Origin of the sequence: Brevibacillus sp. BC25 (assembly GCF_000282075.1) — a bacterium.
In the GTDB taxonomy this organism is placed as follows: domain Bacteria; phylum Bacillota; class Bacilli; order Brevibacillales; family Brevibacillaceae; genus Brevibacillus.
The window spans coordinates 1-54,899 of the sequence record NZ_AKIX01000007.1; the positions used below are offsets into that span (position 1 = coordinate 1).

The window sequence follows — 54,899 nt, forward strand, 5'->3', positions numbered from 1 at the left end:
ATACTAATCGGTCGAGGACTTATCCACACACTTAGCAATCATGCGTATTCAGTTTTCAGGGAATGAAACCAACCTCTTTACCCCAGAATGGGTAAGGAGGTTTTTCGTTTTTATAGCAAAAAGACAAACTCGCGATTATTTTGTCGATAAGTTAGGCCGAATGACCGACAAGTTCCCTCTTGCAGACGGGTCTTGGGGTAGACTAACATGAGAAGGTACCTGATCCAGGCGTTGGAGTAGGCGAGGTTATGAAGGAGAATCGTTCATGAAAAAAATTCTAATCTTTTCCGCTTCCATCGGTAACGGACACAACCAGGCAGCGCGGGCCATGCAAGAAAGCTTGGCTGAGAGTGGTTGCACATCAATGATCATCGATACGTTGGAATATATTAGCCCCACCTTTCACAAGATTTTGCTGGAAAGCTATATGAATCTGTTAAGGCTGTCACCCAAGATGTGGGGCAGAATTTACCATAATACAGAAAAAACCCGTTTCTTCGATATGAATGTGCTGATGAATAAGTTATTGGCAAACAAACTGAAAAAGCTGATCAACAGTGTACAGCCTGATGCCTTTATTGCTACGCATCCGTTTGCAAGCTGTATGCTCTCCGTACTGAAAGGGAGAAATGATTGGAAGGAACCAATCTATACAATTATTACTGACTATACCATCCATCCTTCATGGATTAATCACCATATCAATTATTACTTCATCGGCCATGAACAACTGTATTACCTGTTAGACGTTTATCGACAGGACCATCAAAAATTCATTCCGATGGGCATTCCCATCATGAAAAAATTCAGTTTGCCATTGGAACCCGAACTGATTCGGGGAAAGCTTGGTCTTGCTCCTGGACAAAAGAGCATTATTCTTTCAGGGGGCGGATTGGGTCTTGGTTCGATGGAAAAGGTATTAGATGGGCTAGAAGAGATTAACATTCCTCTGAAAACCTTTGTGTTAACAGGGACAAACGACAAGCTGTACAATAAAGTGATAAATCGTACGTATCGCCATGAAGTCGTTCCACTAAAATTCATCAATAACTTCCACGAATACTTGGAGACGGCTGATTTAATTGTCACCAAATCAGGCGGACTTACATCAGCTGAAGTAATGAGTAAACGGGTACCCATGATTGTTTACAACCCTCTGCCTGGACAGGAAGAGAGGAACAGCCACTTTTTGCTCAATAATGGATGTGCGGTACATGCGAATCTGTCAGAGCAATTGATTTACTTTATCGATGAACTATTGCATAGCCCGTCCAAGGTGGATTATATGCGTAGAATGGGACAGAAAATCTCGAAGCCAGATGCTGCACAACGAATTACCGAGTTCATCATGGATGATATGAATATGTTGCCAGGAGAAGTAGAATAGCTGCCTAGCCAGATAAAATGGAGGAACCCATGACTGTACCATTCGCCATATTATTTGATATGGATGGCACGTTACTGCAAACAGAAAAGCTGTCGACCCCCGCATTTATTCGAACGTTTGACCAGCTTCGTCAAAAAGGACTATGGCAAGGGGAAACCCCTGACGAACGTGAACTGATCAATGTACTGGGAATGACGATCGAGCAGATCTGGGACAAATTACTGCCGGGTGCGAGTGAGGAAGCCATTCGCTCAGCCGACGCCTTCTTGCTAGACAATGAAATCCAGTTACTCAAAGAAAGAGTGACCGAGCTATATCCGGATGTAAAATCAACCTTGGAAACGCTGCGTGAGAAAGGATTTGCTTTGTTTGTAGCAAGCAATGGGCAGGAAGAGTATATCGATGCCATTTGTCAGGAATACGAGTTAAAGCCGCTGATGACCGATCTGTACTCAGCTGGCCGTTTCCGTACGCATTCCAAAAATGACCTGGTTGCAAAATTGTTGTCTGATTACAAAATCGAGCAGGCCATCATGGTAGGAGATCGTCACTCCGACGTGGAAGCTGGCAAGACAAACGGTTTATTTACCATTGGATGCGACTTTGGTTTCGCGAGACCAGGCGAGCTTGATAGGGCAGATGTCATCATCACCAGCTTCTCTCAGCTACTGAATCATTTGCCAGCAATCGACACCAATACACAAGAACAAACATAAACCATTCCTCAGTGAGTGGTTTTTTTGTTGATCATGTCCAAGTTTCAAGCGACCCTCTTTTGCCCACACTAGAATGTGTAAGGGACACTTGCGGGCACGCATTAAACCCATTATAATTAACGTCAAAGATAGTCAAAGTCAATTAGGTAACCTCATAAGAACATACACAGAGGAATAGGAGGCGATGACTTGCGTAACATCTCGGACATCATTGAACATCACTTGAAAGGCATCATTACAAACAGTCCCAATGGATCGATCGAGATTCAGCGTAGTGAGCTTGCCGACCATTTTCAATGTGTGCCGTCTCAGATCAATTACGTCATCAATACGCGCTTTACCGTTCAAAAAGGATACATTGTAGAGAGTAAGCGCGGGGGCGGCGGGTATATTCGCATACGCAAGGTGCAGATTGTCAGTAAAGCGCGCTTGCAGGAATTGCTAACAGAAGAACTAATTGGTGAGAGCATCAGTCAGAGCGTGGGAAATGCGATCGTAGAAAGACTATTTGAGGAAGGATTAGTCAACATCAGAGAAGCAACCTTGATGAAAATCGCTACCTCGCGAAACGTATTGACGCTAGAAGCTGAATTGCGGGATCGTTTGCGGGCAAATATTTTAAAGCAGATGATCGCAGCAATCTTGTTGAAGTAAAAGGAGGTATGCTGTTATGAACTGTGAGGAATGCGGAAAACGACCGGCGACACTTCATTTGACGAAAATCGTCAATGGCGAAAAAACCGAATACCATATTTGCGAGCAGTGTGCTCATGAAAAAGGGGACGTCTTTACCGGCTTTCACAACTTCAGCATCAACAATCTCCTGTCAGGACTTTTAAAATTTGATCCCATGCAAAAGAATGGACGCGAAACGGCAACAAATAAGCCGCTTCAATGCGAAACATGTGGACTCACATATTCTCAATTTAGTAAAAGCGGCCGATTTGGCTGTAGTGATTGCTACACCTTTTTGGGTGATCGACTGGACCCCCTTTTCCGCCGAATTCATGGAAACACACAGCATAGTGGAAAAGTACCAGAGCGGACCGGTGGCAAACTGAAGATCCGCAAAGAGCTGGAGCAACTAAAGCAAGCGCTGCAAAGTCATGTCGCCAGTGAAGAGTTCGAGAAGGCAGCAGAAATGCGCGATCGAATTCGAGCATTGGAACAAAAAATGGCCCAATCGTAGCAAAGGAGGTTAGCTGGTTATGTCCCAAAAGCAGTTTATGCAAAACCCGTGGAGCAATTGGATGAAAGGAGAAGGTCCTGATTCCGACATTGTCATTAGTACACGGCTGCGTATCGCCCGTAACCTGCGCCAGCACCCCTTTCCGTTATTGGCAACGGACTCGCAGGGCGAGGAAGTCGTCAGAAAGGTAACGGAAGTAAGCGATTCGGAGGCAATGCGCAAAAGGCATCAGCTTCAGGTCATCCATATGGACCAAATTAATCCGTTAGAAAAAAGGGTGCTCGTAGAAAAGCATCTGATTAGCCCTCATCTGGCAGAGGAGTCTCGCAAAGGTGCGGTATTACTTCGTGAAGATGAGTCTGTCAGCATTATGGTTAATGAAGAAGACCACATTCGAATACAGGTACTATTACCCGGGTTTTGTTTGAACGAGGCATGGGAAATAGGTACGAAGATAGACGACATTTTTGAGAAAAGCTTGAACTACGCTTTCGACGAAACACGAGGATATCTTACAAGCTGCCCAACCAATGTGGGTACGGGAATTCGTGCATCTGTGATGCTGCACTTGCCAGCTCTGGTGATGACGCAGCAGATCAGCAGAATTTTACAGGCAATTAATCAAGTTGGTCTAGTCGTTAGAGGAATTTATGGAGAGGGCAGCGAAGCTCTAGGGAATCTTTTTCAGTTATCCAATCAGGTCACACTGGGTATGTCTGAGTCGGATATCCTTTCCAATCTCTACGGTGTAGCCAGACAAATTATTGAGCAAGAGCGTGTGGCACGTACTTATTTGCTGGAGCATACGCGGGTTTCTTTGGAGGATCGAATTTTTCGGTCGTATGGCATCTTGATGTACGCTCGCACGGTAGAGTCCAAGGAAGCGGCTCAACGTCTGTCCGATGTACGTCTGGGGATTGATCTAGGCATCATTCCGAATGTATCTCCGCTCGTCCTAAACGAATTGTTGGTCACGACACAGCCAGGGTTTTTACAGCACCACGCTGGACAAAAGCTCACTCCGGACCAACGCGACGAAAGAAGGGCAAGGTTGATCCGCGAACGTTTGAGCCTAGTAGAACCACAAGAATAATTGTAATGGTATCACGCAATTGTTAACCATATAGAGAAAAAACAGGGTTATACGGAGGTGTACGATATGATGTTTGGACGTTTTACAGAACGAGCACAAAAAGTACTGGCGCTTGCCCTGGAAGAGGCGGTTCGTCTCGGACACAAAGATATTGGGACAGAGCATGTGCTACTGGGACTCATTCGAGAAGGCGAAGGGATTGCGGCGAAGGCACTGCAATCACTTGGGCTTGGCCTCGATAAAATCCAGAGTGAAGTGGAGTCGTTAATCGGGCGAGGAACAGAGCAGTCCGGTAGTAATTACACACCAAACTATACACCTCGCGCCAAAAAGGTTATTGAACTTTCGATGGACGAAGCCCGCAAGCTGGGTCATACCTATGTCGGGACTGAACATATTCTGCTTGGCTTGATCCGTGAAGGAGAAGGCATTGCTGCGAGAATCATGAACAATTTGGGCGTTAGCCTGAATAAGGCACGTCAACAGGTACTCCAGCTTCTTGGTAGCTCGGAAATGATGGCATCTCATCAACCGTCTGGAGGGAACCCAGCGGCCAATACGCCGACACTGGACGGCTTGGCAAGGGATCTGACTGCAATCGCTCGTGATGGCGGGCTGGACCCTGTCATCGGTCGCCAAAAAGAAATCGAGCGTGTGATCCAAGTACTTAGCAGACGCACCAAGAACAACCCTGTTTTGATTGGGGAGCCTGGCGTCGGGAAAACAGCTATCGCAGAAGGTCTTGCCCAAAAAATCGTGAACAACGAGATTCCGGAGACCCTTCGTGATAAACGAGTCATGACACTGGATATGGGAACCGTTGTTGCGGGAACCAAATATCGCGGTGAGTTCGAAGATCGTCTGAAAAAAATCATGGACGAAATTCGCCAAGCAGGAAACATCATCCTGTTTATTGATGAGCTGCACACCCTGATTGGTGCAGGTGGAGCAGAAGGCGCAATTGATGCCTCCAACATTTTGAAGCCTGCTCTGGCACGTGGCGAGCTACAGTGCGTAGGTGCCACAACGTTGGATGAATATCGCAAGTACATCGAAAAAGACGCGGCACTGGAGCGTCGTTTCCAACCGATTCAGGTTGATGAACCGACAGCAGAGGATGCTATTCGTATCTTGCATGGCCTTCGTGATCGTTACGAAGCCCACCATCGTGTCAAAATTACTGATGAAGCAATCGAGCAGGCAGTAAAACTGTCTGACCGCTATATTACGGAACGTTTCCTGCCTGACAAGGCCATCGACTTGGTCGACGAGGCGGCATCCAAAGTTCGCTTGCAATCCTTTACGGTTCCACCAAACCTCAAAGAACTGGAGGGACGTCTGGAAGAGGTGCGCAAGGAAAAAGACGCTGCCGTGCAATCACAAGAGTTCGAGGAAGCAGCAGCACTTCGCGATCAGGAGCAAAAACTGCGTGAAGAACTGGATAAAACGAAAAAAGACTGGAAAGAACGCCAAGGTCAGCTGAACATGGAGGTTACGCCGGAAGACATCGCACAAGTAGTGGCGAGCTGGACGGGTATTCCTGTGTTGAAGCTGAAGGAAGAAGAAACAGAGCGCTTGCTGAAGATGGAAGAAATTTTGCACGATCGCGTCATTGGTCAAGATGAAGCAGTCAAATCCATCTCGCGTGCGATTCGCCGTGCCCGTGCTGGTCTGAAAGACCCAAAACGCCCGATCGGCTCGTTTATCTTCCTGGGACCTACTGGTGTGGGTAAAACTGAATTGGCTCGTGCCGTGGCAGAGACGCTTTTCGGTGACGAGGATGCAATGATTCGTGTAGATATGTCCGAGTACATGGAGAAGCATTCCACCGCCCGTCTGGTAGGTGCCCCTCCTGGCTACGTAGGCTTTGACGAAGGCGGTCAGCTGACCGAAAAAGTGCGTCGCAAGCCTTACTCCGTCATTTTGCTGGACGAAATCGAGAAAGCTCACCCAGACGTATTCAACATCCTCTTACAAGTATTGGATGATGGTCGTCTGACAGACTCCAAGGGACGTACCGTTGATTTCCGAAATACAGTTGTCATCATGACTTCCAACGTTGGAGCCAACATGATCAAGAAAAATACAACGCTCGGCTTCACGACCAACGATTCGGAAAGAAAGTATCAGGATATGAAAGACAAAGTCATGGATGAGCTGAAGAAAAGCTTCCGTCCTGAGTTCCTGAACCGTATCGATGAAGTCATCGTGTTCCACTCCTTGGAGCAAGAGCACATCGAGCAAATCGTATCTCTCATGACAGATGAGCTGCGTAAACGTTTGAAAGAGCAAGACATTGATTTCCAATTGACCGAAGAAGCCAAGAAAGTATTGGCAAAAGAAGGTTTTGATCCGGCTTATGGTGCACGTCCTCTGCGTCGTGCTATCCAGCGCCACATCGAGGATAATTTGTCCGAGGAATTGCTCAAGGGCACGATCAGTAAAGGCGATACCGTCAATATCGAAGCCGAAGAAGGCAAGCTGGTTGTCAAGCGCCTCGAAAAAACGAAATCATAAGCTGGGTTGAAACGTAATAGAATGCCTCCTGATTCGGGAGGTATTCTTTTTTTGGGTGCGTAATTATGATAAAAGTAGAGAAAGAAATCCAAGTGAGGGTGCGACTATGTCAAAGTATAAAACGAAATACGCGTGTCAAGAATGTGGCTATGAATCGCCAAAATGGATGGGAAAATGTCCGGGATGCAGCAGTTGGAACACCTTGGTGGAGGAAGTGACGGTAAAAAATGCACATCGTCACGAAGGGATGAGCGGCGGCCAGCGCCAATCTGCGATTCCATTGACCCAGGTAGCCAGTGAAGAAGAGCCACGCATGGATACGACAATCGGAGAATTGAATCGTGTACTTGGTGGAGGACTTGTTCCGGGCTCACTCATTTTGGTTGGGGGAGACCCCGGAATTGGAAAATCGACATTGCTTTTGCAAACATCTTTTGCCTTGGCTCATCAAGGGGCAAAGGTTCTCTATGTATCTGGAGAGGAGTCGGCAAAGCAAATCAAAATTCGCGCGGATCGACTCCATTTGCAAACGCCGCCGATGTTTGTATTGGCAGAAAATGATTTGGATTTGATCGAACAGCATATTAATCAAGTAGACCCGGATGTGCTAATTATTGACTCGATCCAGACCGTGTTTCACCCAACGATCCAATCGGCTGCTGGAAGTGTCGCCCAAGTGCGGGAGGCGACTGCCCGATTGATGCGGATTGCAAAAGGGAAAGGGATTGGTACCTTCATTGTCGGTCACGTTACCAAGGAAGGTTCCATCGCTGGTCCGCGTATGCTTGAGCATATGGTGGATGCTGTTCTTTATTTTGAAGGGGAGCGCCACAATACGTTTCGAATTTTGCGCGCCGTCAAAAACCGTTTTGGTTCGACAAACGAAATCGGTATTTTCGAGATGAAGGATCGCGGTTTGGAGGAGGTGGCGAATCCATCTGAGATATTTTTGGCAGAGCGTCCATTTGGTGTTGCGGGTTCGACAGTCGTAGCCAGTATGGAGGGCACACGTCCCGTCTTGGTTGAGCTGCAAGCTCTCGTTGCCCCGACCAGCTTTGTAACCCCGCGGAGAACGGCAACAGGGGTCGATCATCAGCGTGTGGGGATGATCATGGCAGTGTTGGAAAAGCGCATGGGCATGATGCTGCAAAATCAGGATGCTTATGTAAACGTAGCAGGTGGGGTCAGATTGGATGAGCCAGCGGTTGATTTGGCAATTGCCGTAAGCATTGCAAGCAGTTTCCGTGACCACGCTACCAATCCGCATGATGTCGTTATCGGAGAAATTGGTTTGACTGGTGAGGTGCGCGGTGTCTCACGTATTGAGCAACGAGTACGAGAAGCACATAAGTTAGGCTTTAAGCGTGTCATCATCCCGGAGAAAAACATCCGTGGTCTGGATGCGCCAGCAGACATTCAAGTAATTGGTGTGAGCAATATTGCCGATGCGTTGAACGAGGTGATAAGGAGGTAGGAGTGGGCATGCAGGGGAACATCAAAAGAGCTCCGCAAATCGGTGATGTGCTTCGTCTCGTGGCACCCGGCACACAGCTTCGTGAAGGGTTGGAAAATGTTTTACGGGCCAAAACCGGGGGCTTGATCGTCATTGGGTGCGGTCCAGAGATGAAGACGATTGTCGATGGCGGTTTTTCCATCAATTGTGATTTTTCTCCTGCCCATTTGTATGAATTAGCGAAGATGGATGGGGCGATTATAGTAAGTGAAGACGCAAAACGCATCCTGTACGCGAATACGCAAATCTTCCCACCCTCCTCAATCCCTACGAGCGAGACGGGGACACGGCATCGTACAGCGCAACGGACAGCCATTCAAACGAATCATCTGGTCATTGCTATCTCGCAGCGCCGCAATGTGATCACGCTGTACCAGGGGAATTTCCGGTATGTCTTAAGCGAAATCAGCGTCATTTTGGCCAAGGCGAATCAGGCTGTATCTACGCTTGAGAAATACAAGGCCGTGCTTGATCAAACTTTGACGAATCTCGGTGCGTTAGAATTTGAGGAGCTCGTTACGTTACACGAAGTTGCCTCGGTTTTGCAACGGATTGAGATGGTGTTACGTATTAAGACTGAGGTCTCCAAATACATATGTGAGCTAGGGGTAGAAGGAAGGCTCGTCAGTATGCAGTTGGAGGAACTGGTTTCAAACATTGAGGAAGAGGCCCATATGTTTATTCGGGATTATTCCAGAGATGCATCCTATTCACCTGATCTCGTGCTGCGGGACATGAAAAAATTGAACTCGGAGGAAATGCTGGAGCTCACTTCTTTTTTGCGAACGCTGGGGTATTCCTCAAATGTCAGTATGCTGGATGAATCCGTTTCCCCTAGAGGGTATCGGATCCTGTACAAGATACGGCGTCTGCCCGTTACGATCATCTCAAATCTGGTAGAGCATTTTCATCATCTGCCGCGAATCATGATGGCAACCATCCAGGAATTAGACGAAGTAGAAGGCATTGGCGAGGTCCGAGCGAGAGCCATTAAAGAGGGGCTGAAACGGATTCAAGAACAAGTGTTCATTGACAGACACATTTAAAGTAGAATAGGATAAAGGCATTATTTGTATTCAACATTTGCCTAGGGGACTTGGATAATAACAAGGTCGACAGGATAACCTGCTCCTTACGCAAAAGAAATCAGGAGGTAGTCTATGTTCGTGAAATCGTTACCGAACATACTAACCGTAAGCAATTTGTTTCTGGGAGTTTTAGCAATTATTCTTGCGTTTCGAGGCGATCAATACGTCGAATATGCAGCGATCACAGTGATCATTGGTATGCTGGCAGACGGGCTGGATGGACGTGTAGCTCGTATGCTGAATGCCCAAAGTGAGTTCGGGAAGGAATTGGATTCCCTTTCTGACGTCATTACATTTGGGATTGCACCAGCGTTCATCATGTATGTTGTCGTCTTGCAACACTTTGATTTGCTTGGGATTCTCATTACAGCCATTTTTCCGATCTGTGGTGCGCTGCGTTTGGCGCGTTTTAACGTACAGGCCGGGGTTCCGGGGTATTTCATCGGTTTGCCGATTACGGCAGCGGGGGGCGTACTGGCTACGCTCGCACTCTATCACCAAGTTTTCACTCCGGTATTGCTTGCCGTAAGTATGTTGCTTCTTGCCTTTTTGATGGTATCAAAGGTCAAGTATCCTAACTTTAAAAAAGTGGGGATTCCAAAGTCTGCTTACTGGATCACACCCATTATCATTGCGATTGTGGTTGTTGTAGCGATTAAGTATCCGCAGCAATTTCCAAAAATCGTCTTCCTGCCACTTGCTTTTTATGCACTGTACGGAATAAAAAAAAACGTTGACTTTCTCGTCAAAAAATTACGTAAGCGTAAAAACAAAGAGAAAGAATCCGTTCCGTTCGAATAGTTACGGCATAAAAAAACCCACACTTCAATGTGCGGGTTTTTCTTTTTTGTATGCAACTTTTTTTAGGGTTCATTCGTAATACGAGTAACGGACTTTTAAGACAGATTGAAGACACCCAAAGTATTCAGTCGGTTGGATTCTTTCTGAAGCACATCTTCTAGCTTAATGTCAGTAATATTGCACAAGGCAGTGAGGTAAAAGAGGTTTTTGCCAAGCTCAGCAGTAACTACATCGCGACAATGCTCGCACAGCGGACCGTTAAAGTGGGTGTCCAAATGGGACTTGTTGTCCTCCAGATTCTTGTTCGAATCGTACGTCTGTTTTTTGGCAACCACTTCGACACAGCCGCATTCGGTGATGGCTTTTGTCAGTGAACGGTTAATACGGGATGCCGTTTCCTGAACTTTGGACATGACGTCCAGTACGCTACGATGTCTGATCAAAAGCTCGGATACTTGCGTTTGAAAGTCGTCTATGTTTCGATTGTCCATCTGGGTTCACCTCTGCTTTAGGCTGTTGGTATCGTCATAATTTTCTCTCTTTACGATACTGACATTATAAGAAGGGAGCCAGCTCCCTGTCAATTTATCATCGAAGGAAACGAGTGTTCCCGGGTTGACGAGAAAATGACAACTATGTTAAAATTTTTGGCTATTTGACATGGCAAAATCTTTTTTGCTATAGTGAGGGAAAGTAAAATGAAGCGTTATAATGATTTGGAAAAAAATAGGGTTTTACTCTTAGGCTTCTGTCTATATTAGTAAAAGGAGGTGAAGGCATGTTACGCCGAGTAGGAAAATTCATTTTTGTTTTGATTGGTGGCGGATTAGGGTATCGGTTTGGTGACGAATTGTTCTCGTTGCTCGATCCACTGTTAAACTTTGGTGTAGTAGCCGGATCGCAATATATTGGAGCTGTACTAGGTGCCATCTTGTTTTTCTTTTTAGCGAATTGGGTTGTGGATTATGTTCTGCGCATCGTTCGATGGGGTGAAGAGACACTCGTCAAAATGCCGGTTGTCGATGTGATGTTCGGAGCGATGGGGTTGATTAGTGGTCTTATTGTTGCATTCTTATTATTCCTGCCCATCAGTAAAATTCCGATTCCATATGTAGGAGATCTTTTGCCGTTAATTGTTTCCGGGTTGCTTGGTTATTTGGGCTTCCAGGTAGGGTTTCGCAAGCGGGACGAGATTATGTCGGTATTTTCGATTGGACGTAAGGATAAGAAAAAGGACAGCGCAACAACTGCCGTTAACTTGGAAAATAAAATTCTCGATACCAGTGTCATCATTGACGGACGCATCGCAGATATTTGCCGTACCGGCTTTCTGGAAGGGGTACTGGTCATTCCGGGATTTGTGCTAGAGGAGCTGCAGCATATCGCCGATTCCTCCGATGTACTGAAGAGAAACCGCGGTCGTCGTGGTCTGGATATCTTGAACAAGATTCAAAAAGAAATGAAGGTAAAGGTCCAGATTTGGGAAGGCGATTTTGAAGAAGTGTCCGAGGTGGACAGCAAGCTTATCAAGCTCGCAAAGCTCATTAGCGGAAAGGTCGTAACAAACGACTTTAACCTGAATAAGGTATGTGAGCTGCAAGGTGTTGCAGTCTTGAACATCAATGATTTGGCGAATGCAGTCAAGCCCGTAGTTTTACCTGGAGAAGAGATGAACGTTCAAGTCATCAAGGATGGGAAAGAGCACGGTCAGGGTGTCGCTTATCTGGACGATGGCACGATGATTGTTGTAGAGGGCGGACGAGAGTACATCGGAAACGACGTCGATGTCCTCGTAACGAGTGTGCTGCAAACTTCAGCAGGACGTATGATCTTCGCCAAACCAAAGTTACTTGAACGAGCGTTATAGAAAAGACAACAGGAGAGGGATGAATCAGTGAGTACGGGTGTCGTGATCGTTGCAGCCGGTTCGGGTAAACGAATGGGTGGACAACGAAACAAGTTGTGGTTACCACTTGCGGGCGAGCCGATCTTGGCTCATACGGTACGTCTTTTTGCTACTCATCCCGACATTGATGAAGTTGTGCTAGTGGTGAGTGAAGCAGACCACGCAGAAGTAACGACCTTGATCTCGGCTGAAAAGCTGACGGCTGTGGTTACTCTTGGTGGGGCAGAGCGACAAGACAGTGTGAGAAATGGCTTGGCATCACTATCCGCAAATTGCGATTACGTACTGGTTCACGATGCAGCCCGTCCTTTCGTCACTCGCAAACAGATCAGTGACATGATCAAACAGGTGCAACAAGATCAGGCAACGATCATGGCAGTACCTGTCAAAGATACGATTAAAGTGGTGGGGGAAAAAGGACTTGTAGAGTCAACCCCGGCACGGGAAAGCTTGTGGGCGGTTCAAACCCCACAAGCTTTTCGTATGTCTTTATTGCGAGAGGCACATGAGGCAGCGGAGGCAGCGAGGAAGCTGGGTACGGATGATGCGATGCTGGTTGAGTGGCTGGGTCATCCGGTATCGATTCTTCACGGAAGCTATGAGAACATTAAGATTACTACGCCAGACGATCTGTGGTTTGGTGAAGAGATATTGCGGAAACGAAAGGGAGAGTAGCTCATGCGTATTGGACAAGGTTTTGACGTGCATCAGTTAGTAGAGGGGCGTCCATGCATTATCGGAGGCGTCACCATCCCGTATGAAAAAGGCTTGCTAGGGCATTCTGACGCGGATGTTCTTCTCCATGCGATTAGTGATGCGATTCTTGGAGCGATTGGTGAAGGGGATATTGGCCGGCATTTCCCAGATACAGACCCGGCTTTTAAGGATGCGGATAGCGTAAAGCTGTTGGAGCATGTATGGAAGTTGGTTCGGGAGCACGGCTACCGCTTAGGAAACGTGGATGCAACGATCATTGCCCAAGCGCCGAAAATGGCGCCGTACATCCCGCAAATGTGTGAAGTCATTGCACGCGTGCTGGAAGCAGACGATCTCTCGCAAGTGAATGTGAAGGCGACGACATCGGAGAAACTTGGTTTTACAGGCAGAGGAGAAGGAATCGCTGCCCAGGCAGTATGCTTGCTTGTCAAGTAGAAGGGCAAGGTGTAACATAAAGCCTTAGATACGTTTTTACTTAGGTCAAGGTTATAGCCTTTTACATTTATAAGGATGGTGCTACCAATGGCGAAAGAAATTCGCACTCGTTATGCGCCGAGTCCTACGGGGCATTTACACATCGGCGGTGCGCGAACAGCGCTCTTCAATTATCTTTTTGCGAAACATCATGGTGGTTCGTTCATCGTTCGGATTGAAGATACGGACCAAACACGCAATAAGGAAAATGCGGACGAAGAACAAATGAAAAACCTGAAATGGCTCGGCGTAACATGGGAAGAAGGTACAGACGTTGGTGGACCATATGGACCGTACCGTCAAACAGAGCGCCTGGACATTTATCGGAAATATATCGATCAACTGCTGGCAGAAGGCAAAGCGTACTACTGCTACGCGACAAAAGAAGAGCTGGATGCAGAACGTGAAGAACAGCTCGCGCGTGGAGAAACACCACGCATTCTGGAAAAGCACCGCCATGTAACGGACGAGCAGCGTGCTCAGTACGAAGCAGAAGGACGAGTGCCATCCATTCACTTCCTCGTTCAGGATGATCGCGAGTATGTTGTGAACGACCTGATTCGTGGCCAAGTAACATTCAACTCCAACGAGATGGGCGATTTCGTTATTTGTCGTCCAGATGGAATTCCTACATACAACTTCGCCGTTGTAGTGGACGACTATTTGATGAAAATTAGCCACGTCATTCGTGGAGAAGAGCATCTGTCCAACTCGCCTCGTCAATTGATGATTTATGAAGCGTTTGGGTGGGAAGCGCCTGACTTTGCTCACTTGGCACTGATCCTCAACCAAGATGGCAAAAAGATGTCCAAGCGCGACGAGAGCATTCTTCAGTTCATTGAACAGTATCGTGACCTCGGCTTCTTGCCAGAAGCAATCGTGAACTTCCTTGTTCTTTTGGGATGGTCTCCAGGTGGCGAAGAAGAGATTTTCTTAATGGAAGATCTGATCAAGCTGTTCTCAATGGACCGCGTGAACAAGTCGCCAGCTGTGTTTGATGCAACGAAGATGAACTGGATGAACAACTTCTATTTGAAGCGCCAACCGCTAGATATGATCACAGATATGTGTATCCCGCATCTGCAAAAAGCTGGCTTCATCGAAGAGAATCTGTCTGCTGAGAAGGGCGAATGGGTTCGCAGTATCGTAGGCTTGTACCAAGAGCAAATGTCCTACTGTGCGCAAATCGTTCCGTTGGCAGCTCTTTTCTTCCTCGACGAAGTGGTGTACGATGAAGAAGCAACTTTGGTGCTGAAAGAACCACAATTGCCGGAAGTGCTTGCTTCCTTTGTGAAACACCTTTCTGCCCATGATGCATATAATGTGGATGTTATTAAAGCGGTACTCAAAGACGTGCAAAAGGAAACGGGTCACAAAGGCAAGGCATTGTTCATGCCGGTCCGCGTAGGAGCAACTGGTCAGGCGCATGGTCGCGATCTGGCGGAGACGTTGTATCTGCTTGGACGCGACAAGGTGATTGCACGTGCAGAGCAAGTAATTGCAAACGGTCAGTAAGTATTGGCTGGTTTTCTTTTATAAATAATGAATGCAACGATCAGGAGAAGTACAACAGTCTGCACATCTACAGAGAGGATGGATAGGTGAGAGCCATCTGGTGTGCCCTGTATGGAAATGCCCCTGTGAGCAATGAGCTGAACCTATCTTTTTGAAAAGATATCAGTAGGCGCCATCGGCTTCCCGCCGTTATCGGGATATGAGCGAGATTTGCTCATGACTGTTGTGAGTTTTTAGTGACAGTGATGACGATCTAAGCAGAGTGGAACCACGGTAAACCCGTCTCTGTCCCTTCGTGTTTGAGGGGATAGGGACGTTTTTTGTTTTTTTGAAAAGGTAGTTCAAAAAGTCGTCTTTTGATCACGATGTAGTCCTGGAAGCATATTCGACTTCGAAAGTAGCGTTCACCTTCGAAGTCCGGTGCTCATGTAGGTCTCCTACACTCCGCTCCTCCTTCTTCAGGTTCTCACTACTTTCTCGATGCTGAAAAGACAACTTTTTGAACCCTGACACTGAGGTTGAACGAGCAGGTAAATCAGGCGGGAGGTGCCACCCAAAAATGTTAGCACAGATGAGAGATGACATTCATGCTGTTTTTGAACGAGACCCGGCTGCGCGAAGTACGCTGGAAGTCGTTTTGACCTATTCCGGTTTGCACGCGATATGGGGGCACCGGATTGCCCACAGGCTCTGGAAGGCTGAGCTGTGTACACTCGCCCGAATTGTCTCTCAACTATCCCGTTTTTTCACGGGAATTGAGATTCACCCGGGCGCAACAATTGGCCGCGGCCTGTTCATTGACCATGGCATGGGTGTTGTGATCGGGGAGACGTGCGAAATCGGAGACAATGTAACGATTTATCAAGGGGTTACACTCGGGGGAACAGGTAAAGAAAAAGGAAAGCGTCACCCTACGATCGGCAATGATGTCATTATTGCAACGGGAGCAAAGGTGTTGGGCTCCTTCAAAATTGGCGATAATTCAAAGATAGGGGCAGGTGCCGTTGTCTTGCAGGAGGTACCGCCTAACTCGACCGTAGTAGGAATCAAGGGACGCATCGTCATCCAGGATGGCAAGCGGGTCAAAAATGATTTGGACCATGTAAACATGCCAGACCCGGTAGCGGATACGATTCGTATGATGCAAAAGGAAATTGATCAATTACGTAAAGAATTGGAGCTTTTGAGGGAGGATAAAAAGAACGATGGGCATTCAGCTGACTAACACGATGACGCGGCGAAAGGAACCGTTTCACACATTGGAGCCAGGAAAGGTGAAAATGTACGTGTGCGGCCCGACCGTGTATAACTACATCCACATTGGAAATGCGCGCCCTGCCATTGTATTTGATACACTGCGCCGTTACTTGAAATATCGTGGATACGAAGTGACCTTCGTGCAAAATATTACGGACGTAGATGACAAACTGATTCGTGTGGCGAATCAGGAAGGTGTCACTGTCAAAGAAGTGGCTGATCGATACACAGATGCGTACAATGCTGATCTGAAATCACTGAACGTAACGCCACCGGATATTCAACCGCGAGTGATGCAGACAATTCCGGAGATCATTGAATTCGTACAAGGGCTGATTGAAAAAGGCTTTGCCTACGAGAGTGAAGGTGACGTCTACTTCCGCACGGGACGTTTTCAGGAATACGGAAAGCTTTCGCATCAACCGTTGGATGATTTGCAGGCAGGTGCTCGTGTAGAAATCAACGAGAAAAAGGAACATCCCCTGGACTTCGTACTTTGGAAAGCGGCCAAGACCGGAGAAGTTACCTGGGACAGTCCGTGGGGCGATGGAAGACCGGGATGGCATATTGAGTGCTCGGCAATGGCCTTGAAGTTTTTAGGTGAGGAAATCGATATCCATGCGGGCGGAACAGACCTTGTGTTCCCTCACCACGAGAACGAAATTGCCCAGTCGGAGTGCTTTACGGGTAAAGTTTTTGCTCGCTACTGGCTACACAACGGGATGCTCAATATCGATAACGAAAAAATGTCCAAATCCCTCGGGAATTTCTTGCTTGCACGCGATCTTTCGGAGAAATTCGGCGGTCAATTAATTCGCTTCTTTATGCTCCAGGGGCACTATCGCAACCCGATCAATTTTAGCGAAGAGTTGATTGAACAAGCGGCCAATGGTTTGGATAGAATCAAGACGGCGTATACGAATCTTTCCCATCGTCTGGATACCGTGCGCGCAGAAGAGCCGAATGATCAGGCACAGGAGCAGGCCAGAATCATTGGAGAGCTTCGCGAGCGTTTCATTGCTGAGATGGATGATGATATCAATACAGCGAATGCCATTACCGTTATTTTTGACATCGTGAAGGAAGCTAACCTGTATTTGCGTCATCAAAATGTAGGCGAAACCGAAGTTCGTGCGTACATGGATTTGTTGGTGGAGTTGACGGAGGTTCTTGGTCTTGAAATTGCAGAAGAGCAGGAGCTGTTGGATAGTGAGATTGATGCGTTGATCGAAGAGCGCACAGAAGCTCGCAAAGCAAGAGACTTTGCCCGTTCTGACGAAATCCGCGATCTGCTCGCAGCAAAAGGAATCGTGCTGGAGGACACGCCACAAGGTGTTCGCTGGCGTCGAAAGTAAGGGGCCGAAGAAAATAGATGCAAAAAGAAGAACTAACCCGAGATCCTAATCTGACAAATCCACTCGTGCTTGCCTTCCTCGGGGATGCTACCTATTCGCATTGTGTCAGGTATCATTTGATCGCCAAGGGGCTGGTTAAACCAAACCAGCTCCACAAGGCGGCCAACCGCTATGTTTCAGCGAAAGCACAGGCCAATGTGTTGTTGACGTTAATGCCCACATTGCCGGAGGAAGAATTGAATGTAGTGAAGCGGGGGCGGAATGCCAAATCCGGCTCCAGTGCCAAAAACGCCGATATTATCGACTACCGTCATGCAACGGCTTTTGAAGCATTGATCGGGTACCTGTACTTGAGTGGAAAAGAAGAGCGGATCGCTGAAATTGTGCAGCAGGCTTTTGCCATAGTGGAAGGAGAATCATGAAATGAGTGAAGAATGGATTCTGGGGAAAAACCCCGTCATCGAGGCTTTACGATCAGGCCGTACGATTAATAAGATTTGGATTGCAGAGGGAACGAATAAAAATCTGATGGGACCTATCTATGCCTTGGCGAAAGAACAGGGTGTCATTGTGACGACGGCGAATCGCAAAAAGCTGGATCAGCTCGTGTCGACGGACAACCATCAGGGTGTAGTGGCTTCTGTTGCTGCTTACGATTACGTAGAGGTAGACGATATTTTGAAGCGGGCAGAGGAAAAAAACGAGGCGCCGTTCATTTTGCTGTTGGACGAGCTGGAAGATCCGCATAACCTTGGTTCGATCATGCGGACAGCCGATGCAGTCGGTGCTCATGGTGTCATCATTCCAAAACGACGTTCTGTCAGTCTTACGGCAACGGTGGCAAAAGCTTCGGCAGGGGCGATCAACTACGTGCCAGTAGCGCGAGTGACGAACTTGGTTCGTACCATGGAAGAGCTCAAAGAACGCGGTGTTTGGATCGCAGGAACAGACGCGAGTGCCAAACAAGATTTCCGCCAGGGTGACTATACGATGCCACTCGCGATTGTCATTGGCAGCGAAGGAAAAGGTATGAGTCGCCTCGTGCGGGAAAACTGTGATTTTCTGTACAGCCTTCCGATGGCGGGCAATGTTACCTCACTCAACGCTTCTGTAGCAGCTGCCTTGTTGATGTATGAAGTCTATCGCTCCAGGAGTCCAATTCCGACTCGGGTGAAATGACATGGCGAAACGAAAAGCCAAGCAGCTGTTGATCGTAGATGGATACAATATCATCGGCGCCTGGCCCGATCTGCGCCTGCTGAAGGATCAAGAGCGGATGGACGAGGCGCGTGATCAATTAATCGCAAAAATGGCAGAGTACCAGAGCTACACTGGTGTGAAGGTCATCATTGTCTTTGATGCGTACAACGTTCCTGGCATTGGCCGTCAAATGGAAGACTTCCAGGTTGAAGTTTATTTCACGAAGAAAAAGGAGACGGCTGACGAAAAAATCGAGCAGTTAGTCTCTCAATTTCACAATAAAAATCGACAAATTTATGTGGCAACTTCTGACTATACGTCACAACGTGTCATATTTGGGCAGGGAGCTTTGCGCAAATCTGCCCGGGAGTTGTTGCTCGATATGGAAAATGCGGGGAAAGAAATCAAGAAACAAGTCGAAAAAACGAAGGAAGACGGCTTCTCCAGGCGGATTGCGCTGAATGATGAAATAGCGAAAATATTCGAAAAATGGAGAAGGGAATAACTTGGATTCGGTTGACGCTTTTTTACGGCATCATGTATAATAGCGCTATCTATTGGAGAAACCGGTTGGCGGAGGGATCATTTGTGAGTGTTGACCTCAAGGAGTTAAAACATGCCCAATATGAACTAATGACCGACGAAGAAGTAGTCGACCTGGTTCGCGATAATGACGCCGAAGCTTTGGAGTATTTGATCAACAAATACAAGAACTTCGTCCGTGCCAAAGCGAGATCCTATTTTCTTATTGGGGCTGACCGCGAAGACATCGTGCAGGAAGGGATGATCGGACTGTACAAGTCTATTCGCGACTTCCGAGGAGACAAGCTCACGTCGTTCAAGGCATTTGCCGAGCTGTGTATTACCCGTCAGATCATTACCGCGATCAAGACGGCGACACGCCAAAAGCACATCCCGCTCAATTCTTACGTCTCATTGGACAAGCCTATATACGATGAAGATTCTGACCGGACACTACTCGATGTGATCTCGGGAACCAAGGTGACCGATCCAGAGGAATTGTTTATCAATCGGGAAGAATTCGATGACATCGAAGGCAAGATGAGTGAAATCTTGAGTGACTTGGAGCGCCAGGTTCTCATGCTTTACTTGGACGGACGATCCTATCAGCAGATTGCTGTTGAACTGAAGCGTCATGTCAAGTCTATCGATAATGCATTACAGAGAGTCAAGCGCAAGCTAGAGCGCTATTTAGAAGGAAGAGAGATTCATCTGTAAGAGAGAATCTCTCTTTTTATTTTGGAAGCAAAAGGACTTCTGGTTGTCAAGTCATTTTGTTTGACATGGGTATTTCGGTGTGATAAATTTATTTAGGTAGCCATAGACTCTTATCTCTCTGTTCTATGGTTACTTAGGTGAATGAAATGGTCTGGAAAAAGTAGCGGTTTTCCCGTACTATTAATCATCGGGGTACTTTTAACTAATAGCAGGTTTGAAATGAGATGGAGGTGGCAATAAATGCGAGTAAACATCACGTTGGCGTGCACCGAGTGTGGCGAGCGTAACTATATCTCCACAAAGAACAAGCGCACCACTACTGAACGTGTTGAACTGAAAAAGTATTGCTCCCGTGACAAGAAGCAAACCCTTCATCGCGAGACGAAGTAATGGTTGATGCGACGAAGTCAGGGGGTGGCAAAGTGGGTTTTTTATCACGAATCGGAGCCAGTTTTCGCCGTACCGGTGGTTTTTTTAGTGACGTAATGTCCGAACTAAAGAAAGTCCGTTGGCCTAACCGTAAAGAATTGACGACCTATACGCTCGTTGTTCTTGTTACGGTTATGCTCCTGGCAGTATTCTTCTTCGTCGTTGATTTGGGTATCTCGCGCTTGATCGATTTGATTCTAGGAACGTAATTATGCAAGTCTTAGGAGGGACGGACGGTTATCGTCCTGTTGGATATGGAAAAAGCATGGTATGTACTTCATACGTACTCAGGTTACGAAAACAAGGTGAAAACCAATCTGGAGAAGCGACTCGAGTCGATGGGCATGGAAGACAAGATCTTTCGCGTTCTTGTTCCCACTGAAGAAGAGGTGGAAACCAAGGATGGTAAGAAGCGCACCGTCACGAAAAAAGTGTTTCCTGGATACGTCCTTGTTGAAATGGTGATGACGGACGACTCTTGGTATGTCGTGCGCAACACCCCTGGGGTTACCGGCTTTGTCGGATCCACGGGTGCTGGCTCTAAACCGACAGCGCTGCGTCCTGAAGAGGCCGATACGATTCTCAAGCAAATGGGAATCGAAATTCCCAAGATCAGAATCGATTTTGCTCTCCGCGATATGGTGCGCGTCACAGATGGTCCGTTTTCCAATCGCACCGGGGAGATTATCGAGATTTACCCGGACAGGCAGAAGGTTCGCGTGTTGGTGGACATCTTTGGTCGCGAAACACCGGTAGAGCTAGACTTTACACAAGTTCAACAATTGGATTAGGATTCAACTTGAAAAGTATCGCGCTATGTGGTACATTTCATTTTGTTTTAACAATCCCACAACATTAATTGGGGTTTCTTGCACTCTCACTATAGATCGAAAGTCTTTTACTAGACTTTCAAAAAACGGTGGGAGGGGGCATTCCCCCGTAATAACCACATGTGAAGTAAGGAGGTGTCTTACGTGGCTAAGAAGGTTATCCGCGTAATTAAATTACAAATTCCAGCAGGTAAAGCGAATCCTGCACCTCCAGTAGGTCCGGCTCTCGGTCAAGCTGGTGTAAACATCATGGGATTCTGTAAAGAATTCAATGCTCGCACTGAAAGCGAAGTAGGTATGATCATTCCGGTGGAAATCACCGTGTTTGAAGACCGTTCTTTCACTTTTATCACAAAAACTCCTCCAGCTGCAATTCTGTTGAAGAAAGCTGCTGGTATCGAGTCCGGTTCTGGCGTACCAAACAAAACAAAAGTTGCTACGCTGAAACGTGATAAAGTTCGTGAAATCGCAGAACTGAAGCGTCCTGACCTGAATGCTGCATCCGTAGAAGCGGCTATGCGCATGGTAGAAGGTACAGCTCGTTCTATGGGTATCGTAATCGAAGACTAATTGTCTTGAGTGCAAGGGGGCACAGACGTTGTGCCCCCCTGTCTGTGGGAGGATCAACCGCTACGACCACATTGAAGGGAGATTTAATCATGGCGAAAAAAGGTAAGAAGTATCAAGACGCTGTAAAGCTCGTTGATAAAAACAAAGTATACGAAGTAGCAGAAGGTATTGAGCTGGTTAAAAAAGCAGCTACTGCTAAATTCGATGAAACTGTTGAAGCAGCTTTCCGTTTGGGTGTAGACCCTAAGCGTGCTGACCAACAAATTCGTGGCGCTGTTGTATTGCCACATGGTACTGGTAAAGTACAACGTGTTCTCGTATTCGCTAAAGGCGAGAAAGCAAAAGATGCTGAAGCAGCTGGCGCAGACTTCGTAGGCGATGCAGACATGATCGCGAAAATTCAAGGTGGCTGGTTTGACTTTGACGTTATCGTAGCTACCCCTGACATGATGGGTGAAGTAGGTAAATTGGGTCGTGTACTCGGTCCAAAAGGCCTGATGCCAAACCCTAAGACCGGTACTGTTACTTTCGATGTAACAAAAGCGGTTAACGAAATCAAAGCAGGTAAAATTGAATACCGCGTAGACAAAGCTGGTAACATCCACGCTCCTATCGGCAAAGCATCCTTTGATGCTGACAAGCTGGCTGACAACTTGGCTGCTCTGACGGATGCACTGAACCGTGCGAAACCGGCTGCAGCAAAAGGTGTTTACATGAGAAATGTAACCCTGAGCTCTACTATGGGCCCTGGTGTTCGTGTAGCTGTAAAATAATGACACTTGACTTCCTTTATGGGAGTTGTTAAGATAGTCCCTGTTGATGAAAAGAATATGCCGTAGACAGAAGGCGCGGTGCTTGTGAGAGTAACGCTTAATATCCCTCCGAGGCGTGTAATGTACGAATGAGGAAACGCTGTTTTCCTTTGACGATATAGCATTATGCCCTCGTGAGTCTGCGAGGGCATTCTTCATTTTCTAGGATTAGAGCACGGGAGGTGTAATCAATGGCAGAAATTCGTCCAACCGTTATTCGTGAAGAAAAGGTACAAGCGATCAATGAAATCGCAACTAAGCTTCGCGAAAGCCAAACTACAGTGGTAGCTGACTACCGCGGTTTGACAGTAGCACAAGTAACTGAGCTCCGTAAGCAATTGCGTGAAGCTGGTGTTGAGTTCCAAGTGTTGAAAAACTCTTTGACTCGTTTGGCTACTGAGAAGGAAAGCCTGACTGAACTGGATCAATATCTGACTGGACCGAACGCTTTGGCGTTCTGCAAAGACGATATCATCGCTCCAGCGAAAGTTATCGCTGAATTCGCTAAGAAAAACGACAAGCTGGAAATCAAGGGTGGCGTTATCGAGGGTAAAGTAGTTGGTGCTGAGCAAATTAAAGCTCTGGCTTCCCTGCCGAACCGCGAAGGTCTCTTGTCCATGCTTCTTTCCGTCCTGCAAGCTCCAATGCGCAACGTTGCACTGGCAGTCAAAGCAGTGGCAGAACAAAAAGAAGGTCAAGGCGCTTAATCGTCTGATCGGTTAATGTTTTACAAATACTATTCCTTGAATGGAGGATTTACAAATGTCTAAAGACCAAATCTTGGAAGCCATTAAAGGCATGTCCGTTCTCGAACTGAACGATCTGGTAAAAGCAATTGAAGAAGAATTCGGCGTAACTGCTGCTGCTCCTGTAGCTGTAGTTGCTGGTGGCGGAGCAGAAGCTGCTGCTGAGCAAACTGAGTTCACTGTTAACCTGGTAAGCGGCGGCGCTTCCAAAATCAACGTAATCAAAGTTGTTCGCGAGCTGACTGGCTTGGGTCTGAAAGAAGCAAAAGACCTGGTAGACAACGCTCCAAAAACACTCAAAGAGGGCGTTTCCAAAGACGAAGCAGAAGCTCTCAAAGCAAAACTCGAAGAAGCTGGCGCACAAGTAGAAGTAAAGTAAGTTAGCTTCCTTTAGGATATCCCCTTGCCTGCGGCAGGGGGATTTTCTGTAAGGTTTTGATGAATGCATGTTGAAACGATGAGGAAGGGTGAATCACACGTGGCAGACCACTACTACACCAATCGACCGGGTGCTGCACATGACGAACAGCAATTTACGTTTATGCTCCGTGGCAATGAGCTTCGTTTCATTACGGATGCAGGCGTTTTTTCCCGAGAGCGGATTGACTTTGGAAGTGTATTGCTCATCGAGAACATGGAAATCGACAGTCATGCACGTGTGCTCGATGTGGGCTGTGGGTATGGTCCGATGGGCTTGACAGCTGCCAGACTTGCTGAACATGGTCGGGTAACGATGATCGATGTGAACGAGCGTGCGGTGAACCTGGCTCGTCGTAATGCAGAAGCAAATGGAATAAAAAATGTCGAGGTTCGAGTGAGTGATGTTTATAGTGGCGTGCAAAGTGAGCAGTTTGACGTCATTCTGACCAACCCGCCGATTCGCGCGGGCAAGGAAATCGTTCATCGCATTTTCGTGGAAGGTTACGAACTGTTGGTTGATGGTGGAGAAATGTGGGTTGTCATTCAAAAGAAACAAGGCGCCCCATCTGCATTGAAGAAACTACAGGAAATGTACCGTGAAGTGATAGAAGTAGATCGGGAAAAGGGCTACCACATATTCCGTGCGATCAAATAAGCAAGAAGAAATCATTAGAAATCTTTTCTTGACGCGAACATTTGATTGTGGTAGCATTATAAAATGTCAATATGGGATAAATGTCTATTTTTCAGCAATTCCCTGTCCGACAAGCGTTTCTACTTTTTTCCTTAGATAGGAATGTTTGTGTGGAAACATGGGAATTCTTTTAAAATAGAGTTTCTCTGGGTTAAAAATGGTTGAAACTGCTTTAACCCATTTTTATTTATAGGCATTCGTCTGCGATTTTAAAGTTGCCGAATGCCGAGTTTCTATGTGTGAAAACACAACCTGAGGGGTGAATAAGTTGGCAGGTAAAGTGATTCAAAGTGGCCGACACCGCCAGCGTCGTACGTATTCACGTATTAACGAAGTGCTGGGCCTTCCAAATCTCATCGAGATTCAACAAAAGTCCTACCAATGGTTCCTTGATGAGGGGCTCCGTGAGATGTTCCAAGACATTTCGCCAATCCAGGACTTCACAGGTAATCTCGTGCTGGAGTTTATTGATTACAGCTTGGGAGAGCCGAAGTACGATGTTGACGAGTCGAAAGAACGTGACGTCACCTATGCGGCGCCTCTGCGTGTGAAGGTACGTTTGTTGAACAAAGAGACGGGAGAAGTGAAGGAACAAGAAGTCTTCATGGGGGATTTCCCGCTCATGACCGAAACGGGAACCTTCATTATTAATGGTGCTGAGCGCGTTATTGTCAGCCAGCTTGTTCGTTCCCCCAGTGTATATTACAACACCAAAGTGGACAAAAACGGCAAGCAGACGTTTACAGCTACAGTAATCCCGAACCGGGGTGCTTGGCTGGAGCTGGAGACCGATGCGAAAGACGTAATTTATGTCCGCATCGACCGTACGAGAAAAATCCCGGTAACGGTTCTTTTGCGTGCGTTGGGCTTTGGTTCTGACATCGAGATTCTCAACTTGCTGGGTGAAGATGAATACATCAAGAACACGCTGGAAAAAGACAATACCGATTCTACGGAAAAAGCGCTCATCGAAATCTACGAGCGTCTTCGTCCGGGCGAGCCACCAACAGTCGAAAATGCGAAGAGCCTCTTGATCTCTCGTTTCTTCGACCCTAAGCGCTATGACCTGGCTTCTGTTGGTCGTTACAAAATGAACAAGAAGCTTCATCTGAAAAACCGTCTGTACAACCAACGTCTGGCTGAAACATTGATCGATACCACTACAGGTGAAATTTTTGCCGAAGCCGGTCAAATGATTGACCGTCGTGTATTGGAACGCATTGTGCCAGCTCTGGAAGGCAGCATCGGATTTATTGACGTTCGCACGCATGGCGGCGTTCTGGAAGATGAAGCAATCCATCTACAATCTATCAATATTTTCTCTCCGATTGAAGATGGCAAGATCATCAAAGTAATCGGAAACGGAAATGTAGATAAGTCCTTCAAACATATTACGCCGGCGGACATCGTATCGGCGATCAACTATTTCATGAACCTCCTGCACAGTGTAGGTTCCACAGACGATATCGACCACTTGGGTAACCGTCGTCTGCGTTCCGTGGGTGAACTGTTGCAGAACCAGTTCCGTATTGGTCTGTCCCGTATGGAGCGTGTGGTTCGTGAGCGCATGTCCATCCAGGATCAAAACCAAATTACACCGCAGGCTCTCATTAACATCCGTCCAGTGATTGCATCTCTGAAGGAGTTCTTTGGTAGCTCGCAGCTGTCCCAGTTTATGGACCAAACAAACCCATTGGCTGAGCTGACGCACAAACGCCGTCTGTCCGCACTCGGACCTGGTGGTTTGACGCGCGAGCGCGCGGGCTTCGAAGTGCGCGACGTTCACCATTCCCACTACGGTCGTATGTGTCCAATTGAGACGCCAGAGGGACCAAACATTGGTTTGATCAACTCTTTGTCGTCCTTTGCACGCATTAACGATTACGGATTCATCGAAACGCCTCGTCGTAAAGTAGATCCAGAAACAGGCTTCGTGTTGACTGATATCAGCTACTTGACTGCTGATGAGGAAGACGTGTTCAACGTGGCACAGGCGAATCAGCCACTGGATCAAGATGGCCGTTTCGTAAACGACATGGTTATCTGCCGTCGTAAAGGTGAGATCTTGAGCGTACCGCGCGACAAGGTTGACTTCATGGACGTATCGCCGAAGCAGGTTGTATCTGTTGCGACAGCGCTGATTCCGTTCCTCGAGAACGATGACGCCAACCGCGCACTGATGGGTTCAAACATGCAGCGGCAGGCCGTTCCGCTTTTGATTCCACAAGCACCGTTTGTCGGTACGGGTATGGAGCATAAAGCAGCGCAAGACTCCGGTGTGGCGATCGTAGCCAAAAATCCGGGTCAAGTAGAACGCGTAACGGCTCGCGAAATCTGGATTCGTCGTTACCAAGAAATCGACGGTAGAAAAGTTGCTGGCGATCTCGATAAGTACAAAATGCACAAGTTTATCCGTTCCAACCAAGGTACCTGCATCAACCAGCGTCCAATCGTAAGCACTGGAGAATGGATTGAAAAAGGCGATATCGTTGGGGACGGCCCGTCCACTGAAAAAGGTGAATTGGCTCTCGGTCGTAACGTGATCGTCGCGTTTATGACGTGGGAAGGATACAACTACGAAGACGCGATTCTTCTGAGTGAAAAACTTGTTAAAGATGACGTTTATACGTCTATCCATATTGAAGAATACGAGTCCGAAGCTCGCGACACCAAGCTGGGTCCAGAGGAAATCACTCGCGATATTCCAAACGTCGGGGAAGATGCTCTGAAAAACCTGGACGAACGCGGTATCATCCGTGTTGGTGCGGAGATTCAGGACGGCGACATTCTCGTTGGTAAGGTTACTCCAAAAGGGGTTACTGAGCTGACAGCAGAAGAACGCCTCCTGCATGCCATCTTCGGTGAAAAAGCTCGTGAAGTTCGTGATACATCCCTGCGCGTACCACATGGTGGTTCCGGTATCATCGTAGACGTAAAAGTATTTACGCGTGAGAATGGCGACGAATTGCCACCAGGCGTAAACCAACTGGTTCGCGTTTACATCGCCCAAAAACGGAAAATCTCCGTGGGTGACAAAATGGCCGGTCGACATGGTAATAAAGGGGTTATCGCCCGCATCATGGCGGAAGAAGACATGCCGTTCCTGCCAGATGGCTCTCCAGTAGAGATCGTACTCAACCCGTTGGGCGTACCTTCGCGTATGAACATCGGTCAGGTATTGGAGACTCACTTGGGTATGGCAGCGAAGCTTCTGGGTATCCACGTAGCAACGCCAGTATTTGACGGTGCACGTCAGGCAGAAGTATTCGAAACGTTGGAAGAAGCAGGCCTGGATCGTGACGGAAAAACGATCTTGTTTGATGGTCGTACAGGTGAACCATTTGATCGTCGTGTAACAGTTGGTTGTGTATACATGCTGAAACTGGCTCACTTGGTCGATGACAAAATCCATGCTCGTTCCACTGGTCCTTACTCTCTTGTTACGCAACAGCCATTGGGTGGTAAAGCTCAATTTGGTGGACAGCGTTTCGGGGAGATGGAGGTTTGGGCACTGGAAGCATACGGTGCTGCCTACACCTTGCAAGAAATTCTCACTGTCAAGTCGGATGACGTCGTGGGCCGCGTGAAAACGTACGAAGCGATCGTTAAGGGCGAAAACGTTCCAGAACCAGGTGTTCCTGAGTCCTTCAAAGTATTGATTAAGGAACTCCAGAGCTTGGGTATGGACGTGAAGATTCTGTCCGGTGATGAGAAGGAGATTGAAATGCGTGAAATGGAAGACGAGGATGAAGGCAACGGTGAAAAACTGAACCTCGTACTCGAAGGCGGAAGCTTGAACGAAGAGTAAGATTCCGGTACCAAGGGAGGTAACGCCCTGTGATTGACGTGAACAACTTCGAATATATGAAGATCGGCCTGGCTTCCCCCGATAAGATCCGTTCGTGGTCTTTCGGGGAAGTGAAGAAGCCAGAGACGATCAACTACCGCACATTGAAACCGGAAAAAGACGGCTTGTTCTGCGAACGCATCTTTGGACCAACCAAGGACTGGGAATGTCATTGCGGTAAGTACAAGCGCGTTCGTTATAAAGGTGTAGTGTGCGATCGTTGTGGCGTGGAAGTGACCCGCGCCAAAGTACGGCGTGAGCGTATGGGGCACATTGAACTGGCTGCCCCAGTTTCTCACATCTGGTACTTCAAAGGGATTCCAAGCCGTATGGGCTTGGTACTCGACATGTCCCCTCGTTCCCTGGAGGAAGTAATCTACTTTGCTTCTTACGTAGTAACCGATCCAGGTGACACTCCTCTCGATAAAAAGCAATTGCTCTCCGAAAAAGAGTATCGCAACTATCGTGAGAAATACGGCCACTCCTTCCAAGCGATGATGGGAGCAGAAGCGATCAAACGCCTGCTTGCAGAAATCGATCTGGATAAAGACGTGGAAACGTTAAAAGAAGATTTGAAAACGGCACAAGGCCAGCGTCGCAACCGTGCGATCAAGCGTCTGGAAGTGCTCGAGGCTTTCCGCAACTCCGGTAACCACCCGGATTGGATGGTTCTCGACGTACTGCCGGTTATTCCGCCAGAGCTTCGTCCAATGGTTCAGTTGGATGGTGGACGTTTTGCCACTTCCGACCTGAATGACCTGTACCGCCGTGTAATTAACCGTAATAACCGTCTGAAGCGCCTGCTTGAACTGGGTGCTCCTGACATTATCGTACAAAACGAGAAACGCATGCTGCAGGAAGCAGTAGACGCGCTCATCGACAACGGTCGTCGTGGACGTCCGGTAACAGGACCAGGTAACCGTCCTTTGAAATCTCTCAGCCACATGCTGAAAGGTAAACAAGGTCGTTTCCGTCAAAACCTGCTCGGTAAGCGTGTTGACTACTCCGGTCGTTCCGTTATCGTTGTAGGACCTAACCTGAAGATGTATCAGTGCGGTTTGCCTAAAGAAATGGCACTGGAACTCTTCAAACCGTTCGTGATGAAAGAGCTGGTTTCTAAAGGCCTCGCTCACAACATCAAGAGCGCAAAGCGCAAGGTTGAGCGCGTTCAGCCAGAAGTATGGGACGTTCTCGAGGACGTTATTCGTGAGCACCCGGTACTGTTGAACCGTGCCCCCACCTTGCACCGTCTGGGTATCCAGGCATTCGAACCAGTTCTGGTTGAAGGCCGTGCGATCCGTCTGCATCCACTCGTTTGTACAGCGTACAACGCGGACTTTGACGGTGACCAAATGGCGGTTCACGTTCCGTTGTCTGCTGAAGCACAGGCGGAAGCCCGCATCCTCATGCTGGCAGCGCAGAACATCTTGAACCCGAAAGACGGTAAACCGGTAGTAACACCATCCCAGGACATGGTGCTTGGTTCCTACTACCTGACACTGGAACGCGAAGGTGACAAAGGCGAGGGTACGATTTATCGCGATCCTCACGATGCGATTGCCGCTTATCAGCAAGGCTTTATCAGCCTGCATACGCGCATCGCTCTGCCAGCGAAACGCCTGAACAAAATCAGCTTTACTGAGCGTCAAGAGAACGCACTGATCGTAACGACAGTTGGGAAAGTGATCTTCAACGAAATCTTCCCTGCAGATATGCCGTTTATCAATGCACCGACTAGAGCTAACCTGCAAACGATGGTTCCAGATGAGTGCTTTGTCTTTGATAAAGGTACGAATGTTTCTGAGTTCATTAAGAACCTCCCGGACCCAGGTGCTGTAAAAAAAGGCTTCCTAGGTACTATTATTTCCGAGTGCTTCCGTCGCTTTGGTACGATGAAAACGTCCATGATCCTCGACAAGATCAAGGAACTGGGCTTCACGTACTCGACAAAAGCAGGTATCACGATTGCCGTAGCGGACATCGCGGTACCAGGAAAGAAAAAAGACATCCTTGATGCTGCAGATGAGAAAGTTGCAACTGTCATGACGCAATTCCGTCGCGGTTTAATTACCGAAGACGAGCGTTATGACCGTGTAATCTCCATCTGGTCGAAAGCGAAGGATGAAGTAACAGAAGTTTTGATGAAGGCGATGGATAAGTTCAATGCGATCTACATGATGGCGAACTCCGGTGCCCGCGGTAACGTATCCCAGATCACTCAGCTGGCAGGTATGCGCGGTCTGATGGCCAACCCATCTGGTCGAATCATTGAGTTGCCGATTAAATCCAACTTCCGTGAAGGTCTGACGGTATTGGAGTACTTTATCTCCACGCACGGTGCGCGTAAAGGTCTCGCCGATACGGCCTTGCGTACAGCGGACTCGGGTTACCTGACTCGTCGTCTGGTCGACGTAGCTCAAGACGTGATTGTACGCGAAACCGATTGTGGAACAGATAAAGGTATCCGTGTAACAGCGATCAAGGATGGTAAAGAAGAGATCGAGAAGCTGTCTGACCGTCTGACAGGACGTACTTGCTTCGAGACTTTGCGCCACCCTGAGACGAAAGAAATCATCGTGCACCGCAATGAGGAGATCTCTGAAGAGGTTGCCGAGTATATCGAAAAAGAAGGTATTACTTCCGTCTATATCCGTAACGTACTTGCTTGCCGCACCAGCCATGGTGTCTGCAAACTGTGCTACGGACGCAACCTGGCGACAGGTGCCGAGGTGGAAGTGGGAGAAGCGGTTGGTATTATCGCTGCTCAGTCCATTGGTGAGCCGGGTACCCAGCTGACCATGCGTACCTTCCATACCGGTGGGGTTGCGGGAGACGATATTACCCAAGGTTTGCCGCGTATTCAAGAGTTGTTCGAAGCGCGTAATCCAAAAGGGCAAGCAGTCATCTCCGAGATCGATGGTGAAGTCGTCGATATTCGCGAAGGTAAAGATCGTCGCGAAATCGAAGTGCGTGGAGAAGCGGAAAACAAAGTGTATGCAGCACCGTATGGCTCTCGCATCAAGGTTTCTGTTGGTGTGAAGCTGAATGCTGGTGATGAGCTCACGGAAGGTTCCGTAGACCCGAAAGAAATGCTCAAAGTTCGCGGCATGCGCGGCGTTTCCAACTACATCTTGCAAGAGGTACAAAAAGTTTACCGTATGCAAGGGGTAGAAATTAACGACAAGCACGTTGAGGTTATGATTCGTCAGATGCTGCGCAAACTGCGCGTCATCGACAGCGGAGATACAGACCTCTTGCCAGGCTCCTATGTTGAGGTGCCAGAATTTGAAGTAGCGAACACAAAAGCCCTCATGGAAGGCAGAAGTCCAGCAGTAGGTCGTCCGGTTCTTCTCGGGATTACAAAAGCATCTCTTGAGACGGATTCCTTCTTGTCGGCAGCTTCTTTCCAAGAAACTACCCGCGTTCTCACCGATGCAGCGATCAAAGGAAAAGTGGACCGCTTGCTAGGTTTGAAAGAGAACGTTATTATCGGGAAGTTGGTTCCAGCAGGTACCGGTATGTCTCGTTACCGCAATGTAAAAGTTGCTAGTCAAGTAGATTACGAAGCAGAGCTGGAAGCAGCAAAAGCCGAGCAAGAAGCGGTTTCTGTAGAGTAATTACGGGAAAAGCGCCCATCACCGATTGGTGGGCGCTTTCCTAAATAAAAATATGAGATGGGCGTTGACAACAACTAGCCCACCTGATATTATATTCAAGTGTGCCTGACATCAGTACTTTGGAGGATATGAGAATCATGTCTTATGAAAAAGTCGAGCGGGCCAAGGACTTGACTATCGGCATTAAGCAGACGATCAAGGCTGTTGAAAACCAACAGGTAGAAGCAGTGTATATCGCTGTTGATGCAGATAAGCGTTTGACCCAAAAAGTCGAGCTCCTTTGCAAAGAGAAGGGTGTTCCAGTCATTCATGTAGATTCCATGCGTCGCTTAGGCAAAGCGTGCGGAATTGAAGTGGGAGCGGCTACTGCTGCGATTAAAAAAAGTGGTTAACGATGTTTTTGTCTGTGGCTTACACGTTGCGTAATGCTGGACAAGGACTTTCTATTTGACCTAAAAATGACTCACCTGGATCTGTGGTCTTGAAGATTGGGTATTAAGAAGGGAGGTAACATCATGCCTACAATTAACCAATTGGTGCGTAAAGGTCGCGAGGATAAGGTTGTGAAGTCGAAGTCCCCAGCTCTTCAAAAGGGGTACAACAGCTTCAAGAAAAGCCAAACTAACCAAAGTTCTCCTCAAAAACGTGGTGTTTGCACTCGTGTAGGTACCATGACTCCGAAAAAACCGAACTCCGCGTTGCGTAAATACGCTCGTGTGCGTTTGACTAACGGAATCGAGGTAACAGCTTACATCGGTGGTATTGGCCACAACCTGCAAGAGCATAGCGTCGTGCTGGTGCGCGGCGGTCGTGTAAAAGACTTGCCAGGGGTACGCTACCATATCGTTCGTGGTGCACTTGACACTGCTGGTGTGAACAACCGTAAACAAGGTCGTTCCAAGTACGGTACTAAGCGTCCGAAGCCAGGTCAAGCAGCTGCTGCAGCGAAAAAGAAATAAGAAAACGCCTGTGAAGTGGCGTGATTTTATAACGAAAAGAAGGAGGGAATACGATGCCTCGTAAAGGTCCTGTAACCCGTCGTGACGTGCTGCCTGATCCTATTCACAACAGCAAGTTGGTTACTCGCTTGATTAACCGCCTGATGTTGGATGGTAAGCGTGGTGTAGCTCAGAACATTCTCTACAACGCATTTGACATCATCCAGGAGCGCACAGGTCGCAACCCGATGGAAGTGTTTGAAGAAGCACTGAAAAACGTAATGCCAGTACTGGAAGTTAAAGCTCGCCGTGTAGGTGGTGCTAACTACCAAGTACCAATCGAAGTAAAACCGGAGCGCCGTACCACTCTTGGCCTGCGTTGGATGGTTAACTACTCCCGTAACCGTGGAGAGAAAACCATGGAACAACGTCTTGCTAACGAGATCATGGACGCTGCTAACAACACCGGTGCAGCAGTTAAAAAGCGTGAAGACACGCACAAGATGGCTGAAGCGAACAAAGCGTTTGCTCACTATCGCTGGTAGGAATTGAATCGGGTGTCCGTATTGGATACCCGTTTATTCTCAAACTCGAGTATGGAAGGAGCATACCTAATGGCTCGCGAGTTCTCTTTGCCGAATACGCGTAATATCGGTATCATGGCTCACATCGATGCTGGTAAGACGACGACTACTGAGCGTATTCTGTTCTACACTGGTCGCGTTCATAAAATTGGTGAGGTGCACGAAGGTGCAGCAACCATGGACTGGATGGAACAAGAGCAAGAGCGTGGTATCACGATCACTTCGGCTGCTACTACTGCTCAATGGAATGGCCATCGAATCAACATTATCGATACGCCAGGCCACGTAGACTTCACTGTAGAAGTTGAGCGCTCCCTGCGCGTTCTTGACGGTGCTGTAACCGTTTTTGACGCAAAAGGTGGCGTTGAGCCGCAGACCGAAACCGTATGGCGCCAAGCTGACCGCTATGGCGTACCACGCATGTGCTACATCAACAAAATGGATATCATGGGTGCTAACTTTGATATGTGCTTGGGTCAGATCAAATCTCGCCTGGGTGCAAATCCAGTAGCTATCCAATATCCAATCGGTGCAGAAGATCAATTCAAAGGTATGGTTGACCTGATCGAAATGAAGGCAATCGTATATACCGATGATTTGGGTAAAACTTCTGACTCTGCTGAAATTCCTGCTGAACTGCTCGCTCGTTGCGAAGAACTTCGCATGGCGATGGTTGAGGCAGCTGCAGAACAAGACGAAGAGCTCATGATGAAGTATTTGGAAGGCGAAGAGCTGACCAACGACGAAATCCGTGCTGCTCTGCGTAAGGGTACTATCGAGTGCAAACTGACGCCGGTAATGTGCGGTTCTTCTTACAAGAACAAAGGTGTTCAGCCTATGCTGGACAACGTAGTTACTTACCTGCCGTCTCCGGTAGATATCCCTGCAATCAAAGGTACATTGCCAGATACTGAAGAAGAAGTTGATCGTGCTGCTGACGACAACGGTCCGTTCTCTGCTCTTGCGTTCAAGATCATGACTGACCCGTATGTAGGCCGCCTGACTTTCTTCCGCGTATACTCCGGTGTACTGAGTTCCGGTTCTTATGTTCTCAACTCTACCAAAGGTAAACGTGAGCGCGTAGGCCGTATCCTGCAAATGCACGCAAACCACCGTGAAGAGATCCAAACGGTTTACTCCGGTGACATTGCTGCAGCTGTAGGTTTGAAAGATACAACAACTGGTGATACTCTGTGTGATGAGAAGGCTCCTGTAATCCTCGAGTCTATGGACTTCCCAGAGCCAGTTATCTCTGTTGCGATCGAACCAAAATCCAAAGCAGACCAAGACAAGATGGGTATCGGCCTGTCCAAGCTGGCTGAAGAGGATCCAACGTTCAGAACTCGCACAGATGAAGAGACTGGTCAAACAATCATCTCCGGTATGGGTGAGCTTCACCTGGAGATTATCGTAGACCGTCTGAGACGCGAATTTAAAGTCGAGTCGAACGTAGGTGCTCCACAAGTTGCTTACCGTGAAACATTCCGTAACGCAGCAAAAGTGGAAGGTAAATTCGTTCGTCAGTCCGGTGGTCGTGGTCAATACGGTCACGTTTGGGTGGAATTCTCTCCACTCGAAGCTGGTCAAGGCTTCCAATTCGAAAACAAAATCGTTGGTGGTGTAGTACCACGCGAATACATCCCTGCTGTTCAAGCGGGTATCGAAGAGTCCATGAAAAATGGTGTTATCGCCGGCTTCCCGCTGGTTGATATCAAAGCAACTGTCGTAGACGGTAGCTACCATGATGTTGACTCCAACGAGATGGCATTTAAAGTAGCAGGTTCTCTCGCTCTGAAAGAAGCTGCGAAAAAATGTGGCGCTGTACTGCTCGAGCCAATCATGAAAGTAGAAGTTACAATGCCAGAAGAGTACATGGGCGACGTTATGGGCGACCTGAACTCCCGCCGCGGTCGTATCGAAGGTATGGAAGCTCGTGCAAATGCACAAGTAATCCGTGCGATGGTACCACTGTCCGAGATGTTTGGTTACTCCACAATTCTTCGTTCCCGTACCCAAGGCCGTGGCGTTTACTCCATGGTGATCGACCACTACGAAGAAGTGCCTAAATTTATCGCTGAAGAGATCATCAAGAAATCTAAAGGCGAATAATTACAGGTTACAGCTTTATCTTGCAACCAGAAAGGTTTACAATATTGAAGGGACAACCATTCGTAAGGTAAACCTTTCTTCAAACCATAAAACCCTTATCTATAAGGAGGCTTTTCTCTCATGGCAAAAGCGAAATTTGAGCGTAATAAACCACACGTTAACATTGGTACTATCGGTCACGTTGACCATGGTAAAACTACCCTGACTGCTGCTATTACAACTGTATTGGCACAGAGCGGTCAAGCACAAGCAATGAACTATGCTGCGATTGACGCTGCTCCAGAAGAAAAAGAGCGCGGTATCACAATCAACACAGCACACGTTGAGTACGAAACTGACAACCGTCACTATGCTCACGTTGACTGCCCTGGTCACGCTGACTACGTGAAAAACATGATTACTGGTGCTGCTCAAATGGACGGCGCAATCCTGGTTGTATCCGCAGCTGATGGCCCTATGCCACAAACTCGCGAGCACATCCTGCTCTCCAAGCAAGTAGGCGTACCTTACATCGTAGTATTCATGAACAAATGCGACATGGTAGACGATGAAGAGTTGTTGGAACTGGTTGAAATGGAAATCCGTGACCTGTTGTCTCAATATGAGTTCCCAGGTGACGACACTCCAGTAATCAAAGGTTCTGCTAAAGAAGCTTTGGATAACCCAACTGGTGACTGGGCTAAGAAAATTGTTGAGCTGATGGAAGCTGTAGATTCCTACATCCCAACTCCTGAGCGCGCAACTGACAAGCCGTTCTTGATGCCTGTAGAGGACGTGTTCACGATCACTGGTCGTGGTACTGTTGCTACTGGTCGCGTAGAGCGCGGTGTAGTAAAAGTTGGTGACCAAGTTGAGATCATCGGTTTGGCTGAAGAAACAAAAACAACTACTGTAACTGGCGTTGAGATGTTCCGCAAATTGCTGGATTCCGCTCAAGCTGGTGACAACATCGGTGCTCTTCTGCGCGGTGTAGACCGTAATGACATCGAGCGTGGACAATGCTTGGCGAAGCCAGCTTCCGTTAAGCCTTACACTAAGTTCAAAGCAGAAGTTTACGTTCTGTCCAAAGAAGAAGGCGGACGTCACACTCCTTTCTTTGCTAACTACCGTCCACAGTTCTACTTCCGTACAACTGACGTAACAGGTATCATCCAACTGCCAGAAGGCGTTGAAATGATCATGCCTGGCGACAACACTGAGTTCACTGTTGAACTGATCGCTCCAGTAGCGATGGAACAAGGTACTCGCTTCGCGATCCGCGAAGGTGGCCGTACAGTAGGCGCTGGTGTTGTAGCTTCTATCGACGCTTAGGATTTACTGATACGCAAAAACCCGACAACTTTGGTTGTCGGGTTTTTTTATGCGCTTTTATCGAATTTTTAAATAACTCCCATCAAAATCATTCAATTTGCGTCTCGTAGCAATATGCTACAATACCATCAGGATTGGATGGGGGATACTATAGATGAAAAATAATGAGCGATTATTGTTTCTTATGCTTGCAGGTGTTGTAACGCTGTGGGGCTTGAACGTGGTCATGGTCAAATATTTAACGACGTTCCCTCCATTATATGTGGCCGCTATACGCATGACTGTTGGTGGGATATGTTTATCGCCACTCATCTTCATATACAGAAAGAGTCTGCGATTTAGCAAAACAGATTGGTTCTTGTTAGCTGGAGTCGGTGCTAGTTCTATCGCGCTTCATCAAATAACGCTTGCAGCTGGTGTTCAATACACGACGGCAGGAAATGCATCGCTTATACTTGGATTAAATCCTTTGGCAACTGCTCTCTTGGCGATGCTTTTCTTAGGGGAAGGCATGTCGTTGAAAAAAGGGCTTGGCATTGGGATGGGTTTTGCAGGAGTATTGATTGTCGTCATCTCACAGCATGGCGGCCTTCATATGAATGGCTGGGGAGATGCGATTATGTTTTTCTCCATGCTCATGTACGTAACGGGTGGTTTACTCATTCGCAAGTTGGTCGTAAGAGGTGTACCGGTACTCTTAATTACGGCTTTATCGCAAATGTTTGGGGTCATCTTCTTATGGGGAGTTGCATTGACTGTTCAACCTGCTTCCTTTTATCTTTCTTTGGACGTTTCTTCCTTCCAGTGGCTTGTGATTTTTGCTTCGGGTGCACTATCAACTGCGGTCGGCTCGATCGGCTGGAACTATGGCATACGTCAGCTGGGGGCAAGCCGAACGGCTGTTTTCCTAAATGGAATGCCAATGGCCAGCTTGGTATTTGCGGCGATATTCTTGGGAGAAAGTCTTCAACTCGTACACTTGCTGGCGCTGTGTATGATAGTCGGCGGTGTTTATTTGGGATCGCGTAGCCTGGTGAGACCGAAAGTTACGAGTACGGCAACAACCTCTGATCTAACAACAAAAGCGTAGAACAGTAATTGTCCTACGCTTTTTCTTATTGTTCCCACTTATTGACCATATGGTGGGCGGTTAAACGCAAACGATCAAAGATTTGTTTCCGAATCTCGCCTTCGAGTCCAGTCAAATACATGGCTCTATCCATACATGAGAGCCAAGCCTCTGCCTGTATAGGTCCAATAGGGAACGGCATGTGTCGTGCTCGCAGCATCGGATGACCATGGGCGTCCGAATAAAGGCTTGGACCACCGAGAAACTGTGTCAAAAACTGATATTGACGCTCCTTCACTTCGGTTAAATCTTCAGGGAAGAGGTCGGTAATGTCGGGATGCTGCTTTACCAGATCGTAAAAGGTATCGACAAGACGGGCTAAGGTATCTGCACCGCCGATGATTTCATAAGGGGTTTGATTCACATCAGACACTGAGGAAAACCTCCATTTCTTAACGATTACAACCATAAGTATAACGTCTTCCTTCTATTATAGATAGATTGCTCGGCGAGTTGGCAGGTAATCCCGCTTGCCTTTCTTCCCGGAAATCTGTAATATGGTCAAGGTGAGCTATTCAGTAGGCACACCATGTACAAAAAAATATGCGGAAACCCAAGAAAAAACTTGCGTTGCCCAATTCTTTTTAGTACAATATTGAATGTTGGTCATGGACTTGCGATGATGTGGGAGGTTGCTGACACACCCGGGCCCTTTGCCATGACTGGGGTGCAGGATATTTCCACGGAGAAATGTCTGTTTAAAAAATGGGCGAAAAAGGAGGGACTTCAATGGCAAAGCAAAAGATTCGTATTCGTTTGAAGGCGTATGATCACAAAATCCTGGATCAGTCCGCAGAGAAAATCGTGGACACTGCGAAGCGTTCCGGTGCTAACGTATCCGGTCCAATTCCACTTCCTACGGAGAAAGCAATTTACACGATCCTGCGTGCGGTTCATAAGTACAAAGATTCTCGTGAGCAATTCGAGATGCGTACACATAAACGTTTGATCGATATCTTGAATCCTACACCACAAACAGTAGATGCTCTGATGCGTCTGGATCTGCCATCTGGTGTAGACATCGAGATTAAACTGTAAGGTCCCAAAAAGCGATACACGCGCAGACGTTGTCTTGATAAGCGTGTTATACCAAGCAACAAACCCTTAAATGGCACCCCTGCGCATCGATGGGGACTTGATACAACATAAAATGTTTTACTGAAATAAGCACAGGAGGTGGCACAAATGACCAAAGGAATCTTAGGGAAAAAACTTGGAATGAGTCAAGTTTTTGGTCCAAACGGAGCAGCGATTGCTGTAACGGTTATCGAAGCAGGTTCTAACGTAGTTCTTCAGAAGAAAGACGTTGCGAACGACGGTTATGAAGCAATTCAAATCGGTTTCGACGACAAAAAAGAACAGCGCGCTAACAAGCCGGAAAAAGGCCATGCAGCAAAAGCTAACACTGCTCCTAAGCGCTTCATTCGCGAAATTCGCGGAGTAAACCTCGCTGACTATGAGGTTGGTCAAGAGTTGAAGGCTGACATTTTTGCTGAGGGAGAATTCGTTGACGTTGCCGGCGTAACCAAGGGTAAAGGTTTCCAAGGTGCGATCAAACGTCACAATCAATCCCGCGGTCCTATGGCTCACGGTTCACGCTACCATCGCCGCCCAGGTTCTTTGGGTGCTGTCGATCCAGGTCGTGTATTTAAAGGCCAAACCCTGCCAGGTCAAATGGGTGGAGACAACGTTACCATTCAAAACCTGGAAGTGGTTAAAGTTATCGCAGAACGCAACTTGATTCTCGTGAAAGGCTCCGTGCCTGGTCCGAAAAACGGATGCGTACTGGTTTCCACGGCAGTCAAGAAGAACTAGTAAGGAAAGGAGGAACTGACATGCCGAAAGTAGCTCTTTATAACCAAAGCGGTTCTCAAGTTGGCGAAATCGATCTGGCAGACAGCGTATTTGGGATTGAGCCTAACAGCGCAGTTCTGTACGATGCGATCGTGATGCAACAAGCATCCCAACGCCAAGGTACACATGATGTAAAGAACCGTTCTGAAGTACGTGGTGGTGGCCGCAAGCCATGGCGCCAAAAAGGTACAGGACGTGCACGCCAAGGTTCCATTCGCTCTCCGCAATGGAAAGGTGGCGGTGTTGTATTCGGTCCAACTCCGCGCAAATACGGTTACAAACTGAACCGTAAAGTTCGCCGTTTGGCACTGAAATCCGCACTCTCCGCAAAAGTACAAAGCAATGAAATTTTGGTTTTGGAAGCTCTGAACATTGCAGCTCCTAAAACAAAAGAAATGACAGTTGTTCTGAACAACTTGAAAGCAGATCGCAAAGTTCTGATCGTTACTTCCGAGTACGACCAAAACGTAGCTCTTGCTTCCCGCAATATTCCAGGTGCAAAAATCGTAGATGCTGCAGGCATTAACGTTCTTGATCTGGTAGCGCATGACAAAGTAATCGTGACGAAAGAAGCGATTGCGAAAGTAGAGGAGGTGCTCGCCTAATGAAGAGCCTTCATGATGTCCTTAAACGCCCTGTCATTACCGAGCGCACCACTGATATGATGGCTGAGAAAAAGTACGTATTCGAAGTACCTCTCAAAGCCAACAAGACAGAAATCAAACAAGCAGTTGAAAAAGTATTTGGCGTAAAAGTAGAAGCAGTTAACACAGTTCGTGTACCTGCTAAACCAAAACGCTACGGAAAATACTCCGGTTACACGTCCGAGTGGAAGAAAGCAATCGTTAAGCTGACTGATGACAGCAAAGAATTGGCCTTCTACGAGGGAGTATAACCTCGACGACTACCGAAAAGGAGGGTATTAACATGGGTATCAAAAAGTTTAAACCGACTTCTCCTGGTCGTCGCCAAATGACGGTTTCTACTTTCGAGGAGATCACCACGTCGACTCCCGAAAAATCCTTGTTGGCGCCTCTCAGCAAAAAAGCTGGTCGCAACAACCAAGGTAGAATTACCGTTCGTCATCAAGGTGGCGGTCACAAACGTAAATACCGTATTATCGACTTCAAACGTAACAAAGATGGTATCATTGGTCGCGTAGCAACCATTGAATACGATCCAAACCGTTCCGCTAACATCGCGCTGATCAACTATGCAGACGGTGAAAAGCGTTACATTATCGCTCCACAAAACCTGAAAGTGGGCGACCAGATTGTATCCGGAGCAGATGCCGACATCAAAATCGGTAACGCACTGCCAATGGAGAAAATCCCGGTAGGTACTACCATCCACAACATCGAGCTGAAACCTGGTAAAGGTGGCCAATTGGTTCGCGCTGCTGGTACTTCTGCTCAATTGCTTGGTCGTGATGGTGAATTCGTAATCGTTCGCCTGTCTTCCGGTGAAACTCGCCGCATTCATAACGTATGCCGCGCTACCATCGGTCAAGTAGGTAACCAAGATCACGAATTGCTGAACATCGGTAAAGCAGGACGTTCCCGCTGGTTGGGTATTCGCCCGACAGTTCGCGGTAGCGTAATGAACCCTAACGATCACCCACACGGTGGTGGTGAAGGTCGCGCTCCAATCGGTCGTAAGGCTCCTGTTACTCCTTGGGGTAAACCAACCCTGGGTCTCAAGACTCGTAAGAAGAAGAACAAGTCCGACCAGTACATCATCCGCCGCCGTAAAAAGTAAGGTAGGCTGATACTATAACCGAACGCCTATGGCGAAGGGAGGTTCACTAATGGGACGTAGCTTAAAAAAGGGTCCTTTCGTGGATGACCACTTGATGAAAAAAGTTGACGAGCAAAATGAAAAGAACGAGAAACGCGTGATCAAAACATGGTCTCGCCGTTCCACCATCTTTCCTGATTTCGTAGGACACACGTTTGCAGTTTACGATGGCCGCAAACATGTACCTGTATACGTATCGGAAGACATGGTTGGTCATAAATTGGGTGAATTCGCACCAACTCGTACCTTCAAGGGTCACGTCGACAACGACAAGAAGTCCAAGAAGCGCTAATTTTCTCTTGACAGAGAGGAGGTACAAAGATGGAAGCAAAAGCAGTTGCACGCAATATTCGCATCGCGTCTCGTAAAGTCCGCCTGGTGGTTGACTTGATCAGAGGCAAGCAAGTAGGTGAAGCTTTGGCGATCTTGAAACATACGCCTAAAGCATCTTCTCCGGTTGTTGAAAAGCTCCTGAAATCGGCTATTGCAAACGCTGAGCACAACTACGAGCTGGATCCAAACAGCCTGGTAGTGAGCAAAATCTTCGTAGACCAAGGTCCTACGTTGAAGCGTTTCCGTCCGCGCGCTATGGGTCGCGCTAGCCGCATCCATAAACGCACGAGCCACATCACAGTGGTACTAAACGAGAAATAAGGAGGGATTACGTGTGGGTCAAAAGGTAAGCCCGGTAGGTCTTCGGATCGGTGTCATTCGTGACTGGGAGTCCAAATGGTACGCTGACAAGGACTTCGCAACTCTGTTGCACGAAGACTTGAAAATCCGTAAGTATGTAAAAGGGCGTCTGAAGGATGCTGCTGTATCCACGATCGAAATCGAACGCGCAGCTAATCGCGTGAACGTTACGATTCACACCGCTAAGCCTGGTATGGTAATTGGTAAAGGTGGTTCAGAGGTTGAAACTCTGCGCAAAACTTTGACCGAACTGACTGGCAAACGCGTTCATATCAACATCAACGAAGTAAAACGTCCGGATCTGGATGCTACTCTTGTAGCTGAAAATATTGCACGCCAATTGGAAAACCGCATTTCTTTCCGCCGTGCGCAAAAGCAATCGATTACTCGTTCGCTGCGCTCTGGTGCTAAAGGTATCAAAACCTTGGTAAGCGGTCGTCTTGGCGGCGCGGACATCGCACGTTCTGAAGGTTACAGCGAAGGTACTGTTCCGCTTCACACATTGCGCGCTGACATCGACTACGGTACTGCTGAAGCACATACCACTTATGGTCGCATCGGTGTTAAAGTGTGGATCTATCGTGGAGAAGTCCTTCCAGCGAGAAAGAACGTCGCTACTGAGGAAGGAGGCAAGTAATCATGTTGACGCCAAAACGCGTGAAACACCGTAAACAACACCGCGGGAAAATGGCAGGTAACGCAAAAGGCGGTACTACTGTTGCGTTCGGTGAATACGGATTGCAAGCAATGGAGCCATCTTGGGTAACTAATCGTCAGATCGAGGCAGCTCGTATCGCGATGACTCGTTACATTAAACGTGGTGGTAAAGTTTGGATCAAAATTTTCCCAGACAAACCAGTAACACAAAAACCGCTCGAAGTACGGATGGGTTCCGGTAAAGGTTCTCCTGAGAAATGGGTAGCGGTAGTGAAGCCAGGCAAGATCATGTTTGAACTTGCTGGTGTTCCTGAAGAAGTCGCTCGCGAAGCTATGCGTCTGGCTATGCACAAACTGCCTATCAAGTGCAAGTTCGTGAAGCGTGAAGAAGTGGGTGGTGACGCACATGAAGGCTAATGAGTACCGTAATTTGACCACTGCCGAGCTCGAACAAAACGTTACTTCTTTGAAAGAAGAGTTGTTCAACCTTCGTTTCCAGTTGGCAACGGGTCAACTCGAAACCACATCTCGTATCAAACAAGTGCGTAAGGATATTGCTCGTGCGAAAACCGTCCTGCGCCAGAGAGAATTGGGAATCGGCTAATTATAGGAAGGAGGTTTGAACGATGACCGCAGATCGCAATATGCGTCGAACCGTTGTAGGTCGCGTCGTTTCCGACAAGATGGATAAAACCATTGTTGTTCTTGTTGAAACTTACAAGACACACCCATTGTACGGTAAACGCATGAAATTCTCCAAAAAGTTCAAGGCTCACGATGAGAACAACGCAGCAAAAGTTGGCGACATCGTAGAAATCATGGAAACTCGTCCATTGTCTAAAGACAAGCGTTTCCGTATGGTACGTATCGTTGAAGAGGCAGTAATCGTATAAGTCAGATTTTCGGATAGATAAATCCGAAAGGAGGAACAGTAAATGATCCAAACTCAAACGAGATTGGCTGTTGCTGACAACTCCGGTGCTAAGGAACTCATGTGCATCAAGGTTCTGGGTGGTTCCGGTCGCAAAACGGCGAACATCGGGGATGTTATCGTGTGCTCCGTAAAATCCGCTACACCCGGCGGCGTTGTCAAGAAAGGTCAAGTAGTTAAAGCGGTTGTAGTACGCACAGCAAGTGGCGTTCGTCGTAAAGATGGTTCTTACATCAAATTCGATGAGAATGCAGCTGTAGTTATCAAAGACGATCAATCCCCTCGTGGAACTCGTATCTTTGGACCTGTGGCTCGTGAGCTCCGCGACAAGGATTTCATGAAGATCATCTCTCTGGCTCCAGAGGTTATCTAATTGAACGGCAAAACTCAGGCAGTTTGTTCGATAGGAGGTGCACCAAGCGATGCACGTTAAAAAAGGCGACACTGTTATCGTAAATGCGGGCAAAGATAAAGGCAAAAAAGGTCGCGTTCTCGCTGCTTATCCAAAGAAAGAACGCGTTCTGGTTGAAGGTATCAACCTCGTGAAGAAACATAGCCGTCCGTCCCAAGCTAACCCGCAAGGTGGCATTGTGACTCAAGAAGCAGCTATCCACGTATCCAACGTGTCTTTGATCGATCCGAAGTCCGGAAAAGCTACTCGCATCGGTTACAAAGTTTTGGATAACGGCAAGAAAGTTCGGTACGCGAAAAAGTCTGGCGAAGTACTCGACAAGTAGTCAGGTTGGAAAGGAGGATATCCTAGATGGCAACAAGATTGAAAGAAAAGTATACGAGCGAAATCGTGCCTGGTTTGATGAGCAAGTTCAACTACACTTCCATCATGCAAGTGCCGAAAGTAGAAAAGATCATCATCAATATGGGTGTTGGCGAAGCGGTAGCGAACGCTAAGTCCTTGGATACTGCAATTGAAGACCTGCAAATCATCGCTGGTCAAAAGCCTGTAGTAACAAAGGCTAAGAAATCCATCGCGGGTTTCAAATTGCGTGAAGGTATGCCGATCGGTGCGAAGGTTACTCTGCGCGGCGAGCGTATGTACCACTTCCTCGACAAGTTGATGAACGTATCTCTCCCGCGTGTTCGTGACTTCCGTGGAATTTCTTCCAAGGCTTTTGACGGTCGCGGTAACTACACACTTGGTCTGAAGGAACAACTGATCTTCCCTGAGATCGAGTACGATAAAATTGATAAAGTTCGTGGTATGGACATCGTTATTGTTACTTCCGCGAAAACGGATGAGGAAGCTCGTGAGTTGCTGACTCAAATGGGTATGCCATTCCGTAAATAAACCCACTCGTAAGGAGGGAAGAATGTGGCAAAGAAATCAATGATCATCAAGCAACAGCGGGAGCCGAAGTTTGCAGTACGCGCGTACACTCGTTGCGAGCGTTGCGGACGTCCTCACTCCGTATTGCGCAAATTCAAACTCTGCCGTATTTGCTTCCGTGAACTTGCTTATAAAGGTCAAATTCCAGGCGTGAAAAAAGCAAGCTGGTAATTTGAAACGGGAAGGAGGTTTTCTCTCATGGTTATGACTGATCCAATCGCAGATATGTTGACACGAATTCGTAACGCCAACATGGTTCGCCACGAGAAAGTGGAAATCCCGGCGTCCACCATCAAGAAGGAAATCGCGCGCATTCTGAAAGAAGAAGGCTTCATCCGCGATGCGGAGTTTGTTGAAGACAACAAACAAGGAATCATCCGCGTATTCCTGAAATATGGTGCGAGCAACGAGCGCGTCATCACAGGTCTGAAACGTATCTCCAAGCCAGGACTTCGTGTTTATGCAAAGAACAATGAAGTACCTAAGGTTTTGGGTGGTCTCGGTTGCGCGATCATCTCTACATCCACTGGTGTAATGACTGACAAGCAAGCTCGTCAAGCACACGTTGGTGGAGAGGTTCTCGCATACATTTGGTAATTAATAGATCGTAAATAGCACAGGAGGTGCACCACATGTCTCGTGTCGGTAGAAAACCGATCGTGGTCCCTGCAGGCGTTACCCTCACTCTGAACGGTACTGAGCTGACGGTAAAAGGCCCTAAGGGTCAACTCGTTCGTAGCTTCCATGAAGATATCAAAATCAACATCGCTGAAAACGAAGTAGTAGTAGAGCGTCCAAGCGATAACAAACTTCACCGTTCCCTGCATGGTACGACTCGTGCGCTGGTTGCCAACATGGTAAATGGCGTATCTGAAGGCTTCACTCGTACCCTGGAATTGGTCGGTGTAGGTTACCGTGCTGCCAAAACTGGCAACGGCGTTACTCTCTCTCTTGGTTTCTCCCACCCAGTGGAAGTTACTCCAGAAGAGGGTATCGAAATCGACGTACCTAACCAAACGACTCTGATTGTTAAAGGTATCAACAAAGAGCGTGTAGGCCAAGTTGCTGCTGAGATTCGTTCCCTGCGCAAACCTGAGCCATACAAAGGTAAAGGTATTCGTTACAACAACGAAGTGGTTCGTCGTAAAGAAGGTAAAAAAGGTAAATAAGCTTCTAGCTTCATGAGAAAGGAGGCCGCTTAATGTTTACGAAAGCTGATAAAAACAAAGCTCGGAAAAAACGTCATCTGCGAATCCGCAAACGCGTGATTGGTTCAACCATTCGCCCGCGTCTGAACGTATTCCGTTCTTCTAAGCACATCTACGCTCAATTGATCGACGATGCAACAGGCGCAACATTGGTATCTGCATCTTCTTTGGATAAAGAGCTGGGCCTGAATAATGGCGCTAACGTGGAAGCTGCTACAGCTGTTGGCACACTGATCGCTAAGCGTGCACAAGAAAAAGGTGCGACTGAAGTGATTTTTGACCGCGGTGGTTACATCTATCATGGACGTATTAAAGCACTGGCAGAAGCAGCTCGTGAAGCTGGTCTGCAATTCTAACAACAAGGAGGGTAAGGAATGCGTATCGACCCTAGCAAATTAGAGCTCGAAGAAAAAGTAGTCGCAGTTAACCGTGTAGCAAAAACGGTTAAAGGTGGACGTCGCATGAGCTTCAGCGCCTTGGTTGTTGTGGGAGACCGTAACGGCCACGTAGGTGCTGGTATGGGTAAAGCTCAAGAAGTTCCAGACGCTATTCGCAAAGCGATTGACGATGCTAAGAAAAAATTGATTCGTGTACCGATGAGAGGGACAACTGTTCCACACCAAGTACTGTGCCAATTTGGCGCAGGTAAGGTTCTCATCAAGCCTGCTGCCCCTGGTACAGGAGTTATCGCTGGTGGACCTGTTCGTGCCGTACTCGAACTGGCTGGTGTAGGCGATATTTTGAGTAAGTCTCTTGGTTCCAACAATCCTATCAACATGGTCAACGCTACGCTGGAAGGCCTCGGCCGTCTGAAAACAGCGGAAGATGTCGCGAAATTGCGCGGTAAGACTGTTGACGAGTTGTTGGGTTAATAAGGAGGGAATGAAAATGGCAAAATTGCAAATCACCCTCAAACGCAGCTTGATTGGTCGCACTGTTGACCAACAAGACACTGTAAAAGCTCTGGGTCTTCGCAAAATCAACTCCACTGTAGTGAAGGAAGATAACGCTGCAATCCGTGGAATGGTTTTCAAAGTGAAGCACTTGGTTGAAGTGAAAGAAGTAGAAGCTTAATTGAACATCTCAATTAGTTAGGAGGTGCAACGTATGAAATTGCATGAACTGCAACCTGCAGAAGGATCCCGTCACACTCGTAAGCGCATCGGTCGCGGTATTGGTAGCGGTACTGGCAAAACTGCTGGTAAAGGTCACAAAGGTCAAAACGCTCGTTCTGGTGGCGGTGTTCGCCCTGGTTTCGAGGGTGGTCAAAACCCATTGTACCGTCGTCTGCCTAAGCGTGGTTTCACTAACATCAGCCGCAAAGAATTTGCGATTGTTAGCTTGGACGCGCTGAACCGTTTCGAAGAGGGCACTGTAGTAACACCTGAACTGTTGAAAGAAACGGGTGTTATCAGTGCGCTGCGCGATGGTGTTAAGGTTCTTGCTAACGGTGAACTGACTGTGAAGCTGACTGTAAAAGCTCACAAGTTCTCCGGAGCTGCTGCTGAGAAGATCGCTCAAGTCGGTGGAACAACCGAGGTGATCTAATGTTAGCGTCCTTAACTAACATTTTTAAGATTAGCGACTTGCGTAGTAAGATCCTTTTTACGCTCATGATGCTGGTTGTTTTCCGGATCGGAAGCTTCGTGCCAGTTCCTAACGTAAACGTCGAGTTGTTTCAGCAGAACACAAACCAATTACTGGGCTTGTTGAACACCTTTTCGGGTGGAGCACTGCAAAACTTCTCGATTTTTGCCATGGGTATCATGCCGTACATTACGGCATCGATTATCATGCAGCTGATGTCCATGGATGTTGTGCCTAAGCTTACGCAATGGGCTCGTGAAGGGGAAGTTGGCCGTCGCAAGATTGCCACCGTTACCCGTTACGCTACCATCATCCTTGGTTTGATTCAGTCTGTAGGGATGACGATTGGATTCAACAATATGGCGCCTGGATTGCTAAACGACACGTCGGTTAGTAGCTATGCACTCATTGCGTTGACTTTGACAGCTGGGACCGCATTCATGATGTGGATGGGGGAACAGATTACGGAGAAGGGTATCGGTAACGGGATTTCGATCCTGATCGTTGCCGGGATCGTTGCTGGATTGCCTAATGCAGCTTCAACGATTTACACCACGATGTTTGGTGATCCATCTGTAAATATCTTTTTCAGCATCGTCAAAGTTCTGCTTATCCTATTGGTGGTCCTCGCCATTATTGTCGGGGTTATCTTTATGCAGCAAGGTCTTCGTAAGATTCCAGTGCAATATGCGAAACGAGTGGTTGGACGCAAAATGTACGGTGGTCAATCTACCCACATTCCGCTGAAAATCAACTCTGCTGGTGTTATTCCTGTTATCTTTGCGGTATCGCTGGTAATGTTCCCGTCAACTCTTGCTCAGTTCTGGGTGGATGCATCCGGACAAGGATTTGCTAACTGGATTTATCAGAACTTCCAAGTCAACCAACCATTAGGAATGACGCTTTACGCTATCTTGATTCTCGGATTCACCTACTTCTACACATTCGTACAGATCAACCCTGTACAAATGGCAGAAAACATGAGAAAAAATGGTGGTTACATTCCTGGTATCCGACCTGGTAAAAACACTGAGGTATTCATTACTCGTACATTAAACCGGTTAACATTGGCGGGCGCTTTGTTCTTGATGCTGATTGCGATTTTGCCATTCATCTTCGGTAGTATTGCAAACTTGCCGCAATCCATTTACATCGGCGGTACATCGCTGTTGATCGTGGTTGGGGTATGCTTGGATACAATGAAGCAGATTGAAAGTCAGATGATCAAACGCCACTACCAAGGGTTTATCAAGTAATGACTTAGATGTTTACAGAAAAGCATCTGTAGCTTTTTTGATGGGACGGAGGGAATGGACGTGAATATAATTCTGATGGGACTGCCTGGAGCCGGTAAAGGGACACAGGCAGAACGTATCGTAAAAGAGTTTGACATCCCGCACATTTCGACTGGCGACATGTTCCGAGCTGCAGTCAAAAACGAAACGCCGCTCGGACTAGAGGCTAAATCCTACATGGATAAAGGTCATCTCGTTCCAGACGAGGTCGTCATTGGTATTGTGCGGGAGCGCCTTTCGATGGATGACTGCGAAAAGGGATTCCTCTTAGATGGTTTTCCGCGCACAGTTCCTCAGGCGGAAGCGTTGACAGCTACAGTAAAAGAGCTGGGACGCGAAATTGACCATGTAATTAACATCAACGTTCAACGCGAGCAATTGATTGAACGTCTGACCGGTCGCTGGATCTGCCCTGTTTGCGGTGCTAGCTATCACACGATGTTCAATCCTCCAAAAGAGGCTGGCGTATGTGATAAAGATGGTGGTAAGCTGTATCAGCGTGATGACGACAAGATCGAAGTGGTAACACAACGCCTTGACGTAAATATCGCTCAAACGCAGCCACTTATCGACTACTACTCCGCACAGGAACTTCTGCGAGATATCGATGGAGAACAAGATATCCAGGTAGTGTTTGCGGAAATTAAGTCTTTGTTGCGAGGGTAATTGCGAATGATTATCCTAAAGTCGAAAGCAGAACTTGAGGTTATGCGCGAAGCTGGTCGTATCGTCGCACTCACCCATCAAGAACTGGCCAAGGCGATCAAGCCTGGTGTCACGACGAAGCAGCTAGACGAAATTGCCGAGACCTTTATTCGAAGCATGGGAGCAATTCCATCGTTTAAAGGCTATGGTGGCTTTCCAGGAAGTATCTGTGCTTCAGTCAATGAAGAACTCGTACACGGGATCCCAGGTAAACGGGCGTTGCAAGAAGGAGACATTATCAGTATCGACATTGGTGCCCAGTTTCAGGGTTACCATGGCGACTCCGCTTGGACGTATCCGGTCGGTAAGATTTCAACAGAAAACCAGAATCTGCTCAGAGTAACGGAAGAGTCGTTGTACAAGGGGCTTGAAAAAGCTGTTCCGGGTGGACGCTTATCCGATATCTCTCATGCGATTCAGGTTCATGCAGAAGCTGCCGACTTCACACTCGTTCGCGAGTATGTGGGGCATGGGATCGGGCAAAACTTGCACGAAGATCCGCAGGTTCCTAACTACGGCCCTCCTGATCGAGGACCGCGGTTAAAACCAGGCATGGTGTTGGCAATTGAGCCAATGGTAAATGCCGGCGAACGTTATGTCCGCACATTGGAGGACAATTGGACGGTAGTAACAGTGGATCGGAAAACTTGTGCTCATTTTGAACACACCATCGCGATTACGGAAGATGGCTATGAGATTTTTACACGGATATAAAAACGGTAGTTCCGAATGATTCGGGATTGTCGTCCAACGTGTCGACGATAAGTTCGTTGTGTGATCATTTCGCAAAACTCATGGGCCGACTGAAGAGCAGAAGAAAGGAGAGTTTACCATGGCAAAAGATGATGTAATTGAGGTGGAAGGTACGGTAATCGAACCTTTGCCAAATGCTATGTTTCGAGTAGAATTAGAGAATGGACATAAAGTCCTTGCTCACGTCTCTGGAAAAATCCGCATGCACTTTATCCGTATCCTGCCGGGGGATAAAGTAACTGTTGAACTGTCGCCGTACGACTTAACCCGCGGACGTATTACGTACCGCTATAAATAGTAAGCAAAACCCCTAGAAAAGGGAGGCAAGAACCATGAAAGTGAGACCTTCGGTTAAACCGATCTGCGAGAAATGCAAGGTTATCCGTCGCAAAGGTAACGTAATGGTTATTTGTGAAAATCCGAAGCATAAGCAAAAACAAGGGTAAACAAGGAGGTGCTTTTGACACATGGCACGTATTGCAGGCGTAGACTTGCCGCGCGAAAAACGCGTTGAAGTTGCTCTTACCTACATTTTTGGTATTGGCCGCCCCACGTCTCAAAAAGTTCTGTCCGCCACTGGCGTAGACGCTAACACTCGTGTTCGCGATCTGACAGAAGACGAAGTAAACAAACTTCGTGAATACATCGACAAAACTGTGAAGGTGGAAGGTGACCTCCGTCGTGAGATCTCCCTCAACATCAAGCGTCTGATGGAAATCGGTTGCTTCCGTGGCATCCGTCATCGTCGTGGACTTCCAGTTCGCGGTCAACGTTCTAAAACAAATGCTCGTACGCGTAAAGGTCCACGCCGTACAGTAGCAAACAAGAAGAAGTAAAGGAGGGTAATCTGACATGGCGAAAAGAAAACAAGCTACAGCAACTCGTACCCGTCGTCGTGACCGTAAGAATGTTGAAGTCGGCGTAGCACACATCCGCTCAACTTTCAACAATACGATTGTCACTATCACGGATCCACACGGTAACGCGATCTCTTGGTCCAGTGCTGGTTCCCTCGGCTTCAAAGGCTCCCGCAAAAGCACGCCATTTGCTGCGCAAATGGCTGCTGAAGCGGCTGCACGCGTTGCTATGGAACACGGTATGCGTTCCCTTGAAGTATCAGTAAAAGGCCCAGGTGCTGGTCGTGAAGCTGCGATCCGTTCCCTGCAAGCTACTGGTATTGAAGTGAACATGATTAAAGACGTGACGCCAATTCCGCATAACGGTTGCCGTCCACCAAAACGTCGCCGCGTGTAACTGGTTTATATCGTTCAGAACATGTCCATACTAGAATGGTAAATTCTGATTTATAGCTTGTCATGCACGCAAACGGTAAACCGCCGGGGAAATTCCTGAGTGGGCACGTATGCGGCCCACCCCAGGATTTCGACGTTTTGAAGGAGGGTTTGTTTAATGATAGAAATAGAAAAGCCAAAAATCGAGGTTGTGGAAGTTAGCGACGACAACTCGTATGGTAAGTTTGTTGTAGAACCTCTAGAGCGCGGATACGGAACTACCCTTGGCAACTCGCTGAGACGAATTCTTCTTTCGTCCTTGCCAGGCGCGGCAGTTCGTACTGTTCAAATCGATGGGGTTCTTCACGAATTCTCCACGATTGAAGGCGTCGTTGAAGATGTAACCGAGATCATCCTGAACATCAAAGGCTTGGCGCTGAAGATCCATTCCGATGAAGAAAAAGTAATCGAGATCGATGCAGAAGGCGAAGGCGTTGTCAAAGCGGGAGATATCCGTGCTGACAGTGATGTGGAGGTCTTAAACCCTGATCTTCATATTGCAACGTTGGCCAATGGCGGTCGTCTGCATCTCCGCATGACAGCTGGACGTGGTCGTGGTTATGTTCAATCAGATGGAAACAAATCGGAGGATCTGCCTATTGGTGTGATTCCGATTGATTCGATCTACACGCCGATCAAGCGCGTTAACTATCAAGTGGAAAATACCCGTGTAGGGCAAATGACCAACTATGATAAGTTGACACTTGAGGTTTGGACTAACGGTAGCATCAGTCCGGAAGAAGCCGTAAGTCTCGGCGCTAAAATCATGACGGAGCACCTGAACCTGTTTGTCGGTCTGACTGACGAGGCGAAGGATGCAGAAATCATGGTAGAGAAGGAAGAGGACAAGAAAGAGAAAGTCTTGGAGATGACTATCGAAGAGCTTGACCTTTCTGTTCGTTCCTACAACTGCTTGAAGCGTGCCGGTATTAATACTGTGCAAGAGCTGACGCAGAAGACCGAAGAGGACATGATGAAAGTACGCAATCTGGGGCGCAAATCTCTTGAAGAAGTTCAAGAAAAGTTAGCTGAGCTGGGCCTGTCCCTGCGCAGCGACGACTAGAATAGCAAACCAAGAAGCAAGCTTTTGTTCTCTCGATTAAGAGGGAGGTAAACCACATGGCACAACGTAAATTGGGTCGTCGTAGCTCAGCTCGTAAAGCGCTGTTCCGCGACTTGGTAACAGACCTGATCATCAACGAGCGCATCGAAACTACAGAGATGAAGGCGAAAGAACTGCGCCCAATCGCTGAAAAAATGATCACGCTCGCGAAACGTGGCGATCTGCATGCTCGCCGTCAAGTTGCTGCTTTCGTTCGCAAAGAAGTTGCGAATACAGAAGGCCGCGATGCTGTTCAAAAACTGTTCGATGAAATCGCACCTCGCTTCAAAGAGCGCAACGGTGGATACACTCGTATCCTGAAAACCGGCCCTCGCCGTGGCGACGCTGCTCCAATGGCGTACATCGAATTCGTTTAATACATGTAAGCTGGTCGTTTACTCAGGTTTTAGGCCTGGTAGATTACCGCGAAAAGGGTGGGGGCAGATCTGGTCATAGGCTGGACTCTGATTCAACCCTTTTTTCCTTTCTCATCGAAATCCTGCTAGTCAGTTCCCTGTGAAGGCTGGGGAGGTTGTGAATGCCTCATGAATGAAGATAACCTGCTGGCATTGCGAGATGTTTCTTATATCTACGATGGTGAGGATGGCCAACGGGTTCCGGTATTACAAGGTGTTGACCTTACTATTCAAAATGGTTCCTTTGTATCCGTACTGGGTCACAACGGTTCCGGCAAATCAACGATGGCAAAGCTGATGAATGCCCTGTTGCTTCCAGAAGGCGGCACAGTACTTATCGGTGGAATGGATACGAAGGATGGGGAGCAGCTTTGGGAAATTCGACGACATGTGGGCATGGTCTTTCAGAACCCGGACAATCAGATTGTTGGGGCTACAGTGGAAGATGATGTCGCCTTTGGCCTAGAAAACATGGGTGTGGACCCCAAAGAGATGCGAGATCGTATTGATGAGGCGCTCGTTTCTGTAGGGATGGAGTCTTATTTACTGGCACAACCACATCGTCTGTCTGGAGGTCAAAAGCAACGAGTGGCGATCGCAGGGATTATGGCGATGCGTCCTTCTGTCATCATCTTGGATGAAGCGACAGCGATGCTTGATCCACAAGGGAGAATGGAAGTGCTGAATCTGGCTCGTCAACTGAACCGTGACGAGGGACTCACGATCATTAACATTACCCATTTTCCGGAAGAAGCCATCTATTCGGATAAGGTCATCGTCATGAATGCGGGTGAAGTCCTGATGGAAGGTAAGCCGAGTGAAGTGTTTAATGAGGTAGATCGATTGAAACAGGTGGGGCTGGATGTGCCATTTGCCGTTCGACTGCGACACGCACTTCATTCCAAAGGGATTGATATACCGTTTGTCCTGCATCAAGAGGAGCTGGTGGAGCACGTATGCAAATTACTTTTGACCAAGTAAGCCATATCTACGCAAAGGGAACACCGTTCGAAAGAGTTGCCTTACACAATATTTCGCTGACGATTCCATCCGGTTCGTTTGTCGGAATTATTGGCCACACGGGCTCTGGTAAGTCAACGCTGATTCAGCACTTGAACGGGTTGCTGATGCCTAGTACAGGGCAGATTACCCTGGGTGATGCGGTCATTACTCCAAAGCGGCGATTACCCCATGCTCAAAGACGCGATATTGGGCTCGTCTTTCAATATCCTGAACATCAGTTGTTTGAAGAAACGGTTGC

The 54,899-nt window shown here is 47.7% G+C and carries 69 protein-coding genes and 2 other annotated features (1 of these 71 running past the window's edge); of the genes, 67 read left to right on the plus strand and 2 right to left on the minus strand.

The features are described 5' to 3' along the window. Window positions 1–265 precede the first annotated feature (265 nt). From PMI05_RS01125 to pssA, 9 genes are all read left to right on the plus strand, one after another. Window positions 266–1,387: a UDP-N-acetylglucosamine--LPS N-acetylglucosamine transferase gene (locus tag PMI05_RS01125; protein ID WP_007716179.1), complete on the plus strand. Its 1,122-nt coding sequence runs from the start codon at window positions 266–268 to the stop codon at window positions 1,385–1,387. 29 nt (window positions 1,388–1,416) lie between these two features. Then, complete coding sequence (locus PMI05_RS01130; protein WP_007716180.1) at window positions 1,417–2,103, plus strand: HAD hydrolase-like protein; 687 nt, start codon at window positions 1,417–1,419, stop codon at window positions 2,101–2,103. A 189-nt stretch (window positions 2,104–2,292) separates the two neighbouring features. Beyond that, window positions 2,293–2,757, plus strand: coding sequence for a CtsR family transcriptional regulator (locus PMI05_RS01135; protein ID WP_007716181.1), 465 nt, complete (start codon window positions 2,293–2,295; stop codon window positions 2,755–2,757). A gap of 16 nt (window positions 2,758–2,773) precedes the next feature. After that, the gene (locus PMI05_RS01140) at window positions 2,774–3,292 is read left to right on the plus strand and encodes a UvrB/UvrC motif-containing protein (RefSeq protein ID WP_007716182.1); all 519 of its coding nucleotides are present in this window, start codon (window positions 2,774–2,776) and stop codon (window positions 3,290–3,292) included. 19 nt (window positions 3,293–3,311) lie between these two features. Beyond that, complete coding sequence (locus PMI05_RS01145) at window positions 3,312–4,385, plus strand: protein arginine kinase (RefSeq protein ID WP_007716183.1); 1,074 nt, start codon at window positions 3,312–3,314, stop codon at window positions 4,383–4,385. 66 nt (window positions 4,386–4,451) lie between these two features. Continuing rightward, window positions 4,452–6,902 (plus strand): ATP-dependent Clp protease ATP-binding subunit, encoded by a 2,451-nt coding sequence (locus PMI05_RS01150; RefSeq protein WP_007716185.1) that lies wholly within the window; start codon window positions 4,452–4,454, stop codon window positions 6,900–6,902. A 106-nt stretch (window positions 6,903–7,008) separates the two neighbouring features. Next, complete coding sequence (gene radA, locus PMI05_RS01155) at window positions 7,009–8,376, plus strand: DNA repair protein RadA (protein WP_007716188.1); 1,368 nt, start codon at window positions 7,009–7,011, stop codon at window positions 8,374–8,376. An 8-nt stretch (window positions 8,377–8,384) separates the two neighbouring features. Next, on the plus strand, window positions 8,385–9,461 hold the full coding sequence (disA, locus tag PMI05_RS01160) for a DNA integrity scanning diadenylate cyclase DisA (RefSeq protein ID WP_007716190.1): 1,077 nt from the start codon (window positions 8,385–8,387) through the stop codon (window positions 9,459–9,461). A 114-nt stretch (window positions 9,462–9,575) separates the two neighbouring features. Then, window positions 9,576–10,304: a CDP-diacylglycerol--serine O-phosphatidyltransferase gene (pssA, locus tag PMI05_RS01165; RefSeq protein ID WP_007716192.1), complete on the plus strand. Its 729-nt coding sequence runs from the start codon at window positions 9,576–9,578 to the stop codon at window positions 10,302–10,304. A 95-nt stretch (window positions 10,305–10,399) separates the two neighbouring features. Here pssA and PMI05_RS01170 read toward each other — a convergent pair whose 3' ends face one another. After that, entirely contained in the window at window positions 10,400–10,795 is a 396-nt protein-coding gene (locus PMI05_RS01170; RefSeq protein WP_007716195.1) for a hypothetical protein, read from the minus strand. 287 nt (window positions 10,796–11,082) lie between these two features. Here PMI05_RS01170 and PMI05_RS01175 point away from each other — a divergent pair, with 287 nt between their 5' ends. The 26 genes from PMI05_RS01175 to PMI05_RS01300 all read left to right on the plus strand — a co-directional run bounded on the left by PMI05_RS01175 (window position 11,083) and on the right by PMI05_RS01300 (window position 37,964). After that, window positions 11,083–12,171 carry a PIN/TRAM domain-containing protein gene (locus PMI05_RS01175; RefSeq protein ID WP_007716196.1) on the plus strand — a complete coding sequence of 363 codons (1,089 nt, stop codon included), beginning with the start codon at window positions 11,083–11,085 and terminating at the stop codon, window positions 12,169–12,171. Between the two features lie 27 nt (window positions 12,172–12,198). Beyond that, window positions 12,199–12,885, plus strand: coding sequence for a 2-C-methyl-D-erythritol 4-phosphate cytidylyltransferase (gene ispD, locus PMI05_RS01180; protein ID WP_007716197.1), 687 nt, complete (start codon window positions 12,199–12,201; stop codon window positions 12,883–12,885). Window positions 12,886–12,888: 3 nt separating this feature from the next. Beyond that, entirely contained in the window at window positions 12,889–13,362 is a 474-nt protein-coding gene (gene ispF, locus PMI05_RS01185) for a 2-C-methyl-D-erythritol 2,4-cyclodiphosphate synthase (RefSeq protein WP_007716198.1), read from the plus strand. An 87-nt stretch (window positions 13,363–13,449) separates the two neighbouring features. Beyond that, entirely contained in the window at window positions 13,450–14,916 is a 1,467-nt protein-coding gene (gene gltX, locus PMI05_RS01190) for a glutamate--tRNA ligase (protein ID WP_007716199.1), read from the plus strand. A gap of 27 nt (window positions 14,917–14,943) precedes the next feature. Next, window positions 14,944–15,206, plus strand: a binding site (T-box leader). Window positions 15,207–15,475: 269 nt separating this feature from the next. Further along, complete coding sequence (cysE, locus tag PMI05_RS01195) at window positions 15,476–16,141, plus strand: serine O-acetyltransferase (protein WP_007716200.1); 666 nt, start codon at window positions 15,476–15,478, stop codon at window positions 16,139–16,141. Then, a complete protein-coding gene (cysS, locus tag PMI05_RS01200) occupies window positions 16,122–17,528 on the plus strand; it encodes a cysteine--tRNA ligase (protein ID WP_007716202.1) in 1,407 nt (468 codons plus the stop codon). Before cysE ends, cysS begins: the two co-directional genes overlap by 20 nt. A 17-nt stretch (window positions 17,529–17,545) precedes the next feature. Continuing rightward, the gene (locus PMI05_RS01205; protein WP_007716204.1) at window positions 17,546–17,950 is read left to right on the plus strand and encodes a Mini-ribonuclease 3; all 405 of its coding nucleotides are present in this window, start codon (window positions 17,546–17,548) and stop codon (window positions 17,948–17,950) included. A gap of 1 nt (window position 17,951) precedes the next feature. Beyond that, entirely contained in the window at window positions 17,952–18,707 is a 756-nt protein-coding gene (gene rlmB / locus PMI05_RS01210) for a 23S rRNA (guanosine(2251)-2'-O)-methyltransferase RlmB (protein WP_007716206.1), read from the plus strand. Window position 18,708: 1 nt separating this feature from the next. Continuing rightward, window positions 18,709–19,233, plus strand: coding sequence for an NYN domain-containing protein (locus PMI05_RS01215; RefSeq protein ID WP_007716210.1), 525 nt, complete (start codon window positions 18,709–18,711; stop codon window positions 19,231–19,233). 83 nt (window positions 19,234–19,316) lie between these two features. After that, on the plus strand, window positions 19,317–19,967 hold the full coding sequence (sigH, locus tag PMI05_RS01220; protein WP_005828894.1) for an RNA polymerase sporulation sigma factor SigH: 651 nt from the start codon (window positions 19,317–19,319) through the stop codon (window positions 19,965–19,967). A 240-nt stretch (window positions 19,968–20,207) separates the two neighbouring features. Beyond that, the gene (gene rpmG / locus PMI05_RS01225; RefSeq protein ID WP_003392018.1) at window positions 20,208–20,357 is read left to right on the plus strand and encodes a 50S ribosomal protein L33; all 150 of its coding nucleotides are present in this window, start codon (window positions 20,208–20,210) and stop codon (window positions 20,355–20,357) included. After that, a complete protein-coding gene (secE, locus tag PMI05_RS01230) occupies window positions 20,357–20,605 on the plus strand; it encodes a preprotein translocase subunit SecE (protein ID WP_007716212.1) in 249 nt (82 codons plus the stop codon). The genes rpmG and secE overlap by 1 nt, the downstream gene beginning before the upstream one ends. Window positions 20,606–20,650: 45 nt before the next feature. Continuing rightward, complete coding sequence (gene nusG, locus PMI05_RS01235; RefSeq protein ID WP_007716213.1) at window positions 20,651–21,187, plus strand: transcription termination/antitermination protein NusG; 537 nt, start codon at window positions 20,651–20,653, stop codon at window positions 21,185–21,187. A gap of 183 nt (window positions 21,188–21,370) precedes the next feature. Continuing rightward, complete coding sequence (rplK, locus tag PMI05_RS01240) at window positions 21,371–21,796, plus strand: 50S ribosomal protein L11 (protein WP_007716214.1); 426 nt, start codon at window positions 21,371–21,373, stop codon at window positions 21,794–21,796. Between the two features lie 89 nt (window positions 21,797–21,885). After that, window positions 21,886–22,569, plus strand: a complete 684-nt coding sequence (gene rplA, locus PMI05_RS01245; protein WP_007716215.1) for a 50S ribosomal protein L1 — start codon at window positions 21,886–21,888, stop codon at window positions 22,567–22,569. Window positions 22,570–22,611: 42 nt separating this feature from the next. Further along, window positions 22,612–22,774, plus strand: a sequence feature (ribosomal protein L10 leader region). 25 nt (window positions 22,775–22,799) lie between these two features. Beyond that, entirely contained in the window at window positions 22,800–23,315 is a 516-nt protein-coding gene (gene rplJ, locus PMI05_RS01250) for a 50S ribosomal protein L10 (RefSeq protein ID WP_007716217.1), read from the plus strand. A 55-nt stretch (window positions 23,316–23,370) separates the two neighbouring features. Then, window positions 23,371–23,733: a 50S ribosomal protein L7/L12 gene (rplL, locus tag PMI05_RS01255; protein WP_007716218.1), complete on the plus strand. Its 363-nt coding sequence runs from the start codon at window positions 23,371–23,373 to the stop codon at window positions 23,731–23,733. 99 nt (window positions 23,734–23,832) lie between these two features. Further along, entirely contained in the window at window positions 23,833–24,429 is a 597-nt protein-coding gene (locus PMI05_RS01260) for a class I SAM-dependent methyltransferase (protein WP_007716219.1), read from the plus strand. Between the two features lie 307 nt (window positions 24,430–24,736). Then, the gene (gene rpoB / locus PMI05_RS01265) at window positions 24,737–28,276 is read left to right on the plus strand and encodes a DNA-directed RNA polymerase subunit beta (protein WP_007716220.1); all 3,540 of its coding nucleotides are present in this window, start codon (window positions 24,737–24,739) and stop codon (window positions 28,274–28,276) included. A 29-nt stretch (window positions 28,277–28,305) separates the two neighbouring features. Continuing rightward, window positions 28,306–31,932, plus strand: a complete 3,627-nt coding sequence (rpoC, locus tag PMI05_RS01270) for a DNA-directed RNA polymerase subunit beta' (protein ID WP_007716221.1) — start codon at window positions 28,306–28,308, stop codon at window positions 31,930–31,932. A 137-nt stretch (window positions 31,933–32,069) separates the two neighbouring features. Beyond that, window positions 32,070–32,324, plus strand: a complete 255-nt coding sequence (locus PMI05_RS01275) for a 50S ribosomal protein L7ae-like protein (protein WP_007716222.1) — start codon at window positions 32,070–32,072, stop codon at window positions 32,322–32,324. A gap of 123 nt (window positions 32,325–32,447) precedes the next feature. Next, on the plus strand, window positions 32,448–32,891 hold the full coding sequence (gene rpsL / locus PMI05_RS01280) for a 30S ribosomal protein S12 (protein ID WP_005828873.1): 444 nt from the start codon (window positions 32,448–32,450) through the stop codon (window positions 32,889–32,891). 53 nt (window positions 32,892–32,944) lie between these two features. Then, on the plus strand, window positions 32,945–33,415 hold the full coding sequence (gene rpsG, locus PMI05_RS01285; RefSeq protein WP_007716226.1) for a 30S ribosomal protein S7: 471 nt from the start codon (window positions 32,945–32,947) through the stop codon (window positions 33,413–33,415). Window positions 33,416–33,484: 69 nt separating this feature from the next. After that, window positions 33,485–35,563, plus strand: a complete 2,079-nt coding sequence (gene fusA / locus PMI05_RS01290) for an elongation factor G (protein WP_007716231.1) — start codon at window positions 33,485–33,487, stop codon at window positions 35,561–35,563. A 120-nt stretch (window positions 35,564–35,683) separates the two neighbouring features. Then, a complete protein-coding gene (gene tuf, locus PMI05_RS01295; RefSeq protein ID WP_007716232.1) occupies window positions 35,684–36,874 on the plus strand; it encodes an elongation factor Tu in 1,191 nt (396 codons plus the stop codon). A gap of 154 nt (window positions 36,875–37,028) precedes the next feature. Continuing rightward, window positions 37,029–37,964, plus strand: coding sequence for a DMT family transporter (locus PMI05_RS01300; RefSeq protein WP_007716233.1), 936 nt, complete (start codon window positions 37,029–37,031; stop codon window positions 37,962–37,964). 25 nt (window positions 37,965–37,989) lie between these two features. Here the strand turns inward: PMI05_RS01300 and PMI05_RS01305 are convergent, their stop codons facing one another. Next, window positions 37,990–38,376 carry a hemoglobin like protein gene (locus tag PMI05_RS01305; RefSeq protein ID WP_007716234.1) on the minus strand — a complete coding sequence of 129 codons (387 nt, stop codon included), beginning with the start codon at window positions 38,374–38,376 and terminating at the stop codon, window positions 37,990–37,992. 356 nt (window positions 38,377–38,732) lie between these two features. Between PMI05_RS01305 and rpsJ the strand changes: the two genes are divergently transcribed. The 32 genes from rpsJ to PMI05_RS01465 form a co-directional block, all read left to right on the plus strand. Continuing rightward, on the plus strand, window positions 38,733–39,041 hold the full coding sequence (gene rpsJ, locus PMI05_RS01310) for a 30S ribosomal protein S10 (protein WP_007716236.1): 309 nt from the start codon (window positions 38,733–38,735) through the stop codon (window positions 39,039–39,041). A gap of 147 nt (window positions 39,042–39,188) precedes the next feature. Continuing rightward, a complete protein-coding gene (rplC, locus tag PMI05_RS01315; RefSeq protein WP_007716241.1) occupies window positions 39,189–39,818 on the plus strand; it encodes a 50S ribosomal protein L3 in 630 nt (209 codons plus the stop codon). A gap of 20 nt (window positions 39,819–39,838) precedes the next feature. After that, window positions 39,839–40,462: a 50S ribosomal protein L4 gene (gene rplD / locus PMI05_RS01320; protein WP_007716242.1), complete on the plus strand. Its 624-nt coding sequence runs from the start codon at window positions 39,839–39,841 to the stop codon at window positions 40,460–40,462. Further along, a complete protein-coding gene (rplW, locus tag PMI05_RS01325; protein WP_007716243.1) occupies window positions 40,462–40,752 on the plus strand; it encodes a 50S ribosomal protein L23 in 291 nt (96 codons plus the stop codon). Before rplD ends, rplW begins: the two co-directional genes overlap by 1 nt. Window positions 40,753–40,784: 32 nt before the next feature. Continuing rightward, window positions 40,785–41,615, plus strand: a complete 831-nt coding sequence (rplB, locus tag PMI05_RS01330) for a 50S ribosomal protein L2 (protein WP_007716245.1) — start codon at window positions 40,785–40,787, stop codon at window positions 41,613–41,615. A gap of 49 nt (window positions 41,616–41,664) precedes the next feature. Beyond that, window positions 41,665–41,946: a 30S ribosomal protein S19 gene (gene rpsS, locus PMI05_RS01335; protein WP_007716246.1), complete on the plus strand. Its 282-nt coding sequence runs from the start codon at window positions 41,665–41,667 to the stop codon at window positions 41,944–41,946. A 29-nt stretch (window positions 41,947–41,975) separates the two neighbouring features. Then, a complete protein-coding gene (gene rplV / locus PMI05_RS01340) occupies window positions 41,976–42,308 on the plus strand; it encodes a 50S ribosomal protein L22 (protein WP_007716247.1) in 333 nt (110 codons plus the stop codon). A 13-nt stretch (window positions 42,309–42,321) separates the two neighbouring features. Then, on the plus strand, window positions 42,322–42,984 hold the full coding sequence (gene rpsC, locus PMI05_RS01345) for a 30S ribosomal protein S3 (protein WP_007716248.1): 663 nt from the start codon (window positions 42,322–42,324) through the stop codon (window positions 42,982–42,984). A gap of 2 nt (window positions 42,985–42,986) precedes the next feature. Then, window positions 42,987–43,421: a 50S ribosomal protein L16 gene (rplP, locus tag PMI05_RS01350; protein ID WP_007716249.1), complete on the plus strand. Its 435-nt coding sequence runs from the start codon at window positions 42,987–42,989 to the stop codon at window positions 43,419–43,421. Next, complete coding sequence (gene rpmC / locus PMI05_RS01355; protein WP_007716250.1) at window positions 43,411–43,608, plus strand: 50S ribosomal protein L29; 198 nt, start codon at window positions 43,411–43,413, stop codon at window positions 43,606–43,608. Before rplP ends, rpmC begins: the two co-directional genes overlap by 11 nt. A gap of 22 nt (window positions 43,609–43,630) precedes the next feature. Beyond that, complete coding sequence (gene rpsQ / locus PMI05_RS01360; protein WP_007716251.1) at window positions 43,631–43,897, plus strand: 30S ribosomal protein S17; 267 nt, start codon at window positions 43,631–43,633, stop codon at window positions 43,895–43,897. Window positions 43,898–43,939: 42 nt separating this feature from the next. Then, on the plus strand, window positions 43,940–44,308 hold the full coding sequence (rplN, locus tag PMI05_RS01365; protein WP_007716252.1) for a 50S ribosomal protein L14: 369 nt from the start codon (window positions 43,940–43,942) through the stop codon (window positions 44,306–44,308). A gap of 49 nt (window positions 44,309–44,357) precedes the next feature. Beyond that, window positions 44,358–44,672 carry a 50S ribosomal protein L24 gene (gene rplX / locus PMI05_RS01370; protein ID WP_007716253.1) on the plus strand — a complete coding sequence of 105 codons (315 nt, stop codon included), beginning with the start codon at window positions 44,358–44,360 and terminating at the stop codon, window positions 44,670–44,672. 26 nt (window positions 44,673–44,698) lie between these two features. Then, window positions 44,699–45,241: a 50S ribosomal protein L5 gene (gene rplE / locus PMI05_RS01375; protein ID WP_007716254.1), complete on the plus strand. Its 543-nt coding sequence runs from the start codon at window positions 44,699–44,701 to the stop codon at window positions 45,239–45,241. A gap of 24 nt (window positions 45,242–45,265) precedes the next feature. Beyond that, on the plus strand, window positions 45,266–45,451 hold the full coding sequence (locus PMI05_RS01380) for a type Z 30S ribosomal protein S14 (protein WP_007716256.1): 186 nt from the start codon (window positions 45,266–45,268) through the stop codon (window positions 45,449–45,451). Between the two features lie 27 nt (window positions 45,452–45,478). Continuing rightward, window positions 45,479–45,877 (plus strand): 30S ribosomal protein S8, encoded by a 399-nt coding sequence (gene rpsH, locus PMI05_RS01385; protein ID WP_007716262.1) that lies wholly within the window; start codon window positions 45,479–45,481, stop codon window positions 45,875–45,877. Window positions 45,878–45,912: 35 nt separating this feature from the next. Beyond that, window positions 45,913–46,449: a 50S ribosomal protein L6 gene (rplF, locus tag PMI05_RS01390; RefSeq protein ID WP_007716264.1), complete on the plus strand. Its 537-nt coding sequence runs from the start codon at window positions 45,913–45,915 to the stop codon at window positions 46,447–46,449. 32 nt (window positions 46,450–46,481) lie between these two features. Continuing rightward, window positions 46,482–46,844, plus strand: a complete 363-nt coding sequence (gene rplR, locus PMI05_RS01395; RefSeq protein ID WP_007716266.1) for a 50S ribosomal protein L18 — start codon at window positions 46,482–46,484, stop codon at window positions 46,842–46,844. Window positions 46,845–46,862: 18 nt separating this feature from the next. Next, on the plus strand, window positions 46,863–47,360 hold the full coding sequence (gene rpsE, locus PMI05_RS01400) for a 30S ribosomal protein S5 (RefSeq protein ID WP_007716268.1): 498 nt from the start codon (window positions 46,863–46,865) through the stop codon (window positions 47,358–47,360). 16 nt (window positions 47,361–47,376) lie between these two features. Further along, window positions 47,377–47,562: a 50S ribosomal protein L30 gene (rpmD, locus tag PMI05_RS01405; protein ID WP_007716270.1), complete on the plus strand. Its 186-nt coding sequence runs from the start codon at window positions 47,377–47,379 to the stop codon at window positions 47,560–47,562. A 33-nt stretch (window positions 47,563–47,595) separates the two neighbouring features. Beyond that, entirely contained in the window at window positions 47,596–48,036 is a 441-nt protein-coding gene (rplO, locus tag PMI05_RS01410) for a 50S ribosomal protein L15 (RefSeq protein WP_007716272.1), read from the plus strand. Then, on the plus strand, window positions 48,036–49,331 hold the full coding sequence (gene secY, locus PMI05_RS01415) for a preprotein translocase subunit SecY (protein WP_007716273.1): 1,296 nt from the start codon (window positions 48,036–48,038) through the stop codon (window positions 49,329–49,331). The genes rplO and secY overlap by 1 nt, the downstream gene beginning before the upstream one ends. Before the next feature lie 60 nt (window positions 49,332–49,391). Then, window positions 49,392–50,036 (plus strand): adenylate kinase, encoded by a 645-nt coding sequence (locus PMI05_RS01420; protein WP_007716278.1) that lies wholly within the window; start codon window positions 49,392–49,394, stop codon window positions 50,034–50,036. Window positions 50,037–50,042: 6 nt separating this feature from the next. Next, window positions 50,043–50,789 (plus strand): type I methionyl aminopeptidase, encoded by a 747-nt coding sequence (gene map / locus PMI05_RS01425; RefSeq protein ID WP_007716279.1) that lies wholly within the window; start codon window positions 50,043–50,045, stop codon window positions 50,787–50,789. Between the two features lie 118 nt (window positions 50,790–50,907). Further along, complete coding sequence (gene infA, locus PMI05_RS01430) at window positions 50,908–51,126, plus strand: translation initiation factor IF-1 (RefSeq protein ID WP_003333772.1); 219 nt, start codon at window positions 50,908–50,910, stop codon at window positions 51,124–51,126. A 34-nt stretch (window positions 51,127–51,160) separates the two neighbouring features. Beyond that, a complete protein-coding gene (gene rpmJ / locus PMI05_RS01435; RefSeq protein WP_003333770.1) occupies window positions 51,161–51,274 on the plus strand; it encodes a 50S ribosomal protein L36 in 114 nt (37 codons plus the stop codon). 21 nt (window positions 51,275–51,295) lie between these two features. Then, window positions 51,296–51,664 (plus strand): 30S ribosomal protein S13, encoded by a 369-nt coding sequence (gene rpsM, locus PMI05_RS01440; RefSeq protein WP_007716287.1) that lies wholly within the window; start codon window positions 51,296–51,298, stop codon window positions 51,662–51,664. Between the two features lie 16 nt (window positions 51,665–51,680). Continuing rightward, window positions 51,681–52,082 carry a 30S ribosomal protein S11 gene (gene rpsK / locus PMI05_RS01445; RefSeq protein WP_007716288.1) on the plus strand — a complete coding sequence of 134 codons (402 nt, stop codon included), beginning with the start codon at window positions 51,681–51,683 and terminating at the stop codon, window positions 52,080–52,082. 156 nt (window positions 52,083–52,238) lie between these two features. Next, window positions 52,239–53,183: a DNA-directed RNA polymerase subunit alpha gene (locus tag PMI05_RS01450; RefSeq protein ID WP_007716289.1), complete on the plus strand. Its 945-nt coding sequence runs from the start codon at window positions 52,239–52,241 to the stop codon at window positions 53,181–53,183. Between the two features lie 56 nt (window positions 53,184–53,239). Then, a complete protein-coding gene (rplQ, locus tag PMI05_RS01455; RefSeq protein WP_007716290.1) occupies window positions 53,240–53,599 on the plus strand; it encodes a 50S ribosomal protein L17 in 360 nt (119 codons plus the stop codon). A 168-nt stretch (window positions 53,600–53,767) separates the two neighbouring features. Then, window positions 53,768–54,619 carry an energy-coupling factor transporter ATPase gene (locus tag PMI05_RS01460; RefSeq protein ID WP_007716291.1) on the plus strand — a complete coding sequence of 284 codons (852 nt, stop codon included), beginning with the start codon at window positions 53,768–53,770 and terminating at the stop codon, window positions 54,617–54,619. Further along, a protein-coding gene (locus PMI05_RS01465) for an energy-coupling factor transporter ATPase (protein ID WP_007716292.1) crosses the window boundary here: on the plus strand, window positions 54,595–54,899 show its 5' portion. The gene runs 568 nt beyond the window's last position; only the first 305 of its 873 coding nucleotides appear in the window; it begins with the start codon at window positions 54,595–54,597; its stop codon lies off the right edge, out of view. Before PMI05_RS01460 ends, PMI05_RS01465 begins: the two co-directional genes overlap by 25 nt.

What these genes read in the sequence shown, in the direction of transcription:
- PMI05_RS01125 (WP_007716179.1), top strand. Translation starts at nt 266, where the DNA reads ATGAAAAAAATTCTAATCTTTTCCGCTTCCATCGGTAACGGACACAAC.
- PMI05_RS01130 (WP_007716180.1), top strand. Translation starts at nt 1,417, where the DNA reads ATGACTGTACCATTCGCCATATTATTTGATATGGATGGCACGTTACTG.
- PMI05_RS01140 (WP_007716182.1), top strand. Translation starts at nt 2,774, where the DNA reads ATGAACTGTGAGGAATGCGGAAAACGACCGGCGACACTTCATTTGACG.
- PMI05_RS01145 (WP_007716183.1), top strand. Translation starts at nt 3,312, where the DNA reads ATGTCCCAAAAGCAGTTTATGCAAAACCCGTGGAGCAATTGGATGAAA.
- PMI05_RS01150 (WP_007716185.1), top strand. Translation starts at nt 4,452, where the DNA reads ATGATGTTTGGACGTTTTACAGAACGAGCACAAAAAGTACTGGCGCTT.
- radA (WP_007716188.1), top strand. Translation starts at nt 7,009, where the DNA reads ATGTCAAAGTATAAAACGAAATACGCGTGTCAAGAATGTGGCTATGAA.
- disA (WP_007716190.1), top strand. Translation starts at nt 8,385, where the DNA reads ATGCAGGGGAACATCAAAAGAGCTCCGCAAATCGGTGATGTGCTTCGT.
- pssA (WP_007716192.1), top strand. Translation starts at nt 9,576, where the DNA reads ATGTTCGTGAAATCGTTACCGAACATACTAACCGTAAGCAATTTGTTT.
- PMI05_RS01170 (WP_007716195.1), bottom strand. Translation starts at nt 10,795, where the DNA reads ATGGACAATCGAAACATAGACGACTTTCAAACGCAAGTATCCGAGCTT.
- PMI05_RS01175 (WP_007716196.1), top strand. Translation starts at nt 11,083, where the DNA reads ATGTTACGCCGAGTAGGAAAATTCATTTTTGTTTTGATTGGTGGCGGA.
- ispF (WP_007716198.1), top strand. Translation starts at nt 12,889, where the DNA reads ATGCGTATTGGACAAGGTTTTGACGTGCATCAGTTAGTAGAGGGGCGT.
- gltX (WP_007716199.1), top strand. Translation starts at nt 13,450, where the DNA reads ATGGCGAAAGAAATTCGCACTCGTTATGCGCCGAGTCCTACGGGGCAT.
- cysE (WP_007716200.1), top strand. Translation starts at nt 15,476, where the DNA reads ATGTTAGCACAGATGAGAGATGACATTCATGCTGTTTTTGAACGAGAC.
- cysS (WP_007716202.1), top strand. Translation starts at nt 16,122, where the DNA reads ATGGGCATTCAGCTGACTAACACGATGACGCGGCGAAAGGAACCGTTT.
- PMI05_RS01205 (WP_007716204.1), top strand. Translation starts at nt 17,546, where the DNA reads ATGCAAAAAGAAGAACTAACCCGAGATCCTAATCTGACAAATCCACTC.
- rlmB (WP_007716206.1), top strand. Translation starts at nt 17,952, where the DNA reads ATGAGTGAAGAATGGATTCTGGGGAAAAACCCCGTCATCGAGGCTTTA.
- PMI05_RS01215 (WP_007716210.1), top strand. Translation starts at nt 18,709, where the DNA reads ATGGCGAAACGAAAAGCCAAGCAGCTGTTGATCGTAGATGGATACAAT.
- rpmG (WP_003392018.1), top strand. Translation starts at nt 20,208, where the DNA reads ATGCGAGTAAACATCACGTTGGCGTGCACCGAGTGTGGCGAGCGTAAC.
- secE (WP_007716212.1), top strand. Translation starts at nt 20,357, where the DNA reads ATGGTTGATGCGACGAAGTCAGGGGGTGGCAAAGTGGGTTTTTTATCA.
- nusG (WP_007716213.1), top strand. Translation starts at nt 20,651, where the DNA reads ATGGAAAAAGCATGGTATGTACTTCATACGTACTCAGGTTACGAAAAC.
- rplA (WP_007716215.1), top strand. Translation starts at nt 21,886, where the DNA reads ATGGCGAAAAAAGGTAAGAAGTATCAAGACGCTGTAAAGCTCGTTGAT.
- rplJ (WP_007716217.1), top strand. Translation starts at nt 22,800, where the DNA reads ATGGCAGAAATTCGTCCAACCGTTATTCGTGAAGAAAAGGTACAAGCG.
- rplL (WP_007716218.1), top strand. Translation starts at nt 23,371, where the DNA reads ATGTCTAAAGACCAAATCTTGGAAGCCATTAAAGGCATGTCCGTTCTC.
- PMI05_RS01275 (WP_007716222.1), top strand. Translation starts at nt 32,070, where the DNA reads ATGTCTTATGAAAAAGTCGAGCGGGCCAAGGACTTGACTATCGGCATT.
- rpsL (WP_005828873.1), top strand. Translation starts at nt 32,448, where the DNA reads ATGCCTACAATTAACCAATTGGTGCGTAAAGGTCGCGAGGATAAGGTT.
- rpsG (WP_007716226.1), top strand. Translation starts at nt 32,945, where the DNA reads ATGCCTCGTAAAGGTCCTGTAACCCGTCGTGACGTGCTGCCTGATCCT.
- fusA (WP_007716231.1), top strand. Translation starts at nt 33,485, where the DNA reads ATGGCTCGCGAGTTCTCTTTGCCGAATACGCGTAATATCGGTATCATG.
- tuf (WP_007716232.1), top strand. Translation starts at nt 35,684, where the DNA reads ATGGCAAAAGCGAAATTTGAGCGTAATAAACCACACGTTAACATTGGT.
- PMI05_RS01300 (WP_007716233.1), top strand. Translation starts at nt 37,029, where the DNA reads ATGAAAAATAATGAGCGATTATTGTTTCTTATGCTTGCAGGTGTTGTA.
- rpsJ (WP_007716236.1), top strand. Translation starts at nt 38,733, where the DNA reads ATGGCAAAGCAAAAGATTCGTATTCGTTTGAAGGCGTATGATCACAAA.
- rplC (WP_007716241.1), top strand. Translation starts at nt 39,189, where the DNA reads ATGACCAAAGGAATCTTAGGGAAAAAACTTGGAATGAGTCAAGTTTTT.
- rplD (WP_007716242.1), top strand. Translation starts at nt 39,839, where the DNA reads ATGCCGAAAGTAGCTCTTTATAACCAAAGCGGTTCTCAAGTTGGCGAA.
- rplW (WP_007716243.1), top strand. Translation starts at nt 40,462, where the DNA reads ATGAAGAGCCTTCATGATGTCCTTAAACGCCCTGTCATTACCGAGCGC.
- rplB (WP_007716245.1), top strand. Translation starts at nt 40,785, where the DNA reads ATGGGTATCAAAAAGTTTAAACCGACTTCTCCTGGTCGTCGCCAAATG.
- rpsS (WP_007716246.1), top strand. Translation starts at nt 41,665, where the DNA reads ATGGGACGTAGCTTAAAAAAGGGTCCTTTCGTGGATGACCACTTGATG.
- rplV (WP_007716247.1), top strand. Translation starts at nt 41,976, where the DNA reads ATGGAAGCAAAAGCAGTTGCACGCAATATTCGCATCGCGTCTCGTAAA.
- rplP (WP_007716249.1), top strand. Translation starts at nt 42,987, where the DNA reads ATGTTGACGCCAAAACGCGTGAAACACCGTAAACAACACCGCGGGAAA.
- rpmC (WP_007716250.1), top strand. Translation starts at nt 43,411, where the DNA reads ATGAAGGCTAATGAGTACCGTAATTTGACCACTGCCGAGCTCGAACAA.
- rpsQ (WP_007716251.1), top strand. Translation starts at nt 43,631, where the DNA reads ATGACCGCAGATCGCAATATGCGTCGAACCGTTGTAGGTCGCGTCGTT.
- rplN (WP_007716252.1), top strand. Translation starts at nt 43,940, where the DNA reads ATGATCCAAACTCAAACGAGATTGGCTGTTGCTGACAACTCCGGTGCT.
- rplX (WP_007716253.1), top strand. Translation starts at nt 44,358, where the DNA reads ATGCACGTTAAAAAAGGCGACACTGTTATCGTAAATGCGGGCAAAGAT.
- rplE (WP_007716254.1), top strand. Translation starts at nt 44,699, where the DNA reads ATGGCAACAAGATTGAAAGAAAAGTATACGAGCGAAATCGTGCCTGGT.
- rpsH (WP_007716262.1), top strand. Translation starts at nt 45,479, where the DNA reads ATGGTTATGACTGATCCAATCGCAGATATGTTGACACGAATTCGTAAC.
- rplF (WP_007716264.1), top strand. Translation starts at nt 45,913, where the DNA reads ATGTCTCGTGTCGGTAGAAAACCGATCGTGGTCCCTGCAGGCGTTACC.
- rplR (WP_007716266.1), top strand. Translation starts at nt 46,482, where the DNA reads ATGTTTACGAAAGCTGATAAAAACAAAGCTCGGAAAAAACGTCATCTG.
- rpsE (WP_007716268.1), top strand. Translation starts at nt 46,863, where the DNA reads ATGCGTATCGACCCTAGCAAATTAGAGCTCGAAGAAAAAGTAGTCGCA.
- rpmD (WP_007716270.1), top strand. Translation starts at nt 47,377, where the DNA reads ATGGCAAAATTGCAAATCACCCTCAAACGCAGCTTGATTGGTCGCACT.
- rplO (WP_007716272.1), top strand. Translation starts at nt 47,596, where the DNA reads ATGAAATTGCATGAACTGCAACCTGCAGAAGGATCCCGTCACACTCGT.
- secY (WP_007716273.1), top strand. Translation starts at nt 48,036, where the DNA reads ATGTTAGCGTCCTTAACTAACATTTTTAAGATTAGCGACTTGCGTAGT.
- map (WP_007716279.1), top strand. Translation starts at nt 50,043, where the DNA reads ATGATTATCCTAAAGTCGAAAGCAGAACTTGAGGTTATGCGCGAAGCT.
- infA (WP_003333772.1), top strand. Translation starts at nt 50,908, where the DNA reads ATGGCAAAAGATGATGTAATTGAGGTGGAAGGTACGGTAATCGAACCT.
- rpmJ (WP_003333770.1), top strand. Translation starts at nt 51,161, where the DNA reads ATGAAAGTGAGACCTTCGGTTAAACCGATCTGCGAGAAATGCAAGGTT.
- rpsM (WP_007716287.1), top strand. Translation starts at nt 51,296, where the DNA reads ATGGCACGTATTGCAGGCGTAGACTTGCCGCGCGAAAAACGCGTTGAA.
- rpsK (WP_007716288.1), top strand. Translation starts at nt 51,681, where the DNA reads ATGGCGAAAAGAAAACAAGCTACAGCAACTCGTACCCGTCGTCGTGAC.
- PMI05_RS01450 (WP_007716289.1), top strand. Translation starts at nt 52,239, where the DNA reads ATGATAGAAATAGAAAAGCCAAAAATCGAGGTTGTGGAAGTTAGCGAC.
- rplQ (WP_007716290.1), top strand. Translation starts at nt 53,240, where the DNA reads ATGGCACAACGTAAATTGGGTCGTCGTAGCTCAGCTCGTAAAGCGCTG.
- PMI05_RS01460 (WP_007716291.1), top strand. Translation starts at nt 53,768, where the DNA reads ATGAATGAAGATAACCTGCTGGCATTGCGAGATGTTTCTTATATCTAC.